The sequence below is a fragment of the Achromobacter sp. FW305-C-30-7 genome, assembly GCF_058783105.1.
The window spans coordinates 390,365-446,171 of record NZ_JBYSYI010000005.1 but is presented as its reverse complement, the minus strand read 5'-3'; the positions used below and the strand labels follow the sequence as shown (position 1 = coordinate 446,171).

Below are 55,807 nucleotides of genomic sequence, written 5' to 3'. Positions count from 1 at the left end.
CAGCTCGACGCGCTGCTTGTCGCCCAGACGCGGGTCGGCCATGGCCTCGCGCACGTCGGGGTTGGAGGCGACCTGAGCCAGTTCGCTGACCAGGTCGGACCAGGCCGGCAAGCCGGCGCGGTCGTCGCGCGCCGCGCTGAAGAGCGCTTCAGCGTAGGGCCGGGCAACAGTGGAAAGTTCAGCCATGACGGTCCCGGATTAAAGCTGCGCGCGGAGCTGGTTGAGCAGCTCGGCGTGTGCGCGGGCGTCAACCTCGCGCTTGAGGATCTGTTCAGCACCCTTGACGGCCAGCGCAGCGACGTCGTCGCGCAGCAGGTCGCGGGCGCGCTGGACTTCCTGCGCGGCATCCTGGGCAGCCTGCGCCACGATGCGGGCGCGCTCGGCTTCCGCTTCACGGCGGGCCTGCTCGATCAGGGAGGCGGCTTGCTTCTCGGCCTCGATGATGCGGGCGTGGTTTTCGGACTTGGCAGAAGCCTCGATCAGACTGACGCGCGCCTGGGCTTGAGCCAGATCGGCTTTGCCCTTCTCGGCGGCGGCCAGGCCGTCGGCGATTTTCTGGCGGCGCTCGTCCATCGCCTTCGTCAGGGGGGGCCACACGAATTTCATCGTGAACCAGCCCAGAACGAAGAACACGAGCATCTGGAAAATGATCGTCGCGTTCAGATTCACGGTCGTTCCTTTAACACCTTGCGGCTCCGACCGCACCCGGAAAGGGGCGTCACGGAGCACTCGATACTTTGCTAGGCGGCGACGGAGCTTGCACCCGCATCGCCGCCAGCGTCATGACCCGCCTTTTCGCCGGCGGGCGGTGCCTTAGCCGACGAACGGGTTGGCGAAGGCGAACAGCATGGCGATACCCACGCCGATCAGGAATGCCGCGTCGATCAGGCCAGCCAGCAGGAACATCTTCGTTTGCAGAGCGTTCATCAGTTCAGGCTGACGAGCCGAGGCTTCCAGATACTTGCCGCCCATCAGTGCGATGCCGATGCAAGCGCCGATAGCGCCCAGACCGATGATAAGACCGCATGCGAGGGCAACGAAAGCGACGTTGGTCATGACAACTCCTTGGTTAGAAATCTGAAGTCAAAAATTGAAAAATAAGGGGTACTGCTCAATGCAAGATAATCTTGCTATCCCGTGCTGGCCGGGTGGCCAGCACGGGAAATTCGGGGGATCAGTGGCCTTCGTGAGCCTGGCCGAGGTACACCAGCGTCAGCATCATGAAGATGAAGGCCTGCAGCAGAACGATCAGGATGTGGAAGATCGCCCAGATGGAACCGGCCAGGATGTGACCGATGCCCAAGCCGATGCTGGCGCCGTTGAAACCGGTCCAGGCGCCGCCCAGCAGGGCGATCAGCATGAAAATCAGTTCGCCGGCGAACATGTTGCCGAACAACCGCATGCCCAGCGAGACGGACTTGGCGGCGTATTCGATCAGGTTCAGCAGCAGGTTGAACGGAGCCAGCACAATGGCGCCGATGCCGTGCGCATGGAACGGCGCGGTGAACAGTTCTTTGACGAAGCCGCCCGGGTGCTTGATCTTGATGCCGTAGTAGAACATCAGCAGCAGCACGCCCAGCGACATGCCCATCGGCACGTTCAGGTCGGCGGTCGGCAGAATGCGGTGGTAGTAGAGAGGGTCGCCATGCTCGGCACCCAGGCCGGTCAGACGCCAGATGGAGGGCAGCAAGTCGACGGGCAGCAGGTCCAGCGCGTTCATCAGGATGATCCAGAGGAACACGGTGAGCGCCAGCGGGGCGATGAAGAGACGGCTCTTGGCGTTGTGGACGATGCCCTTGGCCTGGTCGTCGACCATGTCGACGATCATTTCCACGAAGGCCTGGAAGCGGCCCGGCACGCCGTTGGTGGCGCGGCGCGCAGCGCGCCAGAGGAAGAAAATGACGATCAGGCCCATCAGGCCGGACCAGAACAACGAGTCGTAATTGATGATGTCGAACTGAGCAATAGCGCTCTGTTTCTCACCGGTATTGTTCAGATGCACCAGGTGGTGCTGAATATACGCGGACTGAGGCGACACGTCGCTGGCAGCAGCCATTTGAATCCTACCCTATTTGCTGTGCCCGGCCCTTGCGAACCGGACGATTCCACGATTTCGTTTGCCGCAAACCTGCTCGGCGCTATGACAACTTGCGGAACATCAAGAGCAAGAGATAGCCCTTCAATGTGAGTATCAGACCGAGCAGCGCGGCAGGCCATACGAGGCTGTCCTGCGCCACACGCGAAAGCAGCCACAACAGCAACGCCGTTGCGAACAACTTGATCAACTCACCAGAGAGAAAGGTAAAGGGACTGGACTTACCGGCCCGTACGCTGACAGCCAGGCGCAATGCGAACAACGCATTGGGAATGAAATACGCTCCCGCCCCCGCCAGCGCCGACCAACCTGCCGCCGCCCCTCCGACAACCCCCGCTATCACTGCTGCTGCGAGCCCCATGGCACCTTGCGCTGCCAATGCCAACAGGAGCCCGCGGCTTGCTTGAGCATTCAGCGCCGCGCGATCCGCGTCACTGAGAACCAGAACTTTATCCGTCATGTCGTGGTCAAACATTGCTTGCTGCTGACCCTGACCTTCAACCGGACCCTGCCGCACTTCCTGCTGCATGGAGTTCTGTTGCATCAAACTTCCTCGCTTTGCTTCTTTGCCCCTATCAGAACCGGCGCGTCCCGCTGCCCGTAGCTGCCTCCCATAGCCGGCGCCAAGTCGTTGATTTCAAAAGGCTCATCAACGCCGTGCCAGCTACTTGTCAGCCGCTACGTGTTCTTATCCCGCAAGCGTCAAACCCGCAGAGTATAGCGTGATTCTTTTTACCCTAGCAAATGAACTTTCGGCCGTTTGTAAGGTGCAAACAACGCTTGGATCCGACGAAATTAGGGACGCGAATCGGCCCGCAACGCGCGGTGCGCAAAGCCTGCGCCATGCAACGCGGCCTCCGCAATGGAGGCCGCGCTTTATACCATCAAAACAAGGTCAGTCTTCCTTGACCGGCGGCGGCGCCCACTGGCCGTCCAGCGCCGTATCCTGGGGCGAATACAAACGCATACTGAGCAGGAACGGCGCATCGGCGGCCGGCGAGGCGATCCAGTTCGAGCGCTTGCGTTCGCCGGGGTCGCGGCGCTGGATGTAGATGTCCAGCGAACCGTCGGCGTTGTACTTCAGGCCGTCGGTGCTGCGCAGCACGTAGCGGTTGGCCGGATTGTCGGCAAAGCCGTGGTTCGCGTCGTAGACGTGCAGCGACCAGAAGGCATTGGCCGGCGGCAACTGGCCCTTGTCGAAGTGCAGCACATAGTCCTCGTTGGAGTTCAGCGCGCGGCCCTTGGAATCGGACACCGTCACCGGGTAGAGCACGTCCTCGGGCGTCGGCGCGCCCAGGCCGGCATAGGCGATGGCGGCACGCCGCGTGTAGTCGGTGCCGTAGGTGCCGATGCCGGACAGCACGGTGCTCCAGCCGTTCATGGGCGTGCCCAGGCGCGACACGCCATCGGCGATGCGCCGGCCGGCCAGCGGCTGGGCCTGCGCCAGCGCCTGCTGCACGGCCGGATTCAGGCGGCCATACGAGAACGGTTGGCGGCTGTCCAGGCCGATGCGGCGCATGCGGTCCAGGATGGGCGTGTCATTGGCGTGCGGCGGGTTGTTGCGCATCACGTCGAAGAACAGCGTGAAGAACGAGGCGGCATCCATGCCCGCGGCCTGCTCGGCCGGCGTGCCGTCGGGTACCGTCACGGGCATGGGCGGCGGCAGGTCGCTGCCGATTGGCGCCGCACCCACGCCGGGACCGGTCTGCGGATAAGCGCTGCGGGAGCCGCGGTTGACGGCGGGCCGAGCGGTGGCGGACGCGGCCAGCAGACTGGCGGTCATGCCGGCCTGGATCTGATTGACGGCCGCGTAGTCTTGCGGGCCTCCCGCCTGGGTCCAGCCGATCAGCCAGCCGGTGGCGGTGGGGCTGTGGATCACGTCCATGCCGGGCGGCACACTGCCCTGCCAGCCGGGGCCGACGATCGCGAAGGACTGGGCGCCGTTGCCATTGGTACGCGTGCCGCGCGAGGCGAACACATCGCTCCACATGTCCAGCGCCGACAACACCATATAGCGGTCGCCGGTGGCGGGCAGGTTCACGATCAGCGGCGCGCGCGACACGTCGAACCACAAGCTGGAATAGAGCGCATCGGCGCTGGGCCACGGCACGTCGCCGGCGCGCGGATCGGGGAAGGCGGCCTTGTGGCCGAATTGATTCACCGGCGCCTTGCCGTCCAGCGGCGTCTGCACGGCGGTGGCCTTGCGGCGCGCCAGCTCCATCAGCACCATCGGATAGGCGTAGACATAGGCGTCGATGGCGATGTCGCGCAGCTCTTGCTCGCTCATCTGCGCGGCGGGCGCGGAAGCGGCCGGATATGGCGTCTCGGACACCAGGCGCAGGGAGGGACGCGGCGATTGCGCCTGCGCGGCGGTAACGAAGCAGGCGCTCAGCGCGCCGGCAAGGACTGCGGCGGACCACCGGCGGGTAGCGATAGATGTACGCATGCAAGGCTCCTTCTTGGTTTTGTCTGCAAGCGAGCCGCCGCGCCGGGCTTGCCAGTTCGGGCAAGCCTCTCTGGCGCGGCACCTCGTGGTGACGCTTTTTCAGGATAGGACCGAACTCTGCAACAAGGTGCTGCCCAAGCGTTTCAAGGCGCAACACGGCGCGCACTAGAGCGCGCATGCAAAAAAATCGCGCCCTGAGAGGGCGCGAGGAGCAAATCCGGGAGCGCGCGGACCATAGGCCCGCGCGTAACAAGGATTAACGGTGTTTGAAGTCCGGTTTGCGCTTTTCAGTGAAAGCCGCCATGCCTTCCTTCTGGTCTTCGGTCGCGAACAGCGAATGGAACACGCGGCGCTCGAACAGCAGGCCTTCGTTGAGCGAGCCTTCGAAGGCGCGGTTGACGCATTCCTTGGCCATCATGACCGAGGGCAGCGACATGGAGGCGATGACGGTGGCCGCGTCCATGGCTTCTTCCATGAGCTTGTCGGCCGCAACCACGCGCGACACCAGGCCGGCGCGTTCCGCTTCCTCTGCGCCCATCATGCGGGCGGTCAGCGCCAGGTCCATGGCCTTGGCCTTGCCCACCGCGCGCGGCAGGCGCTGGGTGCCGCCGGCGCCCGGGATCACGCCCAGCTTGATTTCGGGCTGGCCGAACTTGGCGGTATCGGCGGCGATGATGATGTCGCACATCATGGCCAATTCGCAGCCGCCGCCCAGGGCGTAACCGGCCACGGCAGCGATCACCGGCTTCTTGATGCGCTTGAGCGTTTCCCAGTTGCGCGTGATGTATTCACTGCCATACACGTCCATGTACGACCAGTCTTTCATGGCGCCGATGTCGGCGCCGGCGGCAAAGGCTTTTTCGCTGCCGGTGATGACCACGGCGCCGATACCGGCATCCGCTTCGAACGCCAGCAAGGCCGCGCCGAGCTCATCCATCAGTTGATCGTTCAAGGCGTTCAGGGCCTTGGGACGGTTCAGCGTCAGCAGGCCGACGCGGCCCCGGGTTTCGACCAGCACAAACGACTCGCTCATTGATGTCTCCGAATAAGTATGAAAGTAAGATATGTCCATGGAAAAAGACAACGCTCTGCCGCTACTTTACCGCCTCGCGCCCCACGACCCGGCCGGACACCGCTACCGGATAACCCTAAGCATCGCAGCGCCCTCCCCCGGCGGCCAGCGCCTGTCGCTGCCGGCCTGGATTCCGGGCAGCTACCTGATCCGCGATTTCTCGCGCCAGATCGAATCGCTGGCGGCCTATTCGGGCTCGCGACGCGTACCGGTCGAGAAGATCGACAACCACACCTGGCAGGCCGCACCCTGCGAGGGTCCGCTGCGGGTCGAGTACGAAGTCTATGCCTGGGACCTGTCGGTGCGCGGCGCGCACCTGGACGAGACTCACGGCTTTTTCAATGGCACCAGCGTGTTCCTGCGGGTGCATGGACAGGACCATCTGCCGTGCCTGGTGGACCTGGCGCCGCCGCGTTCGATCCAGGGCTGGAAGGTCTACACCAGCCTGCCTGAAGCGCGCGGCCACACGGGCGCCGCGCGCCGCCATGGTTTCGGGTTGTACCTGGCACCCGACTATGACGCGCTGATCGATCATCCGGTGGAGATGGGCACGCCGCAGGTGTCGAGTTTCGTGGCGCATGGCGCGGAACACGAGTTGGTGTTCACCGGGGTTGCGCCCAATCTGGATCTGGCGCGGATCACGGAAGACGTACGCAAGATCTGCGAAACGCAGATCGCGTTCTTCGAGCCGCGCAGCAAGCGCGCGCCTTTCCTGGATAGCTCGGACCGCTACGTGTTCATGACGATGGTCACGGGCGACGGCTATGGCGGGCTGGAGCATCGCGCCAGCACGGCGCTGATGACGGCGCGCAAGGACTTGCCGGTGATGGGCCAGCAGGGCCAGGGCGAGGGCTATCGCGGTTTCCTGGGGCTGGTGAGCCATGAGTATTTCCATACCTGGAACGTCAAGCGGATCAAGCCGGAAGCCTTTGTTCCCTACGATCTTTCGCAGCCTGACCTGACGCGCCTGCTGTGGGTGTTCGAGGGTTTCACTTCCTATTACGACGATCTGCTGCTGCTGCGTTCGGGCGCGATCACGCAGCCCGACTATCTGCGCCTGCTGGCCAAGACCATCACCAGCGTGGCGCGCACGCCGGGGCGTACGAAGCAGTCGGTGGCGGAGAGTTCATTCGATGCCTGGACGCGCTATTACAAGCAGGACGAGAATTCGCCGAATGCGCTGGTCAGCTATTACACCAAGGGCGCGCTGGTGGCGTTGGGACTGGATCTGCTGATCCGCCGGGAAACGGACGGGGCGCGCTCGCTGGATGATGTGATGCGTTTGCTGTGGGGCCGTTATGGGCGTGACTTTTATCAGGGCAAGCCGCAGGGTTTGGCCGAGGACGGGCTGCCGGCGTTGATTCTCGAGGCCACGGGCGTTGATACGCGGCGCTTCATTGCACGCCATGCCTACGGGACGGCGGATGTGCCGCTGGCCGAATTGCTGGAGCCGCAGGGCATCAAGCTGCAATGGAAGACGGCGGCCAATATTCCTTCGCTGTATGTGCGTACGCGCAAGCAGGGGGAGTCGCTGGTGCTGGCGACGGTGCTGGAGGGCGGCGCGGGGCATAAGGGCGGCTTGTCTGCCGGGGATGTGCTGGTGGCGGTGGATGGCTTGCGGGTGGATGCGCCGGCGGGGCTGGAGCTGTTGCTGGCGCAGTATCGGGCGGGGGACCGGATTACTGTGCATGTGTTCCGGCGGGATGAGTTGAGGGAGTTCCGGGTTAGGTTGAGTCCGCCTGAGGCTTTGGATTGTGTATTGACGGGTTGAGTGTTTTTACTTCGCTCGGTTTTTTTGGGGGCCGTGTGTTGTGGGACGGTCCTTGTTTTTTGGGCGGCCGGTTTTGGGTTCTTAAGGCCGCCCGGCGCGGCGGCCCAGCCGGTGGCGCGGGGCAACGATTGCGGTCCGGAGCCTACGCTCCGGACTGCCCCTGCGTCATCCTCGTACGCCTTCGGCTCCCTACGGATTCCCTTGGGCTTATCGACGCCCCGCGCCACCGGCTGGGCCGCCGCGCCGGGCTCGGTTGTATGAATCTTTACGGGCGCTGGGACGAGCTGGGTGCTTGGGGTTCTGGCCTCGGTCTGGGGTTTGGCGAAGATCTTGCGGGGCCCGCCCCAGGGCGGCCGCGCGGGCGGCCTTCTGGGGCTTACGCGGAGTCTTGCGTCGGATGGTGACGCTGCGCGACGGTCACTGCCCTTCGTTGGCACCGTTGCGTTGGATGTTATGGCGCACCTCGCACGGTTCCCGGGATTCCGGCGTCTGGCATCAGTATGGCCACGACATTTTTGGACCGTCAGCGATTACGCCCTCACTCCTCCTTCATCTGCGCCGCAGTCTGCAAGAACGTATCCAACGCGCGTCTCCTGCCCAGCCTGCGGGTGACGGCGTAGACCATGGCGCGGGAGATATTGGCGGGCAGGCTGCAGATGGCGACCCGGTCGGTGGCATGGCGGCAGGTGGAACGCGGAACCAGGGCCACGCCCAGGCCTGCGGCGACGAGCGCCAGTTGCGCCGGGACTTCGGCGACGGTTTGGGCGGCGGACAGGGGCAGGCCGGCGCGGGCGCAGGTTTCGGCCAGGGTGCGGGCGAAGGCCGACGTGTCCTGGCGCAGCATGACGAAGGCTTGGCCGGCCAGGTCCTTCAGCTCCAGCCGCTTGCGAGCGGAGAGGGGGTGGCCCTTGGGGAGCACGGCCACGACGGGATCGGGCCATAGGGGCATGGACTGTAGTTCCTCGTCGTCGACGGCGGTGCGGGAGATGCTGACGTCGATGCGGTGTCCGCGCAGCGCGTCCAGTTGCGCGGCGGGATTCATTTCATTGAGCAGCACGGAGACCTGGGGATGGGACGCCTTGTAGCGCGCGATCAGGGCGGGGACTGGGCCCATGAAGTGCGATCCGGACAGGCCCACTTCGATGCGGCCCGCCAGGCCCTGGTCCACGGCGCGGACCCGCACGGTGGCGTCCTTCAGGCTGGCGAGGAGCGCGCGCACGTCGTTGAGGAAAGCTTCGCCGGCTTCGGTCAGGGTCACGCGGCGGTTGTTGCGGTCGAACAGCTTGACCTCTAGTTCGCGCTCCAGCTGCGCGATCTGCAGGCTGAGCGGCGGCTGCGAAATGTGCAGACGTGCGGCGGCGCGGGTGAAGTTGAGTTCTTCGGCCAGCACGGCGAAATAGCGGAGTTGGCGGATTTCCATGGCGGTCAGTTATTTGGGAAAGATATCAAACCAGATAAAAACTATATTGGAAAATATCGTTCCCGGCGACCAGAATAAGTCCTGCCGATAGAGCACACGAGCACATCCGGGGACCTGCCATGAGACCGGCGCTAGCCGCCGCAGGCTCCGCCATCGGCTGACATCCGCATTCCGTATCGCCGAACTCCCGCGCATCGCAGCGGGCCGGCCCCTCTTACGCCTTTCGAGGAGCATCGCCATGACCACTTCCCCCCGCGCCCTGCGCATCGGCCAGATCGTGCCCAGTTCCAACACCACCATGGAAACCGAGATCCCGGCCATGCTGCGCCTGCGCGAGACCATTGCGCCGGAACGTTTCACCTTCCATTCCAGCCGCATGCGCATGAAGCAGGTGACGGCGGCGGAACTGGCGTCGATGGACCGCGAATCGGACCGTTGCGCGCAGGAACTGTCCGACGCGCGGGTGGACGTGCTGGGCTATGCCTGCCTGGTGGCGATCATGAGCCAGGGACTGGGTTATCACCGCGTCTCGCAGGAACGCCTGCACCAGGCCACCGTGGATAACGGCGCGCCGGCGCCGGTGATCTCCAGCGCGGGCGCGCTGGTGGAGGGCCTGCACGCCATCGGCGCGCGCAAGGTCTCGATCCTGACGCCCTATATGAAGCCGCTGACCAAGCTGGTGGTGGACTACATCGAAAACGAAGGCATCGAGGTGCAGGACAGCCTGTCGCTGGAGATCCCGGACAATCTGAAGGTCGGCGCACAGGATCCGATGGCGCCTGCCAGCCACGTGGAGCGCCTGAACACGCGCGGCGTGGACGCGGTGGTGTTGTCCGCCTGCGTGCAGATGCCGTCCTTGGCATCGATCCAGCCGACACAGGATCGCCTGGGCCTGCCGGTGGTGACGGCCGCCGCGGCGACGGTCTACCGGATGCTGAAGGTGCTGGACCTGGAAGCGCGCGTGCCCAACGCGGGCGAGCTGCTGACCGGCAAGTACTGAGCCGGCGCGGGGCGCCCTACTTGCCCAGCGACAGGATCTCGTTGGCGTTGACGATGGCGCCCGCGATTTCCTCGGTGGTGACGCGCTTGTTCATGGCCTGCTCGCGGATCAGGTCGTAGGCCTGGTCCTCGGTGACGTTGCGCGTGCGCATGAGGATGCTCTTGGCCTCCGCGATACGGCGCACGCCCAGCAGCTTGCCCTCGAGCTTGCGCAGGCGCCGGGCATGCGACTTGATGTCGTCATAGACCTGGCGCGCCACCACCAGCGAAGACAGCAGGCCGAATGAGCGCACGGGCGAAGGCAGCACCGCTTTCGCGCCGATGCGCAGCACGGCCTCGACGATGGTCGGATTCTCGTAGGTGACGATGGCGATGACCATGGGTGCGTCGTCGCTCTTGGCCCATTCGAAACCCAGGTCGATCACGTCCGGACGCACGGCCAGGAATACCGCGTCCAGCCCTTCTGGCAGGGTGGGCGCCGGCGGCCAGAAGGTCTGGACCTGACAGCCGATACGCTGAAGCTGTTGCGTCAACTGGCGGCCGTCGGCGTCGTCGGGATGATAGACCGCGATCCGCAGCGTGCGCAGGTCCTTGAGCAGGGAAGGCGTCGCGCGCTCCGCGCGCTGGCGGCTGGCGGTATCGCCCATCAGATGTCCAGCGAGCTCAGGGTGGCCGTCCAGTCGCCCAGCGAATGGGTGACCAGATACGGATCGGGATGCACGGACCGCGTGGCCTCGCGCACGATGGTGAATTGGCCCTTGGCATTGACCCGGCCGACACGCGGATACAGGCAAGTGTGATGATTGGTGGGATCGATGCGCACCCGGCCCTGGGGCGCCTGGAATTCGCTTTGCAGCACGCGCGGCAGAATTTGCGCGATCTCGTCGGTGCCAGTGTCGCGGAAGGCATTGGCGAAGATGTGCATCTGGAAGTACGCCGCTTCCCAGCAAAGATTGGGCACGCAATCGTGGCCGAAGCGCCGCCGCAAGCGTTCCAGGCAGCGCCGATTGATGTCGGAATCGATGGACTGGAAGTACGGCGCGGAGGTGAAATGGCCGGCCGCGACCTCGGGCTCCATCTGCGAGATCTCCGCTTCGGAGGTCGTCAGGCTGGCGATGGGCATGGTCTTCGGATCGAAGCCCGCGTCCGCGTAGGCGCGGTACAGGCAAGCGGTGGAGTTGCCGACCACGGTGGAGAAGATGAAGTCCGGGCGCTTGTTGCGGATGTCGTCCAGGATTTCCCGGTAATCGCGCTCGGTCGCGGTCAAGGGCACGTAGCGCTCGCCGAGCTTGGCGCTATCCTGCCGCTGCAACACGAGTTCGCCCATGATGCGGTTGGACTCGTAGGGATAGATGTAGTCCGAGCCGATCAGGTAGACCCGGGCGCCGAAGTTGGCGGTCATGAACTCTGCCAGTTGCACGCTGTTCTGATTGGGCGCGGCGCCGGTATAGATGATGTTGTTCGAGAACTCGAACCCTTCGTACAGCGTCGGGTAGAACAGCAGCCGGTTCCACTTCTCGACCACCGGCAGCACCGCCTTGCGGCTGCTGGACATATAGCAGCCGAATATGACGTTCACGCGGTCTTGCGTGATCAGCTTTTCGGCCAGCACGCTGTAGGTGGCGGGGTCCGACCTCGGGTCGTAACGCACCGGCACGATCTCACGGCCGTCGACGCCGCCCGCCTCGTTGATCTCGTCGATGGCCAGCAGCGTGCCTTGCAGCTGGGAACGGCCTATGGTCGATGTGGCCCCCGTTTCAGAGAACAACACGCCTACACGGATGGGATCTTTGTTTGCCATGATCGGGAGGCCCGCTGGCGCGGACATCCATCCTTTTTCGAGTTCATCAGTTTCAGCACAGCCGCAGCCGCCGTCAACACGTGGATTCCTGGGGTCGTCACGGCGCCGCCCTGGCATAGGCGCGGACCAGCGCCTGCGGCAGCGCCGCCGGGTTCGTCACGATCCGGTAGCCGCGAAAGCCGAACATGGCGCGCAGCTGCGGTTCGGCCTTGGCGTCCAGCGCAACGCAATGCACGCTCACGCCGCGCCCGCGCAATTCCAGCACCGCCTCGCGCGCGTCGTCCACCAGATAGCGCGGGTCGTGCGCGTCGACATCGGAAGGCTCGCCGTCGGTCACGACGATGATGGCGTGCCGCTCCCCCGGGACGAGCAGCGCCAGCCCGCCGGCATGCCGCAGCGCCGCGCCCAGGCGCGTCGAATAGCGGGCCTGGGCCGCGCCTATGCGGCCCAGCGCCGTCGCCACCGGAGCGCCGGGCTCCAGCAGCCGGTAGTAATACACCGCCGCCCGCGTATCCGAGCAGAAGCCGTGCACGGCGATCCTGTCGCCTTCGCCCGATGTGGCCTGCGCCAGCAGCATCGCTGCCTGCTTCTCCAGATCCAGCACCGTCGTCCCGGCGTCGGATGCCAGGTCGTTGGCCGAAGCCGACAGGTCCAGCAGCACCAGCGTGCTGCTGGCGCAGGGCTGGGTGCCGGGCCGCATGAAGAAGCGGGCGTCGGGCGCCAGATCCAGGCGCCGGTCGATCAGGACCTCGATCGCGGCGTTCAGGTCGATGTCATCGCCCTCCCATTGCCGCCTCAGACGGCGCGCGCGGCTCAGGCGACGAGACTGCGGCAAGGCCAGGCGTTGCACAGGAACGGCGGGCGCGGGCGGCGCCGTGCCGTTCCACCCGGGCAGCTTCTCGATCACGGTGCACCAGTCCGGCCGGCTGCGGCCCAGCTTGTAGTCCCATTCCGGATAGCGATAGCGCCCCAGTTCCGTTTCGTCGGCAGCTTGCTGTACGTCTTCCTGCCCTTGCGGCGCCGCGTCGCGGGGCTCGGGCACCATCCCCTGCGAACCCAGGGTCAGTTCAGGCGGCGGTTCGGCCGCGTCGCCGTAGTCCCACAGGTAGGCGTTGTCGTCGCGGTAAGGGACCGGCACGGCGTATTGCTGTGGATTGAAGCGCACCCGCATCTGGCCCAGGTCGTTCGCCAGTACCGACGCCAGGCGGCGAAAGGCCGCCGTGTCCCGCAGGTCGGCGGACTGCGCCTCGAACAATGCCCGCGCCTTGTTCACCCAGTGGTTGTCGTCACGCAGCGACGGGTCCATCAGCAGACGGCTCATGCGCTGGATCAGCGCCGCGAACCCCAGGTCCGCCGGATCGGGCGGCGGCGGCGCAAACGGCAGGAACCAGCGGCGCACGCCGGGATAGTCCGCGGCCAGCAGCCGCTCCACTCGCGCATCCTCGATGGCGGACACCACCGCCACGCCCATGGGCTTCAGGCTCGCGACCGGTTGCGCCGCCGGCGAATAGCGCAGATGGGCCGCCGCATGCGCCACGGCCGCGCGGTACAGCGCCCAGCGGTCGGCGCCGTCCAGCACGGTGTAGCTGTCCGGCACCAGCAGATGCGTAGGTGCGAGAATGGGGCGCGAAGGCGGACCGTCCAGTGCCGGACGCCGCAAGGCTTCGACCCCCATGGCTCTGCCCGAAAGGCCGCACAGAAGCCATGACAGCCGCGCCTGCGCGGCTTCCAGATCCTGCGCGCCCGCTTCGCCGTTCAGGGCCTCGCGCGCATAGGCATCGCGCAACTGGAAGTAGGCGCGCAGCAAGGCGGGCTGGCGTTCGTAGCGCCGCAGGCCCGCCAGCATCCAGCGCTCCAGCCCGCCCGCCGTCAGCTTCGCCATCAACTGGTCGAGCCGCTCCACCACGGCTGCGGCGCACTCCGCGTCTTCGTCATGCAGCAAGTCGATCCAGCGCCGCACTGCCGCGGCCTGGTCCTCGCCGCCGCGCGCGGCCAGGCGGCGCAACTTATCGTCCAGCGTGCCTGCCAGGCGTGCGCCGGCACCGGCTCCCTCCCCCGCGGACAGGACGGCTCGCATGTTCATTCCAGGTTCGCATCGACCAGCGCCCGCAGCGCGGCCGCCATGTCGGGGTCGTCCGTCAGCGCACGCGTCATCGTCATGTCGCAGCTCTCGGCGGGACTGACGCCGTCGCGGATCAGGATGCCGGCGTAGATCAGCATGCGGGTGGACACGCCCTCGTCCAGCCCATGGCGCTTGAGCTCGCGCGAACTGTGCGCGATCCGCACCAGCCGGTCCGCCAGCCCGGCGGCTATGCCCGCCTCGTGCGCCACGATTTCGGCCTCGTGCCCGGGTTCCGGATAGTCGAAATCCAGGGCCACGAAACGCTGCCGGGTGGAGGGCTTGAGATCCTTGGCGCTGCTCTGGTAGCCAGGGTTGTAGGACACCACCAACTGGAAATCCGGATGGGCTCGCACCACCTCGCCCTTCTTGTCCAGGGGCAGGATGCGCCGCGCATCGGTCAGCGGATGGATGACGACCGTCGTGTCCTGGCGCGCCTCCACGATCTCGTCCAGGTAGCAGATGCCGCCATGGCGTACCGCCAGCGTCAGTGGGCCGTCATGCCAGGCGGTGCCGTCGGCGTCCAACAGGTAGCGGCCCACCAGATCAGAGGCCGTCATGTCCTCGTTGCACGCCAGCGTGACCAGCGGCCGGCCCAGCTTCCAGGCCATGTACTCCACGAACCGCGTCTTGCCGCAGCCGGTGGGACCCTTCAGAATCATGGGCAGCCGATGCGCGTACGCATGTTCGTACAGTGCGGTTTCCCGCCCCGTCGGGCGGTAAAAGGGTTCTTGCGCAATCCGGTAGGTATCGAGCGGAGACGGCACGGTTCATGTCCTCGGAAAGCGTCCGTCCGGCACGGCAGGCCGGACGGACCGGATGATCGGCAGGCGCGCCTAGCGATGCTTTGCGTCCTCGTTGGGGATGCCTTCCATCGGGCACTCCGGCGTGCCCACCGTGGACCGGGTAAAGGACTCGACCATCTTGCGCGTGCCTTCCGGATCGTTGATCCAGTTGGCGTAGAAGTTGTAGGGGCAGGCCGCGACGCCCGTGGCCTCCTCGCCGGAATTGATCTTGCCGGTGTAGCCGCGATGCACCAGTTTGAACAGGTGGTTCTGCGACTGCATGTTCTTGCGCGCGTCGCGGATCAGGCTGGTCGACAGCTCGGCGTACTGCACGCCCATGTCTTCCTCGCCGCATTCGCCCAGCGTGCGGCCGTCAAAGCCGATGATGGCCGAATGGCCAAAGTAGGAATAGACGCCATCGAAACCCGCGGCGTTGGCCACCGCCACATAGACGTTGTTCATCCACGCCATGGCCTTGGACACCATGACCTGCTGATCCTTGGCCGGGTACATATAGCCCTGGCAGCGCACGATCAGTTCCGCGCCGCGCATGGCGCAATCGCGCCAGATCTCGGGGTAATTGCCGTCGTCGCAAATGATGAGGCTGATCTTCAGGCCCTTGGGGCCTTCCGACACATAGGTGCAATCGCCCGGATACCAGCCTTCGATCGGCACCCAGGGCATGATCTTGCGGTACTTCTGTACGATCTCGCCCTTGTTGTTCATCAGGATGAGCGTGTTGTAGGGCGCCTTGTTGGGGTGCTCTTCGTGGCGCTCCCCCGTCAGCGAGAACACGCCCCAGACATTGGCCTTGCGGCAGGCGTCGGCGAACACCGCGGTCTCTTCGCCCGGAATGGCCGACGCGGTTTCGTACATTTCCTTGGCGTCGTACATGATGCCGTGGGTCGAGTACTCGGGGAAGATGACCAGGTCCATGCCGGGCAGGCCGCGCTTCATGCCCACGACCATGTCGGCGATCTTGCGGGTGTTCTCCATCACCTCCGCGCGGGTGTGCAGCCGCGGCATCTTGTAGTTCACGACGGCCACGCCCACGCAATCGTTGCTGCTGGAGATATCTCCATGTCTCATGACAATGCTCCTCGGTGGTTGACGGTCATACCGTCAGGAAAGATCTGACTTTTTCCTGGTCCAGGTTCTCGCGGCACGCCTCATGCACGATGCGGCCCCGGTCTATCACCAGGAAGCGGTCGGCCAGGTCCAATGCGAAGCCCAACATCTGTTCCGACACGACGATGGCGAAGCCGCGTTCCTCGCGCAGCGCATTCAGGACCCGCGCGATGTCCTTGATGATGGAAGGCTGGATGCCCTCGGTAGGCTCGTCCAGGATCAGCACGCGCGGATCGGAGATGAGCGCCCGGGCGATCGCCAGCTGCTGCTGCTGTCCGCCGGACAGGTTGCCGCCTTTGCGCCGCCGCATCTCATGCAGCACCGGAAAAAAGCGGTACAGGTATTCCGGCACGGCCTTGAGCCCGCTGCGCTCGGCGCCCGTCAGGATGTTCTGCTCCACGGTCAGGAACGGGAAGATCATCCTGCCCTGCGGCACGAAGGCCAGCCCGTTGCGTACACGCTGGTAGCTCTCCATGCCCGCCAGTTCCACGCCGTCCAGCCGGATGCTGCCCGAGCCCGACCGCAGCATGCCGATCAGCGCCTTGAGCAAGGTGGTCTTGCCCATGCCGTTGCGGCCCATGATGGCCACGGATTCCCGGGGCGCCACGTCGAAGCACACGTCGTGGACGACGTGGGATTCCCCGTAACTCACGTTCAGCTTGTCGATCTGGAACACGATGCGCCCTCCTATCAATGGCCCAGGTACACATCCAGCACGCGCGGATCGGCTTGCACCTCGGCCACGGTGCCTTCGCTCAGTAGCCGGCCCTGGTGCAGCACGGTGACTTTGTGCGCGATGCGTTTGACGAAATCCATGTCGTGCTCGATGACGACCATCGATTTGCCGCGCGAGATCCGCGCCAACAGCTCGGCGGTCTGTTCGCGTTCGCGCGGACTCATGCCGGCCACCGGTTCATCCAGCAATAGCAGCTGCGGGCTCTGCATCAGCAGCATGCCTATCTCCAGCCATTGCTTCTGCCCGTGGCTCAGGCGGCCCGCCTTCTCCGCCAGGCGGTCCTGCAGAAACACTTGTGCGGCCATGTCCTGGATGCGCTCGCGGATGTCGGCCGTACGCCGGAACCGCAACGAGCGGACCACGCCGTGCGCGTTGGGCAACGAGATCTCGAAGTTCTCCAGCACGGTCAGGTCTTCGTAGACCGATGGCGTCTGGAACTTGCGCCCCACGCCGGCGCGCACAATGTCGAATTCCGCCATCCGCACCAGGTCGCGGCCCTGGAACATCACTCGGCCCGCGGACGGCCGGGTCTTGCCGCAGATGATGTCCAGCAGCGTGGTCTTGCCCGCGCCGTTGGGGCCGATGATGACGCGCAGTTCGTCCTGTGCCACGCGCAGGCTCAGCCCGTCCACGGCCCGAAAGCCGTCGAACGAGACTGTCAGATCCTCGACGCTCAGGATGGCGCCCGGCGCCGGGCGGTCGCTGCTCATGTCCATGCTGGCGGGCTCCTGCAGGTCCAGGGTGGCGCTCATCGCGCGCTCCCCGCGGCGCGGCGCGCCTGGATCTGGCCGAACACGCCGGCCAGGCCGTTGGGCATGATCACGACCACCGCAATGAAGATGGCGCCCAGGAAGTACAGCCACACTTCCGGGAAGGTCTCGGACAGATAGGATTTGAGAAAGCCGATCAGCAAGGCGCCAACCACGGCTCCCGGAATCGACAGGCGGCCGCCGACCGCGGCATAGATCACCATTTCGATCGACGCCACCACGCCGATCGCTCCCGGAGAGATCAGGCCCACCTGCAGGGTGAAGAATGCGCCACCGATGGACGACAGGACCGCAGCCACCGCGAAAATGCAGGCTTTCACGTGCGCCGTGTCGTAGCCCGAGAAGCGCACGCGGTCCTCGCGGTCGCGGATGGCGATCAGGATCTTGCCCAACCGGCTGCGCACGATCGCCAGCGCCGCCAACATCGCCACGATCAGCGCCCCAGCCTCGATGAAGTACAGCGCCTGCTTGCCATCATCGCCGACGATGTCCCAGCCCAGCAGCGTGCGGAAGTCGGTAATGCCATTGGCCCCGCCCGTGTCTCCCTGCTGGCCGATGATGAGGACAGTCAGCGTCATCGCCAGGGCCAGCGTCACGATGGCGAAGTACACCCCGCTGACCCGCTTGCGGAAAATGGCCAAGGAAAACAGATAGGCGGCCAGGCCCGGCAGGACCACGATCAGCAAGAGCGTCAGCGTCAGCGAGTGGAACGGCTGCCACCAGACCGGCAGGCTATCCACGCTGCTCCACACCATGAAGTCGGGCAGTTCCGGCGCGGAAGCCTCCAGCTTCAGGAACATGGCCATCATGTAGCCGCCCAGCCCGAAGAATATGCCTTGCCCCAGGCTCAACACGCCGCTGTAGCCCCAGGTCAGCACGATGCCTATCGCCACGAAGGCGAACGCCATGTACTTGCCGACGAGGTTCAGCCGGAACGGATCCAGCGACAGGGGCAGCACAGCCAGGATCAGCGCCGCGACCAACAGGATCGCGATCTCTTCGGTTTTCCGGTGCAGGGCCTTCATCGCATCACCCCCGAGTCTTATTGGCGAACAGCCCGTTTGGGCGGAAATAGAGCACTACGATCACCAGGACCAGGATCGTGACCTTGGCCATCGAACCGCTCATCAGGTATTCCAGCGTGGTCTGCGACTGCGCGATGGCCAGGCCGGAAAACGCCGTTCCCAACAGACTCTGCACGCCGCCGAACACCACCACGATGAACGAGTCGACGATGTAGAGCTGGCCGGTGCCGGGGTTGGTCGACCCGATCATGGTGAAGACACAGCCGGCGATCCCCGCCAGGCCGGAACCCAGCGCGAAAGTCAGCGCGTCCACGCGCCGCGTGTTGATGCCGACGGCGCCTGCCATCGCGCGGTTCTGCGTGACGGCGCGCACCCGCAGGCCCCAGGCGCTGCGATAAAGCAGCAGGTACACGCCCACGGCCACCAGCAATGTCAGGCCGAGGATGAAAATGCGGTTCAGCGGGAATTGCAGGTCGGGCGTGGGCTCCCACGCGCCGCTGAGCCAGGAGGCCAGCGGCACGCTGACCTCCTGCGCGCCGAATATCGAGCGGTAGGCTTGCTGCAGGATCAGGCTCAAGCCCCAGGTCGCCAGCAGCGTGTCCAGCGGACGGTTGTAGAACCAGCGTATGAAGCCGCGCTCAAGCACATAGCCAAATGCGAAGGTAACCAGGAACGCCAGCGGAATGGCCGCAAACAGATAAACGTCCATCCAGCCCGGCGCCCAATGCTGGAACGCCACCGAGACCAGATAGGTCGTGTAGGCCCCCATGGCCATCAGTTCGCCGTGGGCCATATTGATGACGCCCATCAGGCCGAACACGACGGCCAGGCCGATCGCCATCAGCAGAAGAATGCTGAAGAGGCTGATCCCGTTGAAAAGCTGCATTGCCGCAATGTCGAGATTCATGGTCACGTTCCAGGCTGTGCCGGCGGCATCGCCGCCGGCCATGGGCTCGCGCGCATCCGCAAGCGCGCGCTACAGCTTCGGGAAGGGATTGGGTTCGATCAGGTCCGCCGATTCCCAGACGATGTCGAACTGCCCATCGGGTCTGGCCTTGCCCACGCGTACCTTCTTCCAGACGTGATGGTTGGTTTCATGCACGCGCACGGTGCCCTCCGGCGCTTGCAATGTGAGGCCCGCCGAGGCCGCTATCACCTTGTCGGGATCGAACGAACCGGCCTTCTCCACGCCGAGCTTCCACAGGTACACACTGTTGTAGGCAACCTCCATCGGGTCGCCGATGACGCGGTCCTGGCCGTACTTGGCCTTGAACGCTTTGACGAACTTTTCGTTGGCCGGATTCTGCAGGCTCTGGAAATAACCCATGCAGGCGTAGTAACCCGCTGCGTTGTCCTTGCCTATGCCTTCGATCTCGTTCTCGGACACCACCGTGGACAGCAGCACGACGCGCGTGCCATCCAGGCCGGCCGCGCGCAGCTGCTTGTAGAACGCGACGTTCGAGCCGCCCACCACGGTGCTGTAGATGCACTCGGGCTTGGCCGCCTTGATCTTGTTGATGATGGAAGAAAATTCCGTGTGCCCCAGCGGCGCGTACTCTTCGCCCACCACCTTGGCGTTCATGCGCGCAATGGCCGGCTTGGCGATCTTGTTGCAGGTGCGCGGATAGATGTAGTCGGAGCCGACCAGGAAGAAGGTCTTGCCCTTTTCTCGCGCCATCCACTCCACCGCCGCGATCACGGACTGCGTGGCTTCCTGCGACGGGTAGAACACCCGCGCATCCTGCTCCTGGCCCTCGTAGTAGGTCGGGTAGTAAAGCAGGCCCTTGCTGCGCGAGAGCACGGGCAGCAAGGCCTTGCGCGAGGCCGAGGTATAGCAGCCCACGATGGCCGCGACCTTGTCGCGGTCGAGCAGCTTGCGCGCCTTCTCGGCGAACACCGCGTTCTCGCTCGCGCCGTCTTCGACCACGGGTTCGATCTTGCGGCCCATCACGCCGCCCGCGGCGTTGATCTCTTCGATCGCCAGCTTTTCCGCGTCCACCAGCGAAGCCTCGGCGATGGCGATGGTGCCGGACAGGGAATGCAGCAGGCCCAGTTTGACGGTGTCTTGGGCGTAAGCCTGGCGGGGCAAGGCTGCCATCCCCGATGCGGCACTCAGTAAGACCATGGAGCCGCTGTGCTGCAGAAAGCGGCGGCGGTTGTATACGCTCATCGTTGCGCTCCTGTGCGTTTCTGAAGGCAAGCCTCCGGCCGGGGCTTGCACGCAAGCCCTGAACTGCCCGGGATTGGACAGGCGCCATTGCCCACCACATCACGACGACTGCCGTCCGCCCGCAGCGTCCACGTTTCTTCAGGCAAAGCTGCGCCCACGGCGCAGCGAAACGCCATTCGAAGAGAAGCGATGGACAAACGGAAAACGAAAAGGCCCGAGCCGGAAATTCCGGCTCGGGCCTTTTTGCCCTACGCCTGACTGGCAACACTGGCAGTCGGCGAAAATTTGAAGACGAACTTGCGTCTGGAAGGCATTCTGAAGAAGCGTGTGGCGCTATGCCATGCGTATTTTCCCTTAGCGGCCGCGACGCGATGCCAAGGCGCGGCGCAAGGCTGGCGCGGCAGCCTGCAGGTACTGCCACAAGCGGTTCGACACCGGGCCTTGCGCCCGGTCCGTGCGCCGCGCCGCCACCAGTTCTTCGACGCTGCCGGGCAGATGGCGGTTGGCAATGGAAAGCAGACTGCCGTCACGCAGTTCATCGTCGATGAGAAAGCGCGGCATATGGCCCCAGCCCATGCCTTGCAGGATGATTTCCTTCTTCATCAACTGGTCAGCCACCGTGCACTGGCGCGCGCCTTCGACGGTGAAATAGTCTTGCGATGGCGAGTGCGTGGCGGTATCGCGCATGACGCATTGCGTGTAGTCGCGCAGCAGCGCGGGCTTGATCGCGCGCGGCACGGGCTCACGCAGAAAGCCCGGCGCCACGACGGGCACGAAAGGCACTTTGACCAAATCGACCCATTCGATGCGGGCGTCGTTCTTGTCGACGCGATGCAGGATGAGGTCGGCCTCGCCATCGTAAAGGCGTTCCAGCGGCCCGGACACGGCTTCGAAGTGCAGGTCCAGGCGCGTGGCCGGACAGTCCGCGAAGAAACGGCTCAACAAGCCCAGCACGTAGGGCCGCGGGCAGAAATCGCCGATCACGATCCGCAGTTCGGTTTCCTCGCCCATCGCCAGTTGTTCGGCGTGCGCACGCAAGGCGGTCAGCTCGCGCAGCAGCGATTGCGCACGGGCGTGGAAGGACTGCCCCGCGGCTGTCAGGCTCACGCGGTAGCCGCTGCGGTCCAGCAGGGCCAGGCCCAGCTGCCGTTCCAGCTTGGCCACGGCGGCGAACACCGCCGGGTGCGAACGGTGCAGCGTTACCGCGGCCGCCTGGAAGCCGCCGGCGCGCGCCACCGCGTCGAAGCACTGGAGATCGTGCAGCGTGAATTCGCTCATGTCTGTTTTTCCGACAATGATTGTGAGAACTTTGTAATTTTTTCTTGAACGGTGCGCAACTACGATTTGCCTCACACCCATCACCGAGAGGCGAACCATCATGCAAGATATCTCCCACTACACCGCCGGCGACGGCGCCCGCATCGCCTACCGTTACGATGGCCACGCGGACCTGCCCACGCTGGTGCTGGCGAACTCCATCGGCACCACGCTGCACATGTGGGACGCGCAGATTCCCGCGCTGACCCGCCACTTCCGCGTGCTGCGCTATGACTACCGCGGCCATGGCGCGTCCAGCGTGCCGCAAGGCCCCTATTCGCTGGACCGCCTGGGCCGCGATGTGCTGGAACTGCTGGATGGGCTGGGCATCGAGCGCGCGCATTTCCTGGGACTGTCGCTGGGCGGCATCGTCGGCCAGTGGCTGGGGGTGCATGCTCCCGAGCGCGTCGGCCGCCTGATCCTGAGCAACACTTCGGCCTATCTGGGACCGGCGCCGCAATGGGACGAACGCATCGCCGCCACGCTGCGGGCGGAAAACATGTCGGAAACAGCCGAAACGTTTCTGAAGAACTGGTTTCCCGCGTCCTGGTTACGAGATGGCAACCCTGCCGTCGAACCGTTCCGCGCCATGCTGCTGAGCACCGACAAGCACGGCCTGGCAGGCGCATTCGCGGCCGTGCGGGACTTCGACCTGCGCCGGACCATCGCCCTGATCCCCAATCCGACGCTGGTCATCGCCGGCCAGCACGACACCGTCACCGCGGCCAGCCATGGCGAGCAGATCGCCGCGACCATTCCCGGCGCCCGCCTGCTGACGCTGCCGGCCGTGCACTTGGCCAACATCGAATTGCCCGAGGCGTTCGAAGCCGCGGTGATGGAATTCCTGCTCGCGGCCTGAGCCGGCCGCCTTATTCCGCGCCGCGCTCCCAGCGGCGCTGGATGGCCTTGGCTGCGACCACGCCGTCGGCCATGGAGGTCACCACGCAGGGATGCATCCGGTGCGCCACCTCGCCCACGGCATAGATGTCCGGCACGCTGGTTTCGGCGGTGGCGAAGTCCGTGCGGATGTAGCCGCGCTCGTCGCGGGCCAGATGCAGGCTGTCGGCAAAGCCGGCCTGGGGCTCCCAGCCGTAAAAGACCAGGATCAGGTCGTATTGTCTGCCGTCCACGCTGCGGCTGGCGGGGTCCACCTTGTACGGGCCGATGTGCACGCCTTCGCGGCCGGCGCGCGTCACCCATTGCTGCTGGGCGCGGACGCTGCGGGCATAGAGATGCACGCTGCGGGCGCCGCGGTTGCGCACATAGACGTAGTTTTCGAAAGCGTTGTCGCCCCCGCCCAGCACCGCCACCGACAGGCCCGAGTAGTCCTGCGCCACGATGGGCGAGCCAGGACCGATCAGCACGCCCGGCCAGGATGCATTCGGAGGATGGTCCGGCAGGCCCTTGGCGCGCACGCCGGAGGCGATCACCAGGGTGCGCCCGCGCACCAGGGATTCGGCGCCGTCCGGGCCGGACAGCGTGGCCTCGATGCCGCCCTTGCAGGGGCGCACCCCGGCTACGCGCGTTTCCAGCCGCAGCGGCACGCCGGCCGCGCGCACGCTGGCGTCGATATTGGCGGCCACCTGCTGCCCGGTGACGCCCGGCAGCACGGCGATCCAGTCGTCGGCGAAAGGGTTGTCATTGCCCAGCCCGCCCAGCCGGGCGCCGGCCTCGACCAATAGCGGGGACAGGCCCAGCCGCGCCAACCACAGGGCGCAGGAGGCGCCGGCCGGGCCGCCGCCTACAATGACCGAATCGTGCATCTGTTGCATTTCACCCCTTATTGACTGCGCCGGCGCCTCGCGGACGTCCGGACATGGCCGGATTGTAGCCAGCGCGCCGCCCTCGTTCCGCTGTCGCCTTACAATTCCGGGCTACCCCACCCAGGTTTTCATCATGCCTACACGCCGTATCATTCTTTCCGGGCTCGCGCTCGATGCCCGCATCGGCATCCTCGAGCACGAGCGCCGCGCCACCCAGCCCCTGCATGTCGACGCCGAATTCGACGTGGACATCCAGCGCTCGGTCGACGACCACGATATCCACAGCGTGCTGGACTACCGCCGGCTGCGCGAAGCTATCGTCGAAGAATGCACGCAGGCGCACGTGAACCTGATCGAAACCCTGTCGGAACAGGTCGCGGCGCGTCTGCTGGCCGACTTCCAGGAAATCCGCGCGCTGCGCCTGCGCATCAGCAAACCCATGGCCTTTTCCGACTGCGCGGCGGTAGGCGTGGAAATCCAGATCACGCGTTGACCATGAACGATATCGCTACCCCCGAGGTGCGCTTTCGCACCGAGGCCGAAGAAAAGGCCCGCCACGAAGGCAACAAGCTGACCAAGCGCCTGGCGCGCGAAACCACCCGCGCCCTGTCCGACTACAACATGATCGGGGAAGGCGACCGCGTGATGGTCTGTCTGTCCGGCGGCAAGGATTCCTATGCGATGCTGGACATCCTGCTGCAGCTGCAGAAGCGCGCGCCCTTCAAGTTCGAGCTGATCGCGGTCAACCTGGACCAGAAGCAGCCGGGCTTTCCCGACCATATCCTGCCCGAGTATCTGAAGACGCTGGGCGTGCCCTTCCACATCGAGACGCAGGACACCTATTCCATCGTCACGCGCGTGCTGGAAGAGGGCAAGACCATGTGCTCGCTCTGTTCGCGCTTGCGCCGCGGCATCCTGTACCGCGTCGCCTCCGAGCTGGGCGCCACCAAGATCGCGCTAGGCCATCACCGCGACGACATCCTGGGCACGTTCTTCCTGAACCTGTTCTACGGCGGAAAGGCCAAGGGCATGCCGCCCAAGCTGGTGTCGGACGACGGCCGCCACACGGTGATCCGCCCCCTGGCCTATGTGCCGGAGACCGACCTGATCGCCTATGCGGAACTCAAGCAGTTCCCCATCATTCCCTGCAATCTCTGCGGCTCGCAAGAGAACCTGAAGCGCAAGGAAGTGGGCCGCATGATCAAGGAATGGGACAAGCAGCATCCGGGCCGCTCGTGGAACGTGTTCAACGCGCTGTCGCGCGTGGTGCCCTCGCACTTGATGGACCGTGACCTGTTCGACTTCGTGGGCCTGAAGCCCACCGGCGTGCCGGACGCCAACGGCGACACGGCGTTCGACGCCGAGGATCCGCAAGAGAATGCCGGCGAAGCCTGTGGCGATGCGCCGCAGGCGCTGGATCCCGGCGCCATCGTCGAAAAGAAGGTGACGTTCACGCGCGGATGAACGCTGGGCGGAAGTAAAAAAGGCTGCTTGCGCAGCCTTTTTTTCTTTTACGGGCGCAGCGCCTATGCGTTCAGCACGCGGATAGGCTTGCCTGCTTTCCACGCCTTCACCGCTTCCAGCGCGTTCTGGTAGAAGGCTTCGAAGTTCTCGCGGCTGACGTAGCCCAGATGCGGCGTCAGGATCACGTTGTCGAGGTCGCGCACGGTGTCGGTGGGCGACAGCGGTTCCTCGGGATAGACGTCCAGGCCGGCGCCCGCGATGCGGAACTTCACCAGCGCGTCCATCAGGGCTTCCTGGTCCACCAGGCCGGCGCGCGAGGTGTTGACCAGGTAGGCGGTCGGCTTCATCGCGGCCAGCGCGGCGGCGTCGACCACGTGGCGGCTGCGCTCGGACAGGATCAGGTGCAGGCTGACCACGTCGGACGTGGCGAAGAGTTCGTGCTTGTCCACCCGCTTCACGCCTGCGGCCTCGGCACGCTCGTCGGTCAGGTTGGGGCTCCAGGCCACCACATCCATGCCGAAGGCCAGCCCCACCTTGGCCACAGCCGCGCCCAGCTTGCCCAGGCCCAGCACGCCCAGGCGCTTGCCCGCCAGCGGCTCGGGCATGGCCGTCTGCCACATGCCGCGGCGCATGGCTGCGTCTTCGGCAGGGAGGTGTTTGAACAAGCCCAGGATATGCGCCCAGGCGAGTTCGGCCGTGGCGGTGTTGGCGTCGGCGCTGCCGGGCGCGCCGCAGACGATGATGCCCTGCTCGGCGCAGGCCTGCATGTCGATGGCGTTGTTGCGCATGCCGGTGGTGACCAGCAGGCGCAGATTTGGGAGGGCGCGGATTCGTTCGGCAGGGAACGGCGTGCGCTCGCGCATGGCGACGATCACGTCGAAGGACTCGAGCGATGGCTCGACCTGCCCTTCCGGGATGAAATTATTGAAGATCCGCACCTCGGCGTCACCGCCCAGCGAGGTCCAATCCGCATAGCGCTTCGCTACGTCGTGGTAATCGTCGAGTATTGCGATTTTCAAGAGCTGTCTCCGGGGGCTAGGCGCCTGTGGCGCCAGCCTCCCGGCCGGCGCACCGCGCCGGTCAGTTCAAGCGGGCTTTGAATTGCTCCAGCGGCAAGGCGCCGCTGACGCGCGAGCCGTCTGCAAAGAAGGTGGTCGGCGTGCCGCGCACCATCAGCTTCTGGCCCAGGGCCAGCAGCTTGTCCTCGGGCACGTCGCAATTCGCGGTGGCGGGCTTCTTGCCGCGCAGCATCCAGTCGTCCCAGGTGGCGCCCGGGTCCTTGGAGCACCACACGTCACGCACCTTGTCCTTGGAATCCGGCGACAGGATGGGATAGAGGAAGGTGTAGACGGTGATGTTGTCGACGTTTTCCAGCGTCTTGCGCAATTGCTTGCAGTAGCCGCAATTGGGGTCTTCGAAGATCGCAACCTTGCGCGAGCCGTCGCCCTTGACCTGCTTGATGGCCAGGTCCAGCGGCAGCTGGTCGAACGACACGGCGCTCAGGCGTTCCTGCGTTTCGCGGGTGACGTCGCGGCGCGTCATGGCGTCGATCAACGGACCTTCCATGACCCAGGTCACCTTTTCATCCGTGTAGATCAGGTCCATGCCCAGCTGCACTTCGAACAGGCCGTAAGGCGTGCGGCGCACGGCCGTCACGTCCATGCCGTCGAAACGCTGGCGAAAGCGATCCTTGACCGCGTCCGCCACGGGATCGGCCGGCGCCACCTGGGTGGTGGAATAGCTCTTGTCGCCCTTGCCAGGCTGCCCCACCGACTGGGTCGAGACAGACTTGTCGCCCTGGGCCGCCGCGCCGGCGGACAAGCCCAGGCCCGCGGCCAGGAAACAAGCCGCCAGCGTGGCGGATATGCGGAAATTCATCGGTACTCCTGTACTTGTCTATCGTGTTCTTGTGCGGAAAGGGTAACCGATCCGCACTGCAGCCAAGCCGGCCTGCACGGGCAGGCGCCCCCTATGGGTCAGACAGTTCGCCCACGGGCTAGGTTCCGCGGAGCGGATCCTGCCCTAATTGGCCGAAGCGCCGGTAATCAGGCGGCGCTTGATCAGCGGCGCCCTTTCCACCCAGTGCATGCCGGCGTTGCGCAGCCAGACCAGCGGCGTCGCCCGCGAGGCGAACAGCTTGTGCAGGCCGTCGGTGGCCAGGCGCATGGCCAGCACCGGTTCGGCGCGCGCGCGCTGGTAGCGGTGCAGCACGCGCAGGTCGCCCGCCGCGCGGTAGGCTTCGCGGCCGGCGACGACGCGGGCCAGGGCCTCGACATCGCCCAGGCCCAGGTTCAGCCCCTGGCCGGCCAGCGGGTGCAGGCGGTGCGCCGCGTCGCCCGCCAGCGCGATGCCGGGCGCGACCATCTGGGCGCGTTCCAGCGTCAAGGGGAAGCCATGCAGCTTGCTGCGGACCTTCAGCGCGCCCAAACGGCCCTCGGCGGCCTCGGCCAGCAGGGCCTCGAGCCGGGTGGCCTGCTCCTCGGGCGGCAATGCCAGCAGCGCCTGGGCCAGCTCGGTGCGCATAGACCAGACCATGGAAACCTGCGGACCGGCCGAGGTGTCGGGCAGCGGCAGCAGGGCCAACACGCCGTCGTCGCGGAACCATTGGAAAGCGGCGCCCTGGTGCGGGCGCTCCGCGTCCAGGTGCACTACCAGGCCCGTGTCGTCGTAGGACACGGCCTCATGCTTCAGCCCGGCGGCCTCGCGCAGCGGCGATGCGGCGCCATCGGCGCCTACGAACAGCTCGGCCTCGATGCGCGCGCCGCTCTCGGTGTCGATCGCGCCGTCGCGGTAACCCGTGCAGCGGTCCTCCAGCCAGGGAATACCGAACATGCGGACCGCCTGGATCAGCACGCGCTCGATTTCGCCGGACTCGACGATCCACGCCAGCTGCGGCAGCGCCGCCTGCCAGGCGCTCAGGTTGACCTGACCGTCGGCGTCGCCGTGGATTTCCATGGCGTTGACCGGCGTCAGCCGGGACGCGGGCATGGCGTCCCACACGCCCAGTTCGGCCAGAAAGCGCTGGCTGGCGGGCGAAATGGCGTAGACGCGCGGGTGATAGCGGTCGGGATCGGCCGGCGGCACGCTGGCGCGCGGCGCCAGCACGGCCACGCGCTGGCCACGGCGGGCCAGCGCCAGGGCGGTGGACAGGCCGACGATGCCGGCCCCGCAAACGACGATCTGATGGCTCATCTTGCGCTTGGCTCCCCGGCCTGTTTCGGCCACAGCACCCACATCTGGCCGCGCTGCTTCATGCGGCCGGCCTGTTGGCCGGCTTCGTCGCCATAGCCCCAATAGAAGTCGGCGCGCGCGCCGCCTCGGATGGCCGTGCCCGTATCCTGCGCCAGCACCAGGCGCTGCAGCGGCCGGTCGGATGCAGGATAGGTCGTGGCCAGGAACACGGGCGTACCCAGCGGCACGAAGCCCGCGTCCACCGCGATCGAGCGCATGGGGGCCAGCGGCACGGCATAGGCGCCCTTGGGGCCTTGTTCCGGATCAACCACCATTTCTTCGCGGAAGAACACCACCGCCGGGTTGGCGTTGAGCATTTCCGGCACGCGCTTGGGATTGCGCTGGGCCCAGGCGCGGATGTTCTGCATGGAGGCCTGGTCGGCGGACAGCTCGCCGCGGTCGATCAGCCAACGGCCGATGGACGCATAGGGCTGGCCGTTGTGGTCGGCATAGGCCACGCGGATGGTCTTGCCGGAATCGGGACCGTCGGTCAGCTGCACCCGGCCCGAGCCCTGCACCTGCAAGAAGAAGTTGTCGACGGGGTCGTCCACCCACACCAGCACGGGTGGGCGGCGGCCCGAGGACTCGATGGCGGCGCGCGAGTCATAGGGCACCACGCGCTTGCCGTCCAGCTTGCCGCGCACGCGCTTGCCCGCCAGTTCCGGATAGATCGAGCCCAGGTCGATGGTCAGCAGGTCCGCGGGCACGGTGTACAGCGGCCATTGGTGGCTGCCGCCCTGGCGGCGCGAGCCGCGCACCAGAGGCTCGTAATAGCCCGTCACGGTATTGGTGGCCGGCTTGCCGTCGGCGGCGTTCAGGCGCCAGGGCTGCAGGTAGGTCTGGAGGAAGCGGCGCACGCCCTCGCCATCACCGGCAGCGGGCGCGCGGGCCGGATCCACCGCGGCGGCGCAGACCGGCTGCCAGGCCCGCGGCGTGGCGCGCGCGGGCGCGGCCAGGTTGCCGCTGGTCGGCCGCATCAGGCCGCGGCAGTTGCGCAGGAACAGGGGCCAGAAGCGCGACAGATCATCGTTGCTCCAGCCGGGCATCTCGGACCAGTTGGCCGCCTTGTACTTGCCGGCCAGCGCGCGCGGCGGAGTGTCCGGTAAGGATGCCAGCGACGGCACCACCAGAGGGCCGTCGGCCGCAGGCGCGGACGGGCCGGGGATGCTGGACGAGCCCGAATCGGGCGGGATATCGGAGGGGGTGGAACATGCCGCCAGCAATACGGACAGCACGGACAGACTGAGAATGCGCTTCATGAGCAAATGAAAAAACGTGCGACGGGTGGCCGGGCCATTCAATGCAGGGTACGCGGCATGGCCAGGACGAATTCGGCGATCGGCACTTCGAACGGAATGCCGTTCTCGCCGACGCAGTGATAGGTGCCCCGCATCGTGCCCACCGGGGTAGGCAGGGGACAGCCGCTGGTGTATTCGAAGGTTTCGCCGGGCGCCAGCAAGGGCTGCTGCCCGACGATGCCCAGGCCGCGCACTTCCTGCACGCGCTGGTTGCCGTCGGTGATGATCCAGTGGCGGCTGATCACCTGGGCGGGATGCTCGCCGGTATTGGTGATGCGGACGGTATAGGCGAACACGAACTGCTGTTCGGCAGGGTCGGACTGTTCGGGCACGAAGCGCGGAGAGACAGAGACGCTCAGGTCGTAAGGTTTCACAGTCCTTCCCTGTGTGATGCTGGCAGGCCACCGTGGTACGGCGCCGGACGCAGGAAAAGACGCGGTTCCCGGACCCGCCGGGCCGGGCCATTCCCGGTACCGCGCCTCAAACTGCAATAATGGCACATTATGCCCTCCCCGATCCCGAACATCATGTCTACCCAACAGGCTTCCACCCGCATCACCCCCAGCATCCTGTCGGCCGACTTCGCCCGCCTGGGCGAGGAAGTCCGCAACGTCGTCGCCGCTGGCGCCGACTGGATCCACGTGGACGTGATGGACAACCACTATGTCCCCAATCTGACCATAGGCCCGATGGTGTGCGCGGCGATCCGCCCCCACGTCCAGGTGCCGATCGACGTGCATCTGATGGCGGAACCGGTGGACGACCTGGTGCCGATGTTCGCCAAGGCCGGCGCCGACTACATCAGCTTCCACCCGGACGCCAGCCGCCACGTGGACCGCACCCTGTCGCTGATCCGCGAAAACGGCTGTAAGGCCGGCCTGGTGTTCAACCCCGCCACCCCGCTGTCCTACCTGGACTATGTGATGGACAAGATCGACCTGATCCTGATCATGTCGGTCAATCCGGGCTTTGGCGGCCAGAGCTTCATCCCCGGCGCGTTGACCAAGCTGCGCGAGGCGCGCGCCCGGATCGATGCCTGGATGCAGGCCGGCGGCCAGGAAATCGTGCTGCAGGTGGACGGCGGCGTGAAGATCGACAACATCGCCGAAATCCGCCGCGCCGGCGCCGACACCTTCGTGGCCGGCTCCGCCATTTTCGGCAAGCCGGACTACGCCGGCATCATCAAGTCCATGCGCGACCAGATCGCCATCGGCGAAACCACCGCCATCTAAGCCTCGGGAACCGACATGACCGTTTTTCGCGCCGCGCTGCTGGACCTGGACGGCACCCTGCTGGATTCGATTCCCGACCTGGCCTTCGCGGCCAACGCCATGCGCGTGGAGCTGGGCATGTCGCCGCTGCGCGAAGACGTGGTGGCCACCTTCGTCGGCAAGGGCGTGGACAACCTGGTGCGCCGCAGCCTGGCCGGCAGCCTGGACGCCGCCGACCCCACTGCCGCCGAGTTCGATGTCGCCCGCGCCGCCTTCTATCGCCACTACCACCTGTCCAACGGCGAGAAAGCGCAGATCTACCCCGGCGTCATCGAAGGCTTGAAGCTCATGCGCGAGCAAGGCCTGAAGCTGGCGGTGGTGACCAACAAGCCCACCGAATTCACCCTGCCGCTGCTGCAGCGCACGGGCCTGGCGGGCTTTTTCGACGCCGTGGTCTGCGGCGACACCTGCGAGCGCCGCAAGCCGGATCCCGACCAGGTGTTGCATGCCTGCGACTTGCTCGGCGTTGCCGCGGAGGAAGCCGTGACCATCGGCGATTCGGTCAATGACGCCCAGGCGGGCCGCAGCGCGGGCACCCAGGTCCTGGTGGTGCCTTATGGCTACAACGAAGGCCGCGACGTGCGCGAGCTGGATGTCGATGGTATAGTGGACACGCTAGTCGCTGCCGCCGAGTGGGTCGTGATCTGGAATCAAAACCGGAACGCGGCAAAAACAGGCTCCTGAATACCTGGCGGCTCACCGCGAATTCAATACTGAACAAAGCTCAATGAACGTTTCCATCCAGAACCAAATGCTCGGCGCCTCGTGGCGCTGGTGGCGTTTGTCTTCCGGGTGGCGATGATCCCTCCCGGCCCTGGACGCGTATGCCGCCTAGTGCCGTAGCTGTGTAAAACACAGAGCCAAGCCCGGAACCAGTAACCTGGACCGGGCTTTTTTGTTGTGCGCCTGGTCCGAAAGCAAATAAATCGCTCACGAGACCCGACATGACCGAAATCGAATTCAAGGCCCTCGCCGCACAAGGCTACAACCGCATCCCGCTGGTTGCCGAAACCTATGCCGACCTGGACACCCCGCTGGGCATCTACCTGAAGCTGGCGCATGCCGGCCCCCAGGGCGGGCGCATGACCTGCCTGATGGAATCGGTGGTGGGCGGCGAGCGCTTCGGCCGCTATTCCTTCATCGGCCTGCCGGCCCGCACGGTGATCCGCGCCAGCGGCACCCGCACCGAAGTACTGCATGACGGCAAGGTCGCCGAGACCCACGACGGCGATCCGCTGGCCTTCATTGAGCAGTACCAGAGCCGCTTCAAGGTCGCCCTGCGCCCGGGCATGCCGCGCTTCTGCGGCGGCCTGGCGGGCTATTTCGGCTACGACACGGTGCGCCACATCGAGCCCTGCCTGGGCCCCGCGGTCAAGCCGTTTCCCGCCGGCATGGAAGGCGGTACGCCCGACCTGATGCTGATGCACGTGGACGAGCTGGTCATCGTCGACAACCTGGCCGGCCGCATCTACCTGATGGTCTACGCCGACCCGAGCCAGCCCGAGTCTTACAGCCGCGCCCAGCAGCGCCTGCACGACCTGCGCGCGCGCCTGCGACGCCCCGTGGAAATCCCCTACAGTCACGCCAGCATGCAGACCGAAGAGCGGCGCGACTTCAAGAAGGAAGACTATCTGGCCGCCGTGCACCGCGCCAAGGAACACATCGCCGCGGGCGACCTGATGCAAGTGCAGATCGGCCAGGTCATCGCCAAGCCCTTTCGCGATTCCCCCCTCTCCCTCTACCGCGCCCTGCGGTCGCTCAATCCCTCCCCCTACATGTACTTCTGGAACTTCGGCGACTTCCAGGTGGTCGGCGCGTCGCCGGAGATCCTGGTGCGCCAGGAGCGCGTGATGGAAGACGGCGAACCCAAGTCGCAGATCACCATCCGTCCCCTGGCCGGCACCCGCAAGCGCGGCGGCACGCCCGAGGAAGACGCCGCCCTGGCCGCCGAACTGAAGGCCGACCCCAAGGAAGTGGCCGAGCACGTGATGCTGATCGATCTGGCGCGCAACGACGTGGGCCGCGTGGCCCAGGTGGGCTCGGTCAAGGTCAGCGACACCATGGTGATCGAACGCTATTCGCACGTAATGCACCTGGTGTCCAACGTCACCGGCACGCTGAACCCGGGCATGAGCAGCATGGACGTGCTGCGCGCCTCCTTCCCCGCCGGCACCCTGACCGGCGCGCCCAAGGTCGAGGCCATGAAGATCATCGACGAACTGGAGCCCGTGCGCCGCGGCATCTACGGCGGCGCGGCCGGCTACCTGAGCTACGGCGGCGAAATGGACGTGGCCATCGCCATCCGCACCGGCGTCATCAAGGACGGCACGCTGTACGTGCAGGCCGCCGCCGGCATCGTGGCCGACTCCAACCCCGAAGCCGAATGGGCCGAAACCGAAGCCAAGGCCCGCGCGGTGCTGCGCGCGGCGGAGCAGGTGCAGCACGGCCTGGACGAGCCCATCTGAGGCCCCGCCCCCAACCGGACATATCCGGGCCGCCGGGCGGCCCTAGAGGAGAATTAAATGCTGTTGATGATCGACAACTACGACTCTTTCACCTACAACCTGGTTCAGTACTTCGGTGAACTGGGCGAGGACGTGCGCGTGGCGCGCAACGACCAGATCACGCTGGAAGAGATCGCCGCCATGAATCCGGACCGCATCTGCGTGTCGCCCGGCCCCTGCTCCCCCGCCGAGGCGGGCATCTCGGTGCCCGTGATCCAGGCCTTCGCCGGCAAGAAACCCATCCTGGGCGTGTGCCTGGGCCACCAGGCCATCGGCGCGGCCTACGGCGGCGACATCGTACGCGCGCAGCAGATCATGCACGGCAAGACCGTGCGGATCTCGCATACGGGCACGGACATCTTCACCGATCTGCCCACCCCCTACACCGTGATCCGTTACAACTCGCTGACCATCGACCCCGCCACCCTGCCCGACTGCCTGGCCGTGACCGCGACCGCGCCGGACGGCGACATCATGGGCGTGCGCCACAAGACCCTGCCGCTATACGGAGTACAGTTCCATCCCGAGTCGGTGCTCAGCGAGCACGGCCATGCCCTGCTCCGCAATTTCCTGAACCTCGCCTAAGAAGGACGCATCGTGACGATTTCCCCCGCCGAAGCGCTGACGCGCTGCATAGAACACCGCGAAATTTTCCACGACGAAATGCTGCATCTCATGCGCATGCTGATGCGCGGCGAAATGTCGCCGCAGATCGCAAGCGCCCTGCTGATGGGCCTGCGCGTGAAGAAAGAGACCATAGGCGAGATCACCGCGGCCGCGCAGGTCATGCGCGAGTTCGCCACGCCCGTGGTCACGCCCAACCCCGCCGACCTGCTCGACATGTGCGGTACCGGCGGCGACGGCAGCCATACCTTCAACATTTCCACCACAGCAATGTTTGTGGCGGCCGCCGCCGGCGTGCCGATCGCCAAGCACGGCAACCGCAGCGCCTCGTCCTCCAGCGGCAGCGCCGACGTGCTGGAAGCGCTGGGCGCCAACCTGGTGCTGACGCCCGAGCAGGTGGCCGAGTGCATCCAGGCCACCGGCATCGGTTTCATGTTCGCGCCCGCCCACCATGGCGCCATGAAGAACGTGGCCGCCGTGCGCAAGGAGCTGGGCGTGCGGACGATCTTCAACATCCTGGGCCCGCTGACCAATCCGGCCGGCGCCGCCAACCAGCTGATGGGCGTGTTCCATCCGGACCTGGTCGGCATCCAGGTGCGCGTGCTGGAACGCCTGGGTTCGCGCCACGTGCTGGTGGTGCACGGCAAGGACGGCATGGACGAGGCCTCGCTGGGCGGCGCCACCCTGGTCGGGGAACTCAAGGACGGAAAAATCCTCGAATATGAGATCCACCCCGAGGACTACGGGCTATCCATGATGTCCAACCGGAGCATCAAGGTGTCCAATCGCGAACAATCGCGCGAGCTTGTCATAGAGGCGCTCGAAAATGTCGAGGGCACCGCCCGCGACATCGTCGCGCTCAATGCGGGACTCGCCATCTATGCTGGCAATAAAGCCGATTCCATTCCCGAAGCCTTAGCACTAGCATTCGAATTGATCTCCACCGGCGCGGCGCGAGCCAAGCTGGAAGAATTCTGCGCATATACCCGGAAATTCCTGAAATGAACGATATTCTCGCGAAGATCCTCGCCGTCAAGGCCGAGGAAGTCGCCGCCGCTCGCCAGATGCGCAGCGAAGCCGAAGTCCTGCGCGAAGCGCAGGCGCGGCAGGACGTGCGTGGCTTTGCCCAAGCCATCGAAGACAAGATCTCGCAAGGCAAGGCCGGCGTCATCGCTGAAATCAAGAAAGCCTCGCCCTCCAAGGGCGTGCTGCGCGACCCCTTCAATCCCCCGGAAATCGCCTCCACCTATGCGGTGCATGGCGCGGCCTGCCTGTCGGTGCTGACCGACGTGCAGTTCTTCCAGGGTTCCCACGACCACCTGCGCCAGGCGCGCGCGGCTTGCTCGCTGCCGGTGCTGCGCAAGGACTTCGTGATCGACCCGTACCAGATCATCGCCGCGCGCGCCATGGGCGCGGACTGCGTGCTGTTGATCGTGGCCGCGCTCAGCCCCGCGCAATTGCGCGACTATGAAACGCTGGCGATGGAACTGGGCATGGACGTGCTGGTGGAAGTGCACGACGCCAAGGAACTCGACATCGCGCTGACCCTGAAGACGCCGCTGCTCGGCATCAACAACCGCAACCTGCGCACCTTCGAGACCAGCCTGTCGAACACGCTGGACCTGCTGCCCCGGATTCCCGCGGGCAAGCGCGTCGTGACCGAAAGCGGCATCCTCAAGCCCGAAGACGTGCAGCTGATGCGCCAGCACAAGGTCGATGCCTTCCTGGTGGGCGAAGCCTTCATGCGCGCCAAGGATCCGGGCGCGGAACTTGCGCGCCTGGTGGGCTAGGCAAAAAAGCTATCTTGCGCGCGGCGAGGCCAGCGCCGCAGCGCGCCGGTACAGCGTGCTGCGGTGCACGCCCAATGCGCGCGCCGCGTGGCTGACGTTGCCGCCGTGAGCGGCCAGGGCGTCGCGAATCGCAGCGTCCGTCATGGCTTGCAGATTTGCCGGGTCGCCGTCGCCGCCTGTGGCTTGCGACGCTGCCGCCGCGCCGCGGATGTCGGCGGGCAACATGTCGGCGTCGACCATGCCGGCAGGCCCCGCCAGCACGTGCAGCGTGCGCAGCACGGCCACCAATTGCCGGTAGTTGCCGGGCCACGCGTATGCCACCAGGATCGCTTCGATATCGGGCGGCAGGACCGGCCCCGCACCCTGCGCCGCCCACAGGCCGCGCAGCAACCCCAGGCGGTCGGCGCGCGCACGCAGCGGCTCCAGCGTGACGGTGTATTCGGCGATGCGGAAGTACAGGTCCGGGCGCACCGGCGCATCGGGCCCTTCATGCGCCAGCGGCCGGTGGGTCGCGCACACCAGCGCGAAGTCCACGGACACCGGCCGCGCCGCGCCCAGCGGCGAGACTTCGCGCGTCTGCAGCACGCGCAACAGGCGCGATTGCAGCATCAGCGGCATGTCGCCGATCTCGTCCAGGAACAGCACGCCGCCGTGCGCCTGGCGCAGCAGCCCCTTGCTGCCCTGGCGCCGCGCGCCGGTGAAAGCGCCGTCTTCGTAGCCGAATAGTTCGGACTCGATCAGACTTTCAGGCAGCGCCGCGCAGTTCACCGCCACGAACGGCCCGGAGGCCCGCTTGCTGCGCGCATGCAGCTGGCGCGCGAACACTTCCTTGCCCACGCCGGTTTCGCCCTGCAGCAGGATGGATACGCCCGCGTCCGACAGGTGCACGGCGCGCGCCAGCGCACCCAGGGTCGCGGCATCGAAATTCGGCGCGGCAGGGCGCGGGCCCGCGGTGGGCGGCAGCAGCGGCCGTGCCGGCGCCTGCGGCGCGCGCGAGCGCGGCCAACGCAGACGCGCGTGGTACACGGCGCCCGATCGCGTCAGCACCCTGCCGGCCGCGTCGGGGCAGCGCTCCATGTCGCCGTCGAATACGTCGGCGTAGCGGTACACGCCCAGGGCGGTGGGCGCCAGGCCCAGCGCCTGCAAGGCGCGGCGGTTGGCGCCGATCAGCAGGTCGCCCTGGAAGGCGAGCAGGCCTTCCCCCGGCGCGCCCAGTCCGGAATGGTCCACGTGCAGCCGCAGCACGGCGTGCTGCTCATAGGCTTGTTCAAATAAACGGTGCTCGATCAGGTCCACGGCGGCGCGCACCAGTTCCAGCACGTCGGGGCGGAGATCGCGGGCCGGGCTGGACAGGTCCAGCACGCCCAGCGTGCGGCCTTCGCTGTCGGTAATGGGGACGGCGGCGCAGGTCAGGATGCGGTTGGGTTCGAAATAGTGTTCCGCGCCATGCACGGCGATGGGCCGGCCTTCCACCAGCGCGGTGCCGATGGCGTTGGTGCCTGCGGCCGCTTCGTCCCAGGGCGCGCCGGGCATCAGCGCCACGCGCGACGCGCGCTGGGCGAAACCGGTGTCGCCGTCGGAGTCCAGCACCAGGCCTTGCGCGTCGGACAGGATCACCAGGCCGTCGCTGCCGCCGGCCTCGCGGCGCAGCATGGACATGGCGGGTTCGGACAGCCGGCGCAACGCCTCATTGCGCTGCTGGGCCTCGCGCAGTTCGCCCTGGGTCATGAGCTCGGCCCGGCGCACGCCGCGCATGTCGAAGCCCAGGTCGGCGCAGCGCCGCCACGATCGCAGGATGGGCTCGGCGACCATGCCGCCGGGCACCGCGCCTTGCTGGTTGAACAGCAGGCGCGCTTGCGTCAGCGCGTGCTGACGGGAATGAGTGGCCATGCATGTCTCCTGGGACAGGCGTTCTGCGACACCTGTTCCGCGACGATGTCGCAAAAAGCGACAGGGAAGGCCCCCACGCCGCACCCGCTGCGCGGGCTTGCTGCCCCCCGAGGGGGCTGGCCCGCCTTGGGACGGCCCGGCGGCGGGCCGGCCCTCGAGGGGCTCTGCTGCCTATTGCCCGTTCGGAAACCTACTTTCGCATGCAAGCCGCGGGCTGTCCAGCGGGGAAGCACCGACTGGCACGCTCCTTGCTTGATACAGGACAGGCAGCCGACTGCCGCTATCCCACAATACCGGAGACAAGCATGGACATCGCGACCCGCATCACCCCCGACTCCTACGGCACGCGCCTGGACCTGAAGACCCAGTACGACAACTTCATCGACGGCAAGTGGCAGAAGCCCGCCGACGGCGAATACTTCGACAACGTCACGCCGGTCACGGGCCAGGTGCTGACGCGCAATGCGCGCTCGAAGGAACGCGACATCGAACTGGCGCTGGACGCCGCGCACCGCGCCGCGCCTAAATGGGGAGCAACCCCGGCCGCGCAGCGCGCCCACATGCTGATGCAGATCGCCGATGTGATGGAGGCGAACCTGGAGCGCCTGGCCACGGCCGAAACCTGGGACAACGGCAAACCCATCCGCGAAGCGCGCGCCGCCGACATTCCGCTGGCGATCGACCACTTCCGCTATTTCGCTTCTTGCATCCGCAGCCAGGAAGGCGGGCTGTCCGAGATCGACAGCGACACGGTGGCCTACCACTTCAATGAACCGCTGGGCGTGGTCGGCCAGATCATTCCGTGGAACTTCCCCATCCTGATGGCGGCATGGAAGCTGGCGCCGGCCCTGGCCGCGGGCAACTGCGTGGTGCTCAAGCCCGCCGAGCAGACGCCGCTGGGCATCCTGCTGCTGATGGAACTGATCGGCGACATCCTGCCCCCGGGCGTGATCAACGTGGTCACGGGCTTCGGCCTGGAAGCCGGCAAGCCGCTGGCCTCGAACAAGCGCATCGCCAAGATCGCCTTCACCGGCGAGACCACCACCGGCCGCCTCATCATGCAGTACGCCTCGCAGAACATCATTCCGGTGACGCTGGAGCTGGGCGGCAAGTCGCCCAACATCTTCTTCGCCGACGTCGCCGCACAGGACGATGATTTCCTCGACAAGGCGGTCGAAGGCTTCGTCATGTTCGCGCTGAACCAGGGCGAGGTCTGCACTTGCCCCAGCCGCGCGCTGATCCAGGAGTCCCTGTACGACAAGTTCATGGAGCGCGCCCTGAAGCGCGTGGCCGAGATCAAGCAGGGCAATCCGCTGGACGCGGACACCATGCTGGGCGCGCAGGCTTCCACCGAACAGCTGGAGAAAATCCTGTCGTACCTGGACATCGGCAAGCAGGAAGGCGCCGACGTGCTGGCCGGCGGCTCGCGCGCGCAGATGCAGGGCGCGCTGGAGGGCGGCTATTACGTGCAGCCCACCGTGTTCAAGGGCCACAACAAGATGCGCGTGTTCCAGGAGGAAATCTTCGGGCCGGTGGTGGCCGTGACGACCTTCAAGGATGCCGACGACGCGCTGGCCCTGGCCAACGACACGCTCTACGGCCTGGGCGCGGGCGTGTGGTCGCGCGACGCCAACACCTGCTACCGCATGGGACGCGCGATCAAGGCGGGCCGCGTATGGACCAACTGCTATCACGCCTATCCGGCGCATGCGGCATTCGGCGGCTACAAGCAATCCGGCATCGGGCGCGAGAACCACAAGATGATGCTCAACCACTATCAGCAGACCAAGAACCTGCTGGTGAGCTACTCGCCGAAGAAGCTGGGTTTCTTCTGACCTGCTTGTGTTCCGGCGCCGGGCCGCGAGGCCCGGCGCGCCTCAAAGGAGCCTGACATGGCAGAGCAAACGCCGCGCGTGGTCGCCACCGACGAGGCGCGCAGCCTGATCGAGACCCTGCGCGCCAAGCATGGCCCGCTGATGTTCCACCAATCCGGCGGCTGCTGCGACGGCAGTTCGCCCATGTGCTACGCCCAGGGTGAATTCATGGTGGGCGGTTCGGACGTGCTGCTGGGCGAATTGGAGGGCTGCCCGTTCTACATGGGCGAGGACCAGTTCGCCTATTGGGAGCACACCCAGCTCATCATCGACGCCGTGCCCGGCCGGGGCGGCGCCTTCTCGCTGGACAGTGCGGAAGGCAAGCGCTTCCTGCTGCGTTCGCGGCTGTACTCGGACGAGGAATGGGCGCGGGTGGCGCCCGTCAGCAGGGGCTAGCCTGCACCCCCTGAGCAGATTGCGCGCGAGGCCCTAGCGGCCCCGCGAGCCTCCATGCGGACTGCCCTTGTCCGGCGTGCCGGCATCGACAGCCTGTTTCCACTGGAACGACACGCGCCGGATGCGCGCGGCGCGGAATTGCGTGAACGAACGGCCGCCCGGCATGGGCGCGCCGCGATAGGCACTGCTGGCGTTTTTCATTGCTGAAAGAGGTGTGAGGAAAAAACTTGCGCGGGCGGCGGCTCAGGGGCGCGCGGCGGACGAGGTCCAGGCGCTGGCGGGCGCCACGCGGCGCGTCCATTCCAGCGCATCTTCTAGGCGGTCGTTGCCCCAGAACATCTCGCCATCCACGAAAAAAGTCGGCGCGCCGAACAGGCCCAGGTTGCGCGCCTGGTCGACCTGGCCGCGCAGCGCTTCCTTGGCGGCTTCGGACTTGCCGCGGGCGATCAGGGCATCGGCGTCCAGGCCCAGGTCGGTCAGCAGTCCGTGCACCACGTCCTCGGACTGGATGTCCAGGTCGCGTTGGAAGTTGGCGCGGAACACCGCCACGCAGAAATCGCGGCCCCAGGGCTCATCCTGGCCCAGCAGCGCGATGCGCGCGGGCAGCACGCTCATGCGCGGAAACAGGCGTGGACGGTTGTAGACCAGGCCGTACTTTTCGGCCAGGCGGGCGATATCACGCATCATGTAGGCGCCCTTGCCCGGGAACAGCCGGAACGGCGTGTCGTTCCAGCCCTGGGCCTGGAAGATCGGGCCCAGCAGAAAGGGCCGCAGATCGACCCGGACCGCGGCCTCTTGCGCCAAGGCGTCGATGCGCTCTATCGCCAGATAGCTGTACGGGCTGGCGAAATCGAACCACATCTCGATGCGGGGCGTGTCGGGCAGGGGCGCGGTCATGACTAGGGCTCCGGGACTACTGAGAAATTAGCGCGACCTGCGCATCCGGCAGGCCGCTGAGAACGACATCGCGATCGCTGCCGACGGTGATGGAATCACCGGCTTGAAGCACGCTGTCATCGAAGCGCTGGTATTCGGACAGCCACAAGGTGCCGGCGTGACACACGATGCGGACGCCCGAAGCGTGTTTGAGCAGCATAGTCGAGCCGCCGGCCAGACGGAATGACATTCCCGCAGTGCAACATACCTGGATCATGGCGTACCCCTGGGCCGCGGCGGCGGCGATCGCGACGGATTGCGGGGCTCTGCGCCCCTTACCCGTCGTCTGAGTCTTATTGGACGCCCGGGAGGTACTATTGCTCAAGCGACATTTCCGTCCGATACGCATGAGTTTTACGAATGCCATATCCGCTGGCCAAACTCCCGCCGCTTGATCTGGTCCGAGGCTTCGTGGCCGTGGGCCGCCGCATGAGCATCACGCTGGCCGCGCAGGACCTGCATGTGACGCAGTCGGCCGTGAGCCGCCAGATCCGGGCGCTGGAGGCTCATTTGGGCGTGCCGCTGCTGGTGCGCGGATTCCGCAGCGTGTCGTTCACCTCCGAAGGCGCGCAGCTGTTCCGCATGGCCGACGTCTGGCTGAGCCAGCTGGGCGACCTGACCGAGCAGTTGCGCGCGCCCGAACGCCGCACGCCCGTCACCGTCACCACCACCATAGGCGTGGCCTCGCTGTGGCTGCTGCCGCGGCTGGGGGACTTCCAGGCGGCGTATCCGCACATCGACGTGCGCGTGGCGGCCGACAACCGGCTGATCGACATCGACCGTGAAAGCGTGGACATCGCCATCCGCTACAGCCTGCGCGACGGCGTGCCGGACAGCGCGGCCTGGCTGTTCGGCGAGGCGGTGGTGCCGGTAGCCCACCCCTCGCTCAAGGCCCGCATGCTGGATGCCGAGGAACTGCAGCGCCACGTGCTGCTGGAATTCGACGACCCGACGCGTCCCTGGCTGCAATGGTCGGAATGGCTGAACGCGCGCGGGCTGGGCCGGGCGCCCGCCCGGGGCATGCTGCGCTTCAACCAGTACGACCAGATCGTGCACGCGGCGCTGGCGGGCCACGGCATCGCGCTGGGACGGCTGGCGCTGATCGCGCCGATGCTGGCGGACCAGCGCCTGGAGGCCGTCGGCGGCCAGGCCGCCAGCGCCACCGAGCACGCCTACTGGCTGGTGCGCAATACGCGCCGCGCCACGCCCGACGCCGACGTCGTCACGCGCTGGCTGATGGAACAGGCGCAAGCCACCGCGCACGACCTGACCGCGTAGGCGCCCCGCCCTCCGGACGCCGCGCTACAAAATCCATACAGATCTTCATAACTTGGGACGGCTGTTCCAGTAGATTGCGGCGCGTGTCCGTAACCCTGCTCCCAAGATGTTGATGAGGCTTTTCCGTCCGGCGTCGGAGTGGCAAGACTGGCTCGCCAACTTTCAGCGTTCCTGCCTGGTCCTGCTGGCCCCCTGGCTGATCAGCGTGCTCGCGCAAAGCGCCGGGCGCGGCTACCTGCTGCTGCGCCATGCGGCGCCGGGGACCTATGACGCGCTGCCCCAGGACGTGCGGCGCAGCCTGACGACCGGGCTGCTGTTCGATATCAAGGTCGCCAGCATTGCCTGTGCGGCACTGCTGCTGCTGTCCATGGCGGCGGCCGCCAAACCCGGTTTGCAACAGCGCTGGCAACGCTATCTGCCGGGCCTGGGCGCGGTCATGGCGATGCTGTTCACGGCCATCACGATCGTCAGCGTCTTCTACTTCGCCACATTCTCGCGCTCGATCGACATTTTCGTGTTCGGTTTGGTCGACGACGACACCCACGCCATCCTGATGACCCTGTGGCACGGCTATCCCCTGGCGCAGGCCGGCCTGCTGCTGGCGGCGGTGCTGGCCGGCACCTGGTGGCTCGGCCGCCGCTGGCGCGGCCGGGTGCAGCGCATGCGGTTCAAGCGTCGCCCATTCGCGCCCAGCCTGGTCCGGTTCGTACTGATCATCGCCGTCACCGTGCTGGCCTGTAGAGGCTCGCTGGGCAGGTTTCCGCTCAACAAGGACGACACCAGCATTTCGTCGCTGCGCCTGCTCAACGATATTGCGCCCAACGGCATATCGGCCTTTTCCTGGGCCCTGTCGGATCGCGGCAACGACAAGCGCTTCGAACCCGTCACCGCGCGCGAAGGACGCCTGCTCTACGAGCGCTTCCTGGGCTGGCCGGACGACGGCCTGCGGCCCTTCATGGCCGCAACCGGCCCCAATGCGGCGGCCGCGGCGCAGCCGCCCCACGTGGTGCTGCAGGTCATGGAGAGCATGGGCGCGCATCTAAACGCTTATGACCGTCCCGGCCGCGACCTGCTTGGCGCGCTGCGGCCGCACTGGCGCCAGGACTGGGTATTCGAGCGCTTCGTGGCCGAAGGCAACGGCACCATCGAATCGTTGAGCCTGCTGCTGGTGCGCAGCCCGATTGCCGCCGTCGGCCAATCGTCGGCGGCGGATACCCCCTTCGCCAGCAATGCCTTCACGCCTTTTCTGCAACGCGGCTACCGGGTCGTCTTCGTCACGTCCGGCGCGGCCACCTGGCGCAACCTCGGGACCTTTGCCACCAAACTGGGCGCGCACGAATTCGTGGACCAGCAAACCCTCAGGGCGCGCTATCCCCAAGCACGGACCGGAACCTGGGGCGTGCCCGACGAGTACATGTTCCGCTACATCGAGGAGCGGCTGGCGCAGGGCACCGAGGATAGCCTGCCGCTATTCATCGTGGCCTTGTCCACCACCCACCATCCCCCGTTCATCGTGCCGGAAGGCGGCCAGCGGAGTGGTCTGCCCCTGGATGACGTGGCCAGCCTGCCGTATTTCAAAAGCTGGGATACGCTGGCCGCCGCTTTCGACACGCTGCGCTACGCCAACGACCAGCTGGGCGGTTTCCTGACGCGCTTGAAAGGCTCGGCCAACGCGTCACGCACCATCGTCGCGGTAACCGGCGACCACAACATCCTGGGCATCGACTATCAGGATCCGAAGGACGCGGCGCTGGCGCGCGCCGTGCCGTTCTATCTGTACGTGCCGCCGGCCTATCAAGCGCAGGCGCGTTACGACCCGGCGCGCGTGGGCAGCCACAAGGACATCCTGCCCACGCTGTATCACCTGAGCCTGCCGCAAACCCCCTACTTCCGCAGCGGTTGCAACCTGCTGGCCGCGCGGCCCGACCCGGCCTGGTGCTTCGGCTTCAACAACGGGAACGTGATGCTGACGGATGAAGGGGCGTTCCGGCCGGACAAGCCCGGCCGCATCCTGCCCTGGGCAGGCCCGTCGGGACTGGCGCTGGGGCAGGAACAGGACGCCACGGCCGAGCAATGGGCGGAGCAGGTGCGGCTGAACGCCTATCCGCGGCTGCTGCACTGGCAGATCAACTACCAGGTGCAGGAGCTGGGCCGCGCAGGCCAGGCGCGCTAGCCCGTGGGAAGCCAAGGCTTCAATCGACGCGCACTTCCGGTTCGCCCGCGCGCATGTCGCCGATGACGGCCGCCTGTTCAAAACCGTGCTGGCGGAACAGGTCCAGCACCGCCTGCGCGGCATCCGGCGTACACGCCACCAGCAGGCCGCCCGCGGTTTGCGGGTCGGTCAGCAAGGCGCGCTCGGTGTCGCTCACGCCCTCGCCCAGACGCACGGACGCGCCATAGGAGGCCCAGTTGCGGCCGGACGCGCCGGTGATCACGCCGTCCGCGGCAAACGCCTGCACGCCGGGCAGCCAGGGCAGCGCATCGCGCCGCACATGCGCGGTCAGTTGCGCGCCGCGCGCCATCTCCAGCGTGTGTCCCAGCAGGCCGAAGCCGGTCACGTCGGTGATGGCGTGCACGCCTTCCATGGCGGCCAGCGCCGGACCCGGCCGGTTCAGGCGCGTGGTCTCGGTGATCATGGCGCGGTAGCCGGCGTCGTCCAGGCGGTTCTTCTTCAGCGCGGCCGACAGGATGCCCACGCCCAGCGCCTTGCCCAGGATCAGCACGTCGCCGGCGCGCGCATCGGCATTGCGCTTGATGCGGCCGGGATGCACCAGGCCCATCGCCGCCAGCCCGTAGATGGGTTCGACGGAATCGATGCTATGGCCGCCGGCCACGGGTATGCCAGCGTCCTTGCAGACCGCTTCGCCGCCGCGCAGGATGTCGGCGATGACGCTGTGCGGCAGCACGTTGATCGGCATGCCCACGATGGCCAGCGCCATGATGGGCGTGCCGCCCATCGCATAGACGTCCGACAGCGCGTTGGTCGCGGCGATGCGGCCGAAATCGTAGGGATCATCGACGATGGGCATGAAGAAGTCGGTGGTGGCGATCAGCGCCTGCTCGTCGTTCAGCCGGTAGACCGCCGCGTCGTCGGCGGTCTCGGTGCCCACCAGCAAATCGGGATAGCTGACCGCCGGGCCGAAGCGCTTGAGCAGCTCGGACAGCACGCCGGGCGCGATCTTGCAGCCGCAGCCGCCGCCATGCGAAAGCGAAGTCAATCGCGGCACTGCCGCGCTGGCAACATCCTGGGTGGTCATCTGAATCTCCATTGGTCAGTGGAAAAGGATAGCACCGCCCCCGGGATTGGCCCTATGATGATCCGGCAGCATGCAGCAACGGACGGCCGCCCGGCCCCGGGCGCACCGACAGCCAATCTTCACCGTGAGTGAGGGCTACATGGATCGCCGACATTTTCTCCGTTTCTCGGGCGCCCTGTGCGCCGCCAGCGCGGCACTGCCCAGGGCGGCGCGCGCGGATCTCGCCCCCGTCAGCGCCGACTGGCGCGCCTTCGAACTGACCACCGACATTACCGTGCAGGACCCGGGCGCGCATGCGCGCATCTGGATTCCGGTTCCCTACGCCACGGACACCGCCTACCAGCGCGGCGCGCAAAGCAGCTGGCAGGTCAGCGGCGGCGGCAGCGCGCAGCTGACGCAGGCGCCCGGCTATGGCGTGCAGATGCTGGCCGTGCAATGGCCGGATGCGCAAGCGCCACGCAGGGTCACCGTCACCAGCCGCTTCCAGACCCGCAACCGGCGGGTGGACCTGAGCCAGCCTCCCGCTGCCGGCATCCCGCAGGAAAGCGCGGCGGCGCTGCGCGAATTCCTGCAGCCCACCGCGTTGCTGCCCACCGACGGCATCGTCAAGAGCACTGCCGACCAGATCACCCGCGGCCATCGCGGCGATCTGGCGCAGGCCCGCGCCATCTACGAATGGGTCGTCGAGAAGACCTGCAGGACCGCGTCCACCCGGGGCTGCGGCGTGGGCGACGTGCGCTACATGCTCACGGCCAACGATCTGAACGGCAAATGCGCCGACATCAACTCCCTGTTCGTCGCGCTGGCCCGCGCCGCCGGCATACCCGCCCGCGACGCCTACGGCCTGCGCGTGGCGGACTCCGAGTTCGGCTACAAAAGCCTGGGCAAGGCGGGCGACGTCACCAAAGCGCAGCACTGCCGCGCCGAGTTCTATGCCGCCGGCTACGGCTGGGTGCCCGTGGACCCGGCCGACGTGCGCAAGGTCATGCTGGAAGAGCCTCCCGGCGAGCTGCCGCTGACCAACGCCAAGGTGCGCGCCGCGCGCGTCATGCTGTTCGGCGCCTGGGAGATGAACTGGGTGGCCTACAACCATGGCCACGACGTGGTCCTGCCCGGCGCCGCCCATGGCCCCGTGCCTTTCCTGATGTATCCCAACGGGGAAACCGCGGCCGGCCGGTTGGACAGCCTGGATCCCGACAGCTTCAGCTACAAGCTCATCGCCAAGCCGATTGCCATCTGAGTCCAACCCAGGGGACCCGCCATGATCAGCCGCCGCCTACTCCTGCAGTCCGGCCTGTCGCTGGCGGCCCTGCCCTGGTTTGTCCGGGCCGCCAGCGACGATGCGCTCAAGAAGGCCACCGGTCCGGACTGGGCTCCCTGGACCTCAGCCACCCCGCCCCTGGCCTTGCCCGACCTATCCGGCCGCGAGAAAAAGCTCTCCTCCTGGCGCGGCAATGTGCTCATCGTCAGTTTCTGGGCCACCTCGTGCGAGCCCTGCCGTGACGAAATCCCCATCATGTCCGCCATGGCCAAGCGCCATCGCGAGGAAGGCTTGCGCCTGGTGGCGGTGAACGTCGGCGATTCGGCGGCCAAGATCAGCACCTTCCTGGCGAAGTGGCCGGTCGCCGGCACCGTGCTGCATGACAGGAACAGCACGGTGTCGAAACAATGGGACGCGGTCGGGCTGCCCGCGAACTATCTGGTGGATCGCGGCGGATCCATCCGATATTGGCACCTGGGGCAACTGGACTGGAAATCGGACCGCGTGGGCGGCGTGGTGACGGGGCTGCTGCGGGCCTAGCCCGCGGGCGCCGCGAGAAGGATGGCGGAAGGCAGCAGGAGTCGAACCTACCTGGGAACGTCTGACGTCCCCAACTGGGTTTGAAGCCCAGCCGTGCCACCGGGCACGAATGCCTTCCATGGTGGCCGCTCATGATACCGGTTACTGCGTCAGGCGCGTGCTGCCGTAGGCGCTTTCCTGGCGCAGCACGTGCGCATCGCGCACCCGCCGGGTGTAGCCCACGCGGTCGAAGAACTCCAGGATCTGGATCGCGCGTTTCCTGCCCAGGCCGGTGGCGTCACGGAACGCTGCGGCGTTCAAGCCTGCCGGCTGCGCCGTCAGGCCTTGCGCCAGCGCCGCCAGCCCGGCCACCTGATCGCGGTGATAGAACAAGTCCTTCACCACCTGGGCCACTTCGCCGCGCCGCAAGAGCTTGCGCAGCAGCTGCCGCACGCGGTCCTCGGGCTCGCCCAGCGTACGGGCCAGGTCGCGCACCCAGGGCGGGTCGAAGGCGCCGGCCGCCAGCAGGGGCAGCAGGCGCTCAGCCAGCGCCGACTCGTCGGGCGCCAGGGTCGCGGTATGGCCGGGCAGATGCAGCCAGGGGCCGTTGCGCACAATGCGGCCGTCGCGCTGCAGATCGTCCAGCACCGCCAGCCACAGCGCATCCGGGCCGACGGGCATGGCCATGCGGCGCAGGCGCGGGCCGTCCGGCCCTGGCTCGTCGGGCGCGCCTTGGTGGAACGCCGCCAGCGCCTGCTCCACGCGGACGCGCATTGCGTCCCAATGGGCCGCAAGAATCAGGGTACGCGGCGCCTGCGGCGTGCGCGCCTCCAGCCATAGCGCGCCATGCGGCGCGGGGATTTCAGCCACGGGCCGGCCGGTCAGTCGCTGCAAGGCGTCTTCGTCCAGGCCCAGCGCGGCATGCTCCAGCACCGGATGCAGGCCGGCGCCGTCCAGCATGGACGACAGAGCCTGCAACCACTGCATGCGCGCGGCGGAACGGCGCTTGCGGTCTGGCGCGTTCGGATCCAGTACCCGGCCGCCGCCCACCGTGCGCGTGGCCTGCGCGTTGCGCACGATAAAACGGTCGCCCGGCATGACGCAGACCGGTTCGTCGAACACCAGTTGCACCCAGCCGGACTGCCCCGGCGCCAACGACTCCGCGCTCAGCGGCACCACATGCGCGACGTGGCGCGCCGCGCCGATGTGCACATGCAGCGGCGCCCAGGCGCGCACCGGCGCATCGGCAGATGCCAGCAGCGTCAGCGCCACATCGACATGGCGCGACGGCAGGAAGCAGCGCGCGTCTGCGATCCAGTCGCCGCGGGCAATGGCGTTCTTGTCCATGCCGGCAAGATTCAAGGCGCAGCGCTGGCCGGCCGCGCCGGTCTCGCTGGGCTGGTTCTGGGCGTGGATGCTGCGCACCCGCACGCGCGTGCCGGCAGGCATCAGCCGCAGATCGGCCGCTTCGTCGCCGGCGCGGGCCAGCCCGGCATGGGCTGTGCCCGTCACCACCGTGCCGTGGCCGGCCAGGGTGAACACGCGATCGACGGCCAGTCGGAACAGGCCGGCGCCATCACGGCGGCGCATGGCCTGCGCCTGGGCGTCCAGGTGCGCTTTCAGTTCCGCCACGCCCGCATCGCCAGACTGCGACGCGCACACCGCGTACAACGGCGCGTCCTGCAGAAAGGTGCCAGCGGCAAGCTCCGCGATCTCGGCGCGTACCGCCTGCAGCCGCGCGGCGTCGGCGCGGTCGGTCTTGGTCAGCGCCACCGCGCCGCGCGCCACGCCCAGCAGGGCCAGGATGGCCAGGTGTTCGCGCGTCTGCGGCATGACGCCGTCGTCCGCCGCCACCACCAGCAGGCCGAAATCGATGCCGCTGGCGCCAGCCGCCATGGTGTGCACCAGCTTCTCGTGGCCAGGCACATCGATGAAGCCCAGCACGTCGCCGTTGGGCAAGGGCGTGTAGGCGTAGCCCAGCTCGATCGAAATCCCGCGCGCTTTCTCTTCCTTGAGCCTGTCGGTGTCGACGCCGGTCAGCGCCCGCACCAGCGTGGTCTTGCCATGGTCGATATGGCCGGCGGTGCCGATGATCATGCCTGCTCCGCCAGATGCGCCAGCTGCGCGGCGAAGTCGGCTTCATCGCGCGCTTCCAGGCAGCGCAGGTCCAGCCACAAGGCGTCGTCGGCGATACGGCCGATCACGGGCACGGGCAGGCGGCGCAGCCGCGTCTCCAGCTTGTCCAGATGACGTCCCGCGCGGCCGCTGCCGGTGTAGCGCACGGCCAGGCCGTAGCTGGGCAGCTGGTCCACCGGCAAGGCGCCGCTGCCGATCTGGCTGAACATGGGCACGGCCTCGACCGCGTACGGCTCGCCCGCCGCGTGCGCCAGAGCGCCGCGCAGACGTTCGGCCTGCGGCTGGATGTCGCGCTGCGGACGGGTCAGCAGGCGCAGCGTGGTCAGCCGCTGGGCCAGGAATTCCGGCGCGCGATACAGGCCCAGCACCGGCTCCAGCGCCGCCAGGGTCAGCTTGCTGACGCGCAAGGCGCGCTTCAGCGGGTTCTTCTTGATCTTGCGGATCAGATCCTTGCTGCCCACCAGCAAGCCAGCCTGCGGACCGCCCAGCAGCTTGTCGCCGCTGAAGGTGACCAGGTCGGCGCCGGCCGCGATGGTCTCGCGCACGGTGTCTTCCTTGGGCAGGCCGAATTGCGTCAGGTCAACCAGCGTGCCGCTGCCCAGGTCCACGGTGGCCGGCAGGCCGCGCGCATGCGCCAGGGCCGCCACTTCGGCCACGCTCACGCTTTTGGTGAAACCGGTGACCGCATAGTTGCTGCAATGCACCTTCATCAGCATCGCCGTGCGCGGGCCGATGGCGTTTTCGTAGTCGGCGGCGTGCGTGCGGTTGGTGGTGCCGACTTCGACCAGCTTGGCGCCGGCGCGCTTCATGATGTCGGGGATGCGGAACGCGCCGCCGATCTCGACCAGTTCGCCGCGCGACACCACCACTTCGCGCCGGTCGGCCAGCGCGTTCAACATCAGCAGCACGGCCGCGGCGTTGTTGTTGACGACGGTGGCGGCCTCGGCCCCCGTCAGTTCACATAGCAGCTCGTCGATCAGGTCGTCGCGGTCGCCGCGTCCGCCGGTGTCCAGATCGAATTCCAGATTGGCGGGAGTCGTGAGCGCGCGCAGCACCGAGGCCACCGCCTCGTCGGGCAGCAGCGCCCGGCCCAGATTGGTGTGCAGCACGGTGCCGGTCAGGTTGTACACCGCCCGCAGCTTCGGCTCGGCGGCGCGGGCCAGCGCCGCGGCCACGCGCGCCGCCACGGCGTCGGCATCGAGTTCCTGGCGCGGCAGCCCGCCGGCCAGCGCGCGTTCGCGCATCGCGTCCAGGTCGTGGCGCAGGGCCGCCACCACCTGGGTCCTGCCATGCTGGTCCAGCGCGGCTTGCATGCCCGGCGCGTTCAGCAGCCGGTCCAGGGAAGGAATGTCGGAGATCGCGGCCGCGCCGCCATCGGGCGTATGCGCAGCCATGCTATTCCTCCGATCCGTGCCACAGCAGCGGATTGCCGCTGGCCCGCGAATAGCCGGCCTCGCCGACCAGCACGTCCAGCATCAGGCTGGCCAGGTCGTCGGCCACGGGCTCCACCTGCAGGTCCTTGTCCTGGTAGAAGATCTTGCGGTAGGTATGGCAGTGGTCGCAGGTTTCGGCCTTGATGGCGGGCGTGCGGCCTTCGATGGCCTGGTAGGCCACCGACTCCACGTCTTCGCAGTGCGAGCACTTCACCCGCACCATGTGCCATTGGGTCGCGCACAGGCTGCAGCACAGGTAGCGGTAGCCTTCGAACTGCCCGCCCACGCGCACCACGCTGGCCACCGGCAAGCTGGCGCACACCGGACAGACGCCAAAGGGACTGGCCACCGGCAGCTGCTTTTCATCGAAACGGCTGGCCAGGTCGGTCCAATAGACCTGCAAGGCCGCCATCACGAAAGGCGCCGCGGCGCCGTCGACGCCCTGGTCCTGTTCGGACAGCACGGCCTCGGCCAGGTCCTCCAGCGACTCCGGGTTCTCGGCCAGCGCGCGGCGCAAGGTGGCGCAGACCTCGACGGCCTCGGCCGGCACGTCCTTGACACCGGCCACGTGGTCTATCAGTTGGCCCAGTATGCCGCGCCACAGGGGATCGCGCGGCCAGCCCACCGCCTGCAGGGGCGGCATGCCATGCGCCTGCGCCAGCGAAATGCGTTCTTCGGACGCTTCGGGCGCCGCGCAATCCTGCAAGGCGCGGTGCTGGGCGTCGACCAGATGCGCCATCAGCAGCAGGTAGTCGGCTACCGGGCTGTCCGCCGCCAGCTGCCGCAACCGGGCCGCGCGCATGGCGAACACCGACCCGCGTTCCGGCAGGCTGACACGGGGGATGCGGTTGTGGTCTAGCGCTTCGATCTCGCCGCGCGGAAGAATTCGCTGCACTTGCGTCTCCAGATAAAAAAACACGGCTGCCAGCCTTCAAGGAGAAGGATAGCAGCCGTTGGGTGAGTATGTGGGGGCCGGGAGAAGACCCCCTTTGCCGCAGAGCAAGCGGCACGCACGCAGTGCGCGCGCCGTGGGGGCCCTTCTTCCCTTTCTATTTTCGGATTTGTTCGCGGAACCAGGCGCGGTGATGCTTCCACGCCCACCCTGCCGTCACGTACCCGCGCAGCATCGCAGTCAAGGAACCCTTGACCCAGATCGCCGCGTAAATGTGCACGATGATGGCGCAGATCAGCACCAGTGCGCTGACGGCATGCAGCACCGAGGCGGCGCGGATGACCCAGATCGGGAAATAGAACGCGAAGTACTCGCGCCAGATCACGATGCCGCTGACGAACAGGCCCAGCATGCACAGGATCAGCACATAGAACAGCAGCTTCTGGCCGGCGTTGTACTTGCCGACTTCGGGCAGCTTTTCCTCGCGGTTCTCGACCACATCGTTCAGTTGCCGCATCCACTGGCGGTCGGCCTTCGTCATGAGGTTGTGCCGCCACATGTGGCCGGCGAACACGACGAAGCAGGCGAACATCACCACCCCGATGAAGGGATGCAGGATGCGTGTCCAGGGGCCGCCTCCGAACAGGTTGCTCAGCCAGTACATGGACGGGTGGAACAGCGCCAGCCCGGACAGCGCCAACAGGATGAACGTGAAGGCGATGATCCAGTGGTTGGTGCGTTCGCCCGGCGTATAGCGCTTGATGCGGCGGTAGTGGCGGTCTTCACTCATGGCGCACCTCCTCTTCGGCACGGCGTTCGTCTTCCTCGGACACCTCGTTGCGGCCAACGCGGGCGTAATGGAAGAAGCCCGCCAGCGCGGTCAAGGCCATCACGGCCACGCCCACGGGTTTGGACAGGCCCTTCCATAGCGAAACCATGGGACTGATCTGCGGGTCCTTGGGCAGCCCGTGATACAGCCCGGGCTGGTCGGCGTGATGCAGCACATACATGACGTGGGTGCCGCCCACGCCCTGCGGGTCGTACAAGCCTGCCTTGTCGAAGCCGCGTGACTTGAGGTCGACGATCCGTTCCTCGGCGTGCTGCGTCATGTCTTCCTTGGTGCCGAAGACGATGGCGCCGGTGGGACAGGCCTTGACGCAGGCCGGTTCCTGGCCGACGGCCACGCGGTCGGAACACAGGGTGCACTTGTACGCCTTGTGGTCCTTCTTGGAGATGCGCGGCACGTTGAACGGACAGCCGGTGATGCAGTAGCCGCAGCCGATGCAGTTCTCTTCGTGGAAATCCACGATGCCGTTGGTGTACTGGATGATGGCGCCCGGCGAGGGACAGGCCTTCAGGCAGCCTGGGTCCTCGCAGTGCATGCAGCCGTCCTTGCGGATCAGCCATTCGAGGTCGCCCTGCGGATTCTCGTACTCGGAGAAGCGCATGACCGTCCAGGAATGCTCGGTCAGGTCGGCCGGATTGTCATAGACGCCCACGTTGGTGCCGATCTCGTCGCGCAGATCGTTCCATTCCATACAGGCGCTTTGGCAGGCCTTGCAGCCGATGCACTTGGAGACGTCGATCAGCTTGGCTACCGAGCCCGTGATGGGCTCGCGGATGCCGGGCGGCGGCGTGGTGGTGGCGGAGCGCCGCTTGATGTCTAGGGATTGCATGGACATGACGGTCTCCTTAAGCCTTCTCGACCTGCACCAGGAACGACTTGAATTCCGGCGTCTGGGAATTCCCGTCGCCCACGAACGGCGTCAGGGTGTTGGTGAGGAAGCCGGGTTTGGCCAGGCCCACGAAGCCCCAGTGGATGGGGATGCCCACGTGATGCACCGTCTTGCCCTCGACGGTCAGCGCGCGCAGGCGCTTGGTGACCAGCGCGACCGCCTTGATGTAGCCGCGGTTGGACGACACCTTCACGCGCGAACCGTTGGCGATGCCCAATTCCTTGGCCAGCGCCTCGCCGATCTCCACGAACTGCTCCGGCTGGAGGATCGCGTTGATGCGGACGTGCTTGGTCCAGTAGTGGAAGTGCTCCGTCAGGCGGTAGGTCGTGGCCACGTAGGGGAACTTGTCCACCGTGCCCATCGCGGCCAGGTCGTCCTTGAAGACCCGCGCGGCCGGATTGCTGGTGACGCCCTTGGCCTTCGGATACAGCGGGTTGTAGCCCAGCGGCGTCTCGAAGGGTTCGTAGTGCTCGGGGAACGGCCCTTCGGCCATGCCCGCCCGCGCGAAGAAGCGCGCCACGCCCTCGGGATTCATGATGAACGGACCCATGCCGCCGTCGGGGTTCTCGTCGCCCTTGAAGTCGGGGATGTCGGCGCCGGTCCAAAACTTGCCGTTCCACGAAACAAGGCTGCGGCGCGGGTCGAACGGCTTGCCCGTCAGGTCACAGGACGCGCGGTTGTACAGGACGCGGCGATTGGCCGGCCAGGCCCAGGCCCAGTTCAGGGTCTGGCCTATGCCGGTCGGATCGCTGTTGTCGCGCCGCGCCATCAGGTTGCCGCCGGGGCCCCAGGCGCCGGCGAAGATCCAACAGCCGCTGATGGTGGAACCATCGTCGCGCAGTTCCGCGAAGCCGGCCAACTGCTCGCCAGCCTTGCGCGTCACCTTGGACGGGTCCTTGGGATCCGTCAGTTCCACCAGTGCCTTGCCCGTGTATTCCTTGGCCAACTCTTCCGCAGTGGGATTCTGCGGATTGGAGTACGGCCAGGACAGGTTGACGATGGGGTCGGGGTACTTGCCGCCCTCGTCCTGGTACATCTTGCGCAGGCGCGTGAACAGCAGCGCCATGATCTCGATGTCGCTCTTGGCCTCGCCCGGAGGTTCGGCGCCCTTCCAGTGCCATTGCAGCCAGCGGCCGGAGTTCACCAGCGTGCCGTCTTCCTCGGCAAAACAGGTGGTCGGCAGGCGGAAGACCTCGGTCTGGATCTTGGACGGATCCACATCGTTGGCTTCGCCCGCGTTGCGCCAGAACTCGGAGGTCTCGGTGACCAGCGGGTCCATGATGACCAGGAACTTCAGCTTGGCGAAGCCGGCATTCAGCTTGGCCTTGTTGGGCGCGGCGGCCAGGGGATTGAAGCCCTGGGCAAGGTAGCCGTTCATCTTGCCCTGGAACATGAGCTCGTAGACCTGCAGCATGTCGTAGAGCTTGTCCAGCTTGGGCAGGTAATCGAACGCCCAGTTGTTTTCGGCCGTGGCGGACTTGCCCCACCAGGCCTTCATCAGGCTCACGTGGAACTTGCTGTAGTTCTGCCAGTAGCTCAGCTGGTTGGGCCGCAAGGGCTTCTGCGTGCGCGACTCGATGTACTTGCCGTAGTCCTGTTCGGGCTCGTTGGGCAAGGTCATGTAGCCGGGCAGCAGGTTCGACATCAGGCCCAGGTCGGTCAGACCCTGGATGTTCGAGTGCCCGCGCAGCGCATTCATGCCGCCGCCGGCGATGCCGATGTTGCCCAGCAGCAGCTGCACCATGGCGCCGGTGCGGATGATCTGCGAACCGATGGAATGCTGCGTCCAGCCCAGCGCGTAGAGGATGGTCGCGGCGCGGTTGGTGGTGGCGGTGGAAGCCAGCATCTCGCACACCTTCAGGAACTTGTCCTTGGGCGTGCCGCAGACGCGCTCGACCATGTCCTCGGTGTAGCGCGAATAGTGCTTCTTCAGCAGCTGGTAGACGCTGCGCGGGTGCGCCAGCGTCGGATCGGTCTTGACGTAGCCGTCGTCGCCGCGCTCGTAGTCCCAGCTGGCCTTGTTGTAGGTGCGCTTTTCGGCGTCGTAGCCGGAATACAGGCCTGCGTCGAACGCGAAGTCTTCGCGCACGATGAAGGAAAAGTCCGTGTAGTTGCGCACGTACTCGTGCTGGATCTTGTCCTTATCCAGCAGATACTTGATGACGCCGCCCAGGAAAATGATGTCGGTGCCGGTGCGTATGGGCGCGTAGAAGTCCGCCACGGATGCCGAGCGCGTGAAGCGCGGATCCACGACGATCAGCTTCGCCTTGTTATGGGCTTTTGCTTCCGTGACCCATTTGAACCCGCAAGGGTGGGCCTCGGCGGCATTGCCGCCCATGATCAGTACTACGTCCGCGTTCTTGATGTCGACCCAATGGTTCGTCATCGCTCCACGGCCAAACGTCGGGGCAAGACCTGCCACCGTCGGGCCATGTCAGACACGGGCTTGGTTGTCGAATGACAGTATCCCCATGCTGCGCACGGTCTTGTGCGTGATGTAGCCGACCTCGTTGCTGCTTGCCGAGGCCGCCAGCATGCCGGTGGTCAGCCACCGGTTGACGGTTTTGCCATCCGCGGTCTTCTCGACGAAGTTCGCGTCG

53 protein-coding genes and 1 tRNA gene (2 of these 54 cut by a window edge) are annotated in these 55,807 nt (G+C 66.5%); 17 read left to right on the top strand and 37 right to left on the bottom strand.

The genetic code is table 11. The features are described from left to right. The 7 genes from AC3WOB_RS19000 to AC3WOB_RS18970 all read right to left on the bottom strand — a co-directional run. A protein-coding gene (locus AC3WOB_RS19000) for a F0F1 ATP synthase subunit delta (RefSeq protein WP_013391130.1) crosses the window boundary here: on the bottom strand, positions 1 to 186 show its start. It extends 354 nt beyond the left edge of the window; only the first 186 of its 540 coding nucleotides appear in the window; it begins with the start codon at positions 184 to 186; its stop codon lies beyond the left edge, outside the window. 12 nt (positions 187 to 198) lie between these two features. After that, on the bottom strand, positions 199 to 669 hold the full coding sequence (locus AC3WOB_RS18995; RefSeq protein WP_013391129.1) for a F0F1 ATP synthase subunit B: 471 nt from the start codon (positions 667 to 669) through the stop codon (positions 199 to 201). A gap of 144 nt (positions 670 to 813) precedes the next feature. After that, on the bottom strand, positions 814 to 1,056 hold the full coding sequence (atpE, locus tag AC3WOB_RS18990) for a F0F1 ATP synthase subunit C (protein ID WP_003815363.1): 243 nt from the start codon (positions 1,054 to 1,056) through the stop codon (positions 814 to 816). A 118-nt stretch (positions 1,057 to 1,174) separates the two neighbouring features. Next, entirely contained in the window at positions 1,175 to 2,056 is an 882-nt protein-coding gene (gene atpB, locus AC3WOB_RS18985) for a F0F1 ATP synthase subunit A (RefSeq protein ID WP_013391128.1), read from the bottom strand. Between the two features lie 82 nt (positions 2,057 to 2,138). Then, positions 2,139 to 2,555 carry an ATP synthase subunit I gene (locus AC3WOB_RS18980; RefSeq protein ID WP_413772869.1) on the bottom strand — a complete coding sequence of 139 codons (417 nt, stop codon included), beginning with the start codon at positions 2,553 to 2,555 and terminating at the stop codon, positions 2,139 to 2,141. Positions 2,556 to 2,990: 435 nt separating this feature from the next. After that, on the bottom strand, positions 2,991 to 4,541 hold the full coding sequence (locus tag AC3WOB_RS18975) for a DUF1254 domain-containing protein (RefSeq protein WP_492275868.1): 1,551 nt from the start codon (positions 4,539 to 4,541) through the stop codon (positions 2,991 to 2,993). A gap of 256 nt (positions 4,542 to 4,797) precedes the next feature. Next, entirely contained in the window at positions 4,798 to 5,574 is a 777-nt protein-coding gene (locus AC3WOB_RS18970) for an enoyl-CoA hydratase (protein ID WP_492275867.1), read from the bottom strand. A gap of 31 nt (positions 5,575 to 5,605) precedes the next feature. Between AC3WOB_RS18970 and AC3WOB_RS18965 the strand changes: the two genes are divergently transcribed. Next, positions 5,606 to 7,384 carry a M61 family metallopeptidase gene (locus AC3WOB_RS18965; RefSeq protein ID WP_492275866.1) on the top strand — a complete coding sequence of 593 codons (1,779 nt, stop codon included), beginning with the start codon at positions 5,606 to 5,608 and terminating at the stop codon, positions 7,382 to 7,384. A gap of 538 nt (positions 7,385 to 7,922) precedes the next feature. On the opposite strand, the gene AC3WOB_RS18960 is transcribed toward AC3WOB_RS18965, so the two are convergent. Continuing rightward, positions 7,923 to 8,804, bottom strand: coding sequence for a LysR substrate-binding domain-containing protein (locus AC3WOB_RS18960; protein WP_013391121.1), 882 nt, complete (start codon positions 8,802 to 8,804; stop codon positions 7,923 to 7,925). Positions 8,805 to 9,042: 238 nt separating this feature from the next. Here AC3WOB_RS18960 and AC3WOB_RS18955 point away from each other — a divergent pair, with 238 nt between their 5' ends. After that, on the top strand, positions 9,043 to 9,804 hold the full coding sequence (locus tag AC3WOB_RS18955; protein WP_013391120.1) for a maleate cis-trans isomerase family protein: 762 nt from the start codon (positions 9,043 to 9,045) through the stop codon (positions 9,802 to 9,804). 16 nt (positions 9,805 to 9,820) lie between these two features. On the opposite strand, the gene AC3WOB_RS18950 is transcribed toward AC3WOB_RS18955, so the two are convergent. From AC3WOB_RS18950 to AC3WOB_RS18900, 11 genes are all read right to left on the bottom strand, one after another. After that, entirely contained in the window at positions 9,821 to 10,450 is a 630-nt protein-coding gene (locus AC3WOB_RS18950) for an ANTAR domain-containing response regulator (RefSeq protein WP_013391119.1), read from the bottom strand. After that, positions 10,450 to 11,604: a transporter substrate-binding domain-containing protein gene (locus AC3WOB_RS18945; RefSeq protein ID WP_013391118.1), complete on the bottom strand. Its 1,155-nt coding sequence runs from the start codon at positions 11,602 to 11,604 to the stop codon at positions 10,450 to 10,452. Before AC3WOB_RS18945 ends, AC3WOB_RS18950 begins: the two co-directional genes overlap by 1 nt. A 97-nt stretch (positions 11,605 to 11,701) precedes the next feature. Next, complete coding sequence (locus tag AC3WOB_RS18940) at positions 11,702 to 13,681, bottom strand: nitric oxide reductase activation protein NorD (RefSeq protein ID WP_492275865.1); 1,980 nt, start codon at positions 13,679 to 13,681, stop codon at positions 11,702 to 11,704. A 2-nt stretch (positions 13,682 to 13,683) separates the two neighbouring features. Further along, the gene (locus AC3WOB_RS18935; RefSeq protein WP_492275864.1) at positions 13,684 to 14,490 is read right to left on the bottom strand and encodes a CbbQ/NirQ/NorQ/GpvN family protein; all 807 of its coding nucleotides are present in this window, start codon (positions 14,488 to 14,490) and stop codon (positions 13,684 to 13,686) included. A gap of 69 nt (positions 14,491 to 14,559) precedes the next feature. Then, positions 14,560 to 15,597 carry an aliphatic amidase gene (locus AC3WOB_RS18930; RefSeq protein ID WP_492275863.1) on the bottom strand — a complete coding sequence of 346 codons (1,038 nt, stop codon included), beginning with the start codon at positions 15,595 to 15,597 and terminating at the stop codon, positions 14,560 to 14,562. 25 nt (positions 15,598 to 15,622) lie between these two features. Further along, on the bottom strand, positions 15,623 to 16,312 hold the full coding sequence (gene urtE, locus AC3WOB_RS18925; RefSeq protein WP_013391114.1) for an urea ABC transporter ATP-binding subunit UrtE: 690 nt from the start codon (positions 16,310 to 16,312) through the stop codon (positions 15,623 to 15,625). A gap of 14 nt (positions 16,313 to 16,326) precedes the next feature. Beyond that, positions 16,327 to 17,088: an urea ABC transporter ATP-binding protein UrtD gene (urtD, locus tag AC3WOB_RS18920; protein WP_085947826.1), complete on the bottom strand. Its 762-nt coding sequence runs from the start codon at positions 17,086 to 17,088 to the stop codon at positions 16,327 to 16,329. A 32-nt stretch (positions 17,089 to 17,120) separates the two neighbouring features. Then, positions 17,121 to 18,167 (bottom strand): urea ABC transporter permease subunit UrtC, encoded by a 1,047-nt coding sequence (gene urtC / locus AC3WOB_RS18915; protein ID WP_013391112.1) that lies wholly within the window; start codon positions 18,165 to 18,167, stop codon positions 17,121 to 17,123. A 4-nt stretch (positions 18,168 to 18,171) separates the two neighbouring features. Further along, positions 18,172 to 19,074 carry an urea ABC transporter permease subunit UrtB gene (gene urtB, locus AC3WOB_RS18910; protein ID WP_492275862.1) on the bottom strand — a complete coding sequence of 301 codons (903 nt, stop codon included), beginning with the start codon at positions 19,072 to 19,074 and terminating at the stop codon, positions 18,172 to 18,174. A 69-nt stretch (positions 19,075 to 19,143) separates the two neighbouring features. Next, a complete protein-coding gene (gene urtA, locus AC3WOB_RS18905; protein WP_013391110.1) occupies positions 19,144 to 20,337 on the bottom strand; it encodes an urea ABC transporter substrate-binding protein in 1,194 nt (397 codons plus the stop codon). A 354-nt stretch (positions 20,338 to 20,691) separates the two neighbouring features. Next, positions 20,692 to 21,615, bottom strand: a complete 924-nt coding sequence (locus AC3WOB_RS18900; protein ID WP_013391109.1) for a LysR family transcriptional regulator — start codon at positions 21,613 to 21,615, stop codon at positions 20,692 to 20,694. Between the two features lie 100 nt (positions 21,616 to 21,715). Between AC3WOB_RS18900 and pcaD the strand changes: the two genes are divergently transcribed. After that, positions 21,716 to 22,513, top strand: a complete 798-nt coding sequence (pcaD, locus tag AC3WOB_RS18895) for a 3-oxoadipate enol-lactonase (protein WP_492275861.1) — start codon at positions 21,716 to 21,718, stop codon at positions 22,511 to 22,513. A 10-nt stretch (positions 22,514 to 22,523) separates the two neighbouring features. On the opposite strand, the gene AC3WOB_RS18890 is transcribed toward pcaD, so the two are convergent. Continuing rightward, positions 22,524 to 23,426 carry an NAD(P)/FAD-dependent oxidoreductase gene (locus AC3WOB_RS18890; RefSeq protein WP_492275860.1) on the bottom strand — a complete coding sequence of 301 codons (903 nt, stop codon included), beginning with the start codon at positions 23,424 to 23,426 and terminating at the stop codon, positions 22,524 to 22,526. A gap of 124 nt (positions 23,427 to 23,550) precedes the next feature. Between AC3WOB_RS18890 and folB the strand changes: the two genes are divergently transcribed. Together folB and ttcA are read left to right on the top strand one after the other, a co-directional pair. Beyond that, positions 23,551 to 23,910, top strand: coding sequence for a dihydroneopterin aldolase (folB, locus tag AC3WOB_RS18885; RefSeq protein WP_013391106.1), 360 nt, complete (start codon positions 23,551 to 23,553; stop codon positions 23,908 to 23,910). Between the two features lie 2 nt (positions 23,911 to 23,912). After that, entirely contained in the window at positions 23,913 to 24,881 is a 969-nt protein-coding gene (ttcA, locus tag AC3WOB_RS18880; RefSeq protein WP_492275859.1) for a tRNA 2-thiocytidine(32) synthetase TtcA, read from the top strand. 62 nt (positions 24,882 to 24,943) lie between these two features. Here ttcA and AC3WOB_RS18875 read toward each other — a convergent pair whose 3' ends face one another. The 5 genes from AC3WOB_RS18875 to apaG form a co-directional block, all read right to left on the bottom strand. Then, positions 24,944 to 25,900, bottom strand: coding sequence for a D-2-hydroxyacid dehydrogenase family protein (locus AC3WOB_RS18875; RefSeq protein WP_492275858.1), 957 nt, complete (start codon positions 25,898 to 25,900; stop codon positions 24,944 to 24,946). A gap of 61 nt (positions 25,901 to 25,961) precedes the next feature. Then, positions 25,962 to 26,759 carry a DsbC family protein gene (locus AC3WOB_RS18870; protein ID WP_492275857.1) on the bottom strand — a complete coding sequence of 266 codons (798 nt, stop codon included), beginning with the start codon at positions 26,757 to 26,759 and terminating at the stop codon, positions 25,962 to 25,964. Positions 26,760 to 26,903: 144 nt separating this feature from the next. Next, positions 26,904 to 28,073 (bottom strand): UbiH/UbiF family hydroxylase, encoded by a 1,170-nt coding sequence (locus AC3WOB_RS18865; RefSeq protein ID WP_492275856.1) that lies wholly within the window; start codon positions 28,071 to 28,073, stop codon positions 26,904 to 26,906. Further along, a complete protein-coding gene (gene mltA / locus AC3WOB_RS18860) occupies positions 28,070 to 29,371 on the bottom strand; it encodes a murein transglycosylase A (protein WP_492275855.1) in 1,302 nt (433 codons plus the stop codon). Before mltA ends, AC3WOB_RS18865 begins: the two co-directional genes overlap by 4 nt. 38 nt (positions 29,372 to 29,409) lie before the next feature. Continuing rightward, positions 29,410 to 29,784: a Co2+/Mg2+ efflux protein ApaG gene (gene apaG / locus AC3WOB_RS18855; RefSeq protein WP_207469053.1), complete on the bottom strand. Its 375-nt coding sequence runs from the start codon at positions 29,782 to 29,784 to the stop codon at positions 29,410 to 29,412. A gap of 129 nt (positions 29,785 to 29,913) precedes the next feature. On the opposite strand from apaG, the gene rpe reads away from it, so the two are divergent. The 6 genes from rpe (at position 29,914) to trpC (ending at position 35,599) form a co-directional block, all read left to right on the top strand. Further along, entirely contained in the window at positions 29,914 to 30,642 is a 729-nt protein-coding gene (gene rpe / locus AC3WOB_RS18850) for a ribulose-phosphate 3-epimerase (protein ID WP_492275854.1), read from the top strand. Between the two features lie 15 nt (positions 30,643 to 30,657). After that, complete coding sequence (locus AC3WOB_RS18845; protein WP_492275853.1) at positions 30,658 to 31,365, top strand: phosphoglycolate phosphatase; 708 nt, start codon at positions 30,658 to 30,660, stop codon at positions 31,363 to 31,365. Positions 31,366 to 31,625: 260 nt separating this feature from the next. Next, positions 31,626 to 33,146, top strand: coding sequence for an anthranilate synthase component I (gene trpE, locus AC3WOB_RS18840; RefSeq protein WP_492275852.1), 1,521 nt, complete (start codon positions 31,626 to 31,628; stop codon positions 33,144 to 33,146). Positions 33,147 to 33,203: 57 nt separating this feature from the next. Beyond that, entirely contained in the window at positions 33,204 to 33,770 is a 567-nt protein-coding gene (locus AC3WOB_RS18835; protein ID WP_013391096.1) for an aminodeoxychorismate/anthranilate synthase component II, read from the top strand. A gap of 12 nt (positions 33,771 to 33,782) precedes the next feature. Further along, complete coding sequence (gene trpD, locus AC3WOB_RS18830; protein ID WP_013391095.1) at positions 33,783 to 34,814, top strand: anthranilate phosphoribosyltransferase; 1,032 nt, start codon at positions 33,783 to 33,785, stop codon at positions 34,812 to 34,814. Next, entirely contained in the window at positions 34,811 to 35,599 is a 789-nt protein-coding gene (gene trpC / locus AC3WOB_RS18825) for an indole-3-glycerol phosphate synthase TrpC (RefSeq protein WP_013391094.1), read from the top strand. The genes trpD and trpC overlap by 4 nt, the downstream gene beginning before the upstream one ends. 9 nt (positions 35,600 to 35,608) lie before the next feature. On the opposite strand, the gene AC3WOB_RS18820 is transcribed toward trpC, so the two are convergent. Further along, positions 35,609 to 37,489 carry a sigma-54-dependent Fis family transcriptional regulator gene (locus tag AC3WOB_RS18820; protein WP_492275851.1) on the bottom strand — a complete coding sequence of 627 codons (1,881 nt, stop codon included), beginning with the start codon at positions 37,487 to 37,489 and terminating at the stop codon, positions 35,609 to 35,611. A gap of 305 nt (positions 37,490 to 37,794) precedes the next feature. Between AC3WOB_RS18820 and adh the strand changes: the two genes are divergently transcribed. Next, positions 37,795 to 39,324 (top strand): aldehyde dehydrogenase, encoded by a 1,530-nt coding sequence (adh, locus tag AC3WOB_RS18815; RefSeq protein WP_332014785.1) that lies wholly within the window; start codon positions 37,795 to 37,797, stop codon positions 39,322 to 39,324. Between the two features lie 57 nt (positions 39,325 to 39,381). After that, on the top strand, positions 39,382 to 39,759 hold the full coding sequence (locus tag AC3WOB_RS18810) for a DUF779 domain-containing protein (RefSeq protein ID WP_042795603.1): 378 nt from the start codon (positions 39,382 to 39,384) through the stop codon (positions 39,757 to 39,759). Positions 39,760 to 39,792: 33 nt separating this feature from the next. Here AC3WOB_RS18810 and AC3WOB_RS18805 read toward each other — a convergent pair whose 3' ends face one another. The 3 genes from AC3WOB_RS18805 to AC3WOB_RS18795 are packed head-to-tail and all read right to left on the bottom strand — an operon-like array spanning position 39,793 to position 41,020. After that, the gene (locus AC3WOB_RS18805; RefSeq protein WP_492275850.1) at positions 39,793 to 39,960 is read right to left on the bottom strand and encodes a hypothetical protein; all 168 of its coding nucleotides are present in this window, start codon (positions 39,958 to 39,960) and stop codon (positions 39,793 to 39,795) included. A 42-nt stretch (positions 39,961 to 40,002) separates the two neighbouring features. Next, positions 40,003 to 40,656, bottom strand: coding sequence for a 2-hydroxychromene-2-carboxylate isomerase (locus AC3WOB_RS18800; protein WP_013391089.1), 654 nt, complete (start codon positions 40,654 to 40,656; stop codon positions 40,003 to 40,005). Positions 40,657 to 40,672: 16 nt separating this feature from the next. Then, positions 40,673 to 41,020, bottom strand: coding sequence for a DUF2917 domain-containing protein (locus AC3WOB_RS18795; RefSeq protein ID WP_492275849.1), 348 nt, complete (start codon positions 41,018 to 41,020; stop codon positions 40,673 to 40,675). A gap of 35 nt (positions 41,021 to 41,055) precedes the next feature. Between AC3WOB_RS18795 and AC3WOB_RS18790 the strand changes: the two genes are divergently transcribed. Both AC3WOB_RS18790 and AC3WOB_RS18785 read left to right on the top strand, forming a co-directional pair. Continuing rightward, positions 41,056 to 41,973 (top strand): LysR substrate-binding domain-containing protein, encoded by a 918-nt coding sequence (locus tag AC3WOB_RS18790; protein ID WP_492275848.1) that lies wholly within the window; start codon positions 41,056 to 41,058, stop codon positions 41,971 to 41,973. 112 nt (positions 41,974 to 42,085) lie between these two features. Further along, on the top strand, positions 42,086 to 44,146 hold the full coding sequence (locus AC3WOB_RS18785; RefSeq protein ID WP_492275847.1) for an LTA synthase family protein: 2,061 nt from the start codon (positions 42,086 to 42,088) through the stop codon (positions 44,144 to 44,146). Positions 44,147 to 44,165: 19 nt separating this feature from the next. Here the strand turns inward: AC3WOB_RS18785 and selD are convergent, their stop codons facing one another. After that, on the bottom strand, positions 44,166 to 45,230 hold the full coding sequence (gene selD / locus AC3WOB_RS18780; RefSeq protein ID WP_492275846.1) for a selenide, water dikinase SelD: 1,065 nt from the start codon (positions 45,228 to 45,230) through the stop codon (positions 44,166 to 44,168). 139 nt (positions 45,231 to 45,369) lie between these two features. Between selD and AC3WOB_RS18775 the strand changes: the two genes are divergently transcribed. Continuing rightward, a complete protein-coding gene (locus tag AC3WOB_RS18775) occupies positions 45,370 to 46,470 on the top strand; it encodes a transglutaminase-like domain-containing protein (protein WP_492275845.1) in 1,101 nt (366 codons plus the stop codon). Positions 46,471 to 46,491: 21 nt separating this feature from the next. Beyond that, positions 46,492 to 47,031 carry a TlpA disulfide reductase family protein gene (locus AC3WOB_RS18770; RefSeq protein ID WP_013391083.1) on the top strand — a complete coding sequence of 180 codons (540 nt, stop codon included), beginning with the start codon at positions 46,492 to 46,494 and terminating at the stop codon, positions 47,029 to 47,031. A gap of 22 nt (positions 47,032 to 47,053) precedes the next feature. Here the strand turns inward: AC3WOB_RS18770 and AC3WOB_RS18765 are convergent. From AC3WOB_RS18765 to fdnG, 7 genes are all read right to left on the bottom strand, one after another. Further along, positions 47,054 to 47,149 (bottom strand) — tRNA-Sec (locus tag AC3WOB_RS18765). Between the two features lie 23 nt (positions 47,150 to 47,172). Beyond that, entirely contained in the window at positions 47,173 to 49,107 is a 1,935-nt protein-coding gene (gene selB / locus AC3WOB_RS18760; protein WP_492275844.1) for a selenocysteine-specific translation elongation factor, read from the bottom strand. Further along, the gene (gene selA / locus AC3WOB_RS18755) at positions 49,104 to 50,540 is read right to left on the bottom strand and encodes an L-seryl-tRNA(Sec) selenium transferase (RefSeq protein WP_492275843.1); all 1,437 of its coding nucleotides are present in this window, start codon (positions 50,538 to 50,540) and stop codon (positions 49,104 to 49,106) included. Before selA ends, selB begins: the two co-directional genes overlap by 4 nt. 1 nt (position 50,541) lies before the next feature. Continuing rightward, positions 50,542 to 51,474, bottom strand: a complete 933-nt coding sequence (fdhE, locus tag AC3WOB_RS18750) for a formate dehydrogenase accessory protein FdhE (protein WP_013391080.1) — start codon at positions 51,472 to 51,474, stop codon at positions 50,542 to 50,544. A 154-nt stretch (positions 51,475 to 51,628) separates the two neighbouring features. Further along, positions 51,629 to 52,261: a formate dehydrogenase subunit gamma gene (locus AC3WOB_RS18745; RefSeq protein ID WP_088143813.1), complete on the bottom strand. Its 633-nt coding sequence runs from the start codon at positions 52,259 to 52,261 to the stop codon at positions 51,629 to 51,631. Next, positions 52,254 to 53,153: a formate dehydrogenase subunit beta gene (gene fdxH / locus AC3WOB_RS18740; RefSeq protein WP_013391078.1), complete on the bottom strand. Its 900-nt coding sequence runs from the start codon at positions 53,151 to 53,153 to the stop codon at positions 52,254 to 52,256. Before fdxH ends, AC3WOB_RS18745 begins: the two co-directional genes overlap by 8 nt. A gap of 10 nt (positions 53,154 to 53,163) precedes the next feature. Beyond that, positions 53,164 to 55,807 carry the 3' portion of a formate dehydrogenase-N subunit alpha gene (gene fdnG, locus AC3WOB_RS18735; protein ID WP_492275842.1) on the bottom strand. It continues 425 nt past the right edge of the window, so only the last 2,644 of its 3,069 coding nucleotides appear in the window; the start codon falls outside the window, past its right edge; it ends in the stop codon at positions 53,164 to 53,166.

What these genes read in the sequence shown, in the direction of transcription:
- rpe (WP_492275854.1), top strand. Translation starts at nt 29,914, where the DNA reads ATGCCCTCCCCGATCCCGAACATCATGTCTACCCAACAGGCTTCCACC.
- trpC (WP_013391094.1), top strand. Translation starts at nt 34,811, where the DNA reads ATGAACGATATTCTCGCGAAGATCCTCGCCGTCAAGGCCGAGGAAGTC.
- urtA (WP_013391110.1), bottom strand. Translation starts at nt 20,337, where the DNA reads ATGAGCGTATACAACCGCCGCCGCTTTCTGCAGCACAGCGGCTCCATG.
- AC3WOB_RS18965 (WP_492275866.1), top strand. Translation starts at nt 5,606, where the DNA reads ATGTCCATGGAAAAAGACAACGCTCTGCCGCTACTTTACCGCCTCGCG.
- AC3WOB_RS18940 (WP_492275865.1), bottom strand. Translation starts at nt 13,681, where the DNA reads ATGCGAGCCGTCCTGTCCGCGGGGGAGGGAGCCGGTGCCGGCGCACGC.
- AC3WOB_RS18950 (WP_013391119.1), bottom strand. Translation starts at nt 10,450, where the DNA reads ATGGGCGATACCGCCAGCCGCCAGCGCGCGGAGCGCGCGACGCCTTCC.
- urtC (WP_013391112.1), bottom strand. Translation starts at nt 18,167, where the DNA reads ATGAAGGCCCTGCACCGGAAAACCGAAGAGATCGCGATCCTGTTGGTC.
- pcaD (WP_492275861.1), top strand. Translation starts at nt 21,716, where the DNA reads ATGCAAGATATCTCCCACTACACCGCCGGCGACGGCGCCCGCATCGCC.
- mltA (WP_492275855.1), bottom strand. Translation starts at nt 29,371, where the DNA reads ATGAAGCGCATTCTCAGTCTGTCCGTGCTGTCCGTATTGCTGGCGGCA.
- AC3WOB_RS18955 (WP_013391120.1), top strand. Translation starts at nt 9,043, where the DNA reads ATGACCACTTCCCCCCGCGCCCTGCGCATCGGCCAGATCGTGCCCAGT.
- selA (WP_492275843.1), bottom strand. Translation starts at nt 50,540, where the DNA reads ATGGCTGCGCATACGCCCGATGGCGGCGCGGCCGCGATCTCCGACATT.
- trpE (WP_492275852.1), top strand. Translation starts at nt 31,626, where the DNA reads ATGACCGAAATCGAATTCAAGGCCCTCGCCGCACAAGGCTACAACCGC.
- AC3WOB_RS18820 (WP_492275851.1), bottom strand. Translation starts at nt 37,489, where the DNA reads ATGGCCACTCATTCCCGTCAGCACGCGCTGACGCAAGCGCGCCTGCTG.
- AC3WOB_RS18890 (WP_492275860.1), bottom strand. Translation starts at nt 23,426, where the DNA reads ATGCAACAGATGCACGATTCGGTCATTGTAGGCGGCGGCCCGGCCGGC.
- AC3WOB_RS18870 (WP_492275857.1), bottom strand. Translation starts at nt 26,759, where the DNA reads ATGAATTTCCGCATATCCGCCACGCTGGCGGCTTGTTTCCTGGCCGCG.
- atpB (WP_013391128.1), bottom strand. Translation starts at nt 2,056, where the DNA reads ATGGCTGCTGCCAGCGACGTGTCGCCTCAGTCCGCGTATATTCAGCAC.
- AC3WOB_RS18945 (WP_013391118.1), bottom strand. Translation starts at nt 11,604, where the DNA reads ATGGCAAACAAAGATCCCATCCGTGTAGGCGTGTTGTTCTCTGAAACG.
- AC3WOB_RS18810 (WP_042795603.1), top strand. Translation starts at nt 39,382, where the DNA reads ATGGCAGAGCAAACGCCGCGCGTGGTCGCCACCGACGAGGCGCGCAGC.
- AC3WOB_RS18960 (WP_013391121.1), bottom strand. Translation starts at nt 8,804, where the DNA reads ATGGAAATCCGCCAACTCCGCTATTTCGCCGTGCTGGCCGAAGAACTC.
- AC3WOB_RS18745 (WP_088143813.1), bottom strand. Translation starts at nt 52,261, where the DNA reads ATGAGTGAAGACCGCCACTACCGCCGCATCAAGCGCTATACGCCGGGC.
- folB (WP_013391106.1), top strand. Translation starts at nt 23,551, where the DNA reads ATGCCTACACGCCGTATCATTCTTTCCGGGCTCGCGCTCGATGCCCGC.
- AC3WOB_RS18970 (WP_492275867.1), bottom strand. Translation starts at nt 5,574, where the DNA reads ATGAGCGAGTCGTTTGTGCTGGTCGAAACCCGGGGCCGCGTCGGCCTG.
- AC3WOB_RS18975 (WP_492275868.1), bottom strand. Translation starts at nt 4,541, where the DNA reads ATGCGTACATCTATCGCTACCCGCCGGTGGTCCGCCGCAGTCCTTGCC.
- AC3WOB_RS18900 (WP_013391109.1), bottom strand. Translation starts at nt 21,615, where the DNA reads ATGAGCGAATTCACGCTGCACGATCTCCAGTGCTTCGACGCGGTGGCG.
- AC3WOB_RS18835 (WP_013391096.1), top strand. Translation starts at nt 33,204, where the DNA reads ATGCTGTTGATGATCGACAACTACGACTCTTTCACCTACAACCTGGTT.
- selB (WP_492275844.1), bottom strand. Translation starts at nt 49,107, where the DNA reads ATGATCATCGGCACCGCCGGCCATATCGACCATGGCAAGACCACGCTG.
- AC3WOB_RS18790 (WP_492275848.1), top strand. Translation starts at nt 41,056, where the DNA reads ATGCCATATCCGCTGGCCAAACTCCCGCCGCTTGATCTGGTCCGAGGC.
- selD (WP_492275846.1), bottom strand. Translation starts at nt 45,230, where the DNA reads ATGACCACCCAGGATGTTGCCAGCGCGGCAGTGCCGCGATTGACTTCG.
- AC3WOB_RS18800 (WP_013391089.1), bottom strand. Translation starts at nt 40,656, where the DNA reads ATGACCGCGCCCCTGCCCGACACGCCCCGCATCGAGATGTGGTTCGAT.
- urtB (WP_492275862.1), bottom strand. Translation starts at nt 19,074, where the DNA reads ATGAATCTCGACATTGCGGCAATGCAGCTTTTCAACGGGATCAGCCTC.
- fdxH (WP_013391078.1), bottom strand. Translation starts at nt 53,153, where the DNA reads ATGTCCATGCAATCCCTAGACATCAAGCGGCGCTCCGCCACCACCACG.
- AC3WOB_RS18770 (WP_013391083.1), top strand. Translation starts at nt 46,492, where the DNA reads ATGATCAGCCGCCGCCTACTCCTGCAGTCCGGCCTGTCGCTGGCGGCC.
- ttcA (WP_492275859.1), top strand. Translation starts at nt 23,913, where the DNA reads ATGAACGATATCGCTACCCCCGAGGTGCGCTTTCGCACCGAGGCCGAA.
- adh (WP_332014785.1), top strand. Translation starts at nt 37,795, where the DNA reads ATGGACATCGCGACCCGCATCACCCCCGACTCCTACGGCACGCGCCTG.
- AC3WOB_RS18930 (WP_492275863.1), bottom strand. Translation starts at nt 15,597, where the DNA reads ATGAGACATGGAGATATCTCCAGCAGCAACGATTGCGTGGGCGTGGCC.
- AC3WOB_RS18845 (WP_492275853.1), top strand. Translation starts at nt 30,658, where the DNA reads ATGACCGTTTTTCGCGCCGCGCTGCTGGACCTGGACGGCACCCTGCTG.
- AC3WOB_RS18775 (WP_492275845.1), top strand. Translation starts at nt 45,370, where the DNA reads ATGGATCGCCGACATTTTCTCCGTTTCTCGGGCGCCCTGTGCGCCGCC.
- AC3WOB_RS18785 (WP_492275847.1), top strand. Translation starts at nt 42,086, where the DNA reads ATGAGGCTTTTCCGTCCGGCGTCGGAGTGGCAAGACTGGCTCGCCAAC.
- AC3WOB_RS18805 (WP_492275850.1), bottom strand. Translation starts at nt 39,960, where the DNA reads ATGAAAAACGCCAGCAGTGCCTATCGCGGCGCGCCCATGCCGGGCGGC.
- AC3WOB_RS18865 (WP_492275856.1), bottom strand. Translation starts at nt 28,073, where the DNA reads ATGAGCCATCAGATCGTCGTTTGCGGGGCCGGCATCGTCGGCCTGTCC.
- urtD (WP_085947826.1), bottom strand. Translation starts at nt 17,088, where the DNA reads ATGGACATGAGCAGCGACCGCCCGGCGCCGGGCGCCATCCTGAGCGTC.
- atpE (WP_003815363.1), bottom strand. Translation starts at nt 1,056, where the DNA reads ATGACCAACGTCGCTTTCGTTGCCCTCGCATGCGGTCTTATCATCGGT.
- AC3WOB_RS18980 (WP_413772869.1), bottom strand. Translation starts at nt 2,555, where the DNA reads ATGACGGATAAAGTTCTGGTTCTCAGTGACGCGGATCGCGCGGCGCTG.